The following is a 56,802-nucleotide window of genomic DNA, read 5'->3' on the forward strand; positions in this document are numbered from 1 at the left end:
ATCGCCCACGTCAAGCGGCGTGGCACGGCGCTGCACCTGGCCGGCCTCGTCTCCGACGGCGGTGTGCACAGCCACATCGAGCACCTCTTTGCCCTGCTGGAGCTGGCCAAGCGGGAAAACGTCGAGCGGGTTTATGTCCACGCCTTCCTCGACGGACGCGACGTGGCCCCGGACAGCGCGGTGCGGTACATCGAGCAGCTCCAAGCCAAGATCCGCGAGCTGGGCGTGGGGCAAATCGCCACCGTGCAAGGACGGTACTACGCCATGGACCGCGACCGCCGCTGGGAGCGAACGGAGAAGGCGTACCGGGCCATGGTCTACGGCGAGGGGCCCCGCTACCGCGATCCGCTGAAAGCCATTCGGGAATCCTACGAAAAGAGCGTCTACGACGAGTTCGTCATGCCCACGGTGATCGTGGATGAGGCCGGCGAACCGGTGGGGCTGGTGAAGGACGGCGACGCGATCATCTTCTTCAACTTCCGTCCCGACCGGGCCATCCAGCTGTCGCAGGCCTTCACCAACGAAGATTTCCGCGGCTTCGACCGCGGGCCGAACCGGCCGAAGGACCTCCACTTCGTCTCGATGACCCACTTCAGCGAGACGGTGAACGGCTACGTGGCCTACAAACCGACCAATCTCGACAACACCTTCGGCGAGGTCCTCGTCCAGCACGGCCTGACGCAGCTGCGCATCGCCGAGACGGAGAAGTACCCTCACGTCACGTACTTCTTCAGCGGCGGGCGCGAGGAGAAGTTCCCCGGCGAGACGCGCATCCTCATCGATTCGCCCAAGGTGCCGACCTATGACCTGAAGCCGGAGATGAGCGCATACGAGGTGACCGACGCCGTGGTGAAGGAGATCGCCGCCGAGCGCCACGACGTGATCATCCTCAACTTTGCCAACCCGGACATGGTCGGACACTCGGGCAAGATGGCGCCGACGATCAAGGCCGTCGAGGCGGTGGACGAATGCCTCGGGCGCGTCGTGGAGGCGGTGCTGGCCAAGGGCGGCGTGGCCGTCATCACTGCCGACCACGGCAACGCCGACTGGATGATCGACGAACGCGGCAACCCGGTCACCTCCCACAGCACGAACCCGGTGCCGTTCATCGTGACGAAGCCGGGGCTCGTTTTGCGCGAGGGCGGCATTCTCGCCGACATCGCCCCGACGCTCTTGCACCTTTTGGGCCTGCCCCAGCCGAAGGAGATGACCGGGCGCTCGCTGATCGCATCGGGCCTGTGACCGCGTCGAAAGCAGGCCCCGGAACTGCCTGCCGCTTTGGGAAAACCGGAACGTTGCGCAAAGGAGCGTGAACCGATGTCGACGATCGCCCAGATCTACGCCCGCGAGGTGCTTGACTCCCGCGGCAACCCCACGGTGGAAGTGGAGGTACGCCTGGAAGACGGCAGTTTCGGCCGGGCCATCGTCCCCTCCGGGGCCTCGACGGGCGCCCACGAAGCCCTCGAGCTGCGTGACGGCGATGAGGCGCGCTACCTCGGCAAGGGGGTGCGCAAGGCCGTCGAGAACGTCAACGAGGTGATTGCCCCCGAGCTGCTGGGCTATGACGCTTACGACCAGGTGGGCATCGACCACCTGATGCTCGAGCTGGACGGCACGGAGAACAAGAGCAAGCTGGGCGCCAACGCCATTCTCGGCGTCTCCCTCGCCGTGGCCCGTGCCGCCGCCGATTCGGTGGGCCTGCCGCTGTACGCCTACCTGGGCGGCGTCAACGCCAAGACCCTGCCCGTGCCGATGATGAACATCCTCAACGGCGGCAAGCACGCCGACAACAATGTTGACATCCAGGAGTTCATGATCATGCCCGTCGGTGCCGACAGCTTCGCCGAGGCCCTGCGCATGGGCGCCGAGGTGTTCCACCACCTGAAGAAGGTGCTGCAGAAGAAGGGACTCAACACGGCCGTCGGTGACGAAGGCGGCTTTGCCCCCAACCTGTCGTCCAACGAGGAGGCGATCCAGACCATTCTCGAAGCGGTGCAGGCCGCCGGGTATGAGCCGGGTCGAGACGTCCTCCTCGCCCTCGACGTGGCCGCCACCGAGCTGTACAAGGACGGCCGCTACCACTTTGCCGGCGAGGGTGTGGTGCGCACGGCCGACGAGATGGTCGGCTGGTACCAGGAGCTGGTGGGCAAGTACCCGATCATCTCCATCGAGGACGGTCTGGCCGAGGACGACTGGGAGGGCTGGGAACAGCTGACCCGGGCCATCGGTGACCGCGTCCAGCTCGTCGGCGACGACCTGTTCGTGACGAACACGAATCGCTTGCGCCAGGGCATTGCGCGGGGTGTGGCCAACGCCATCCTGATCAAGGTGAACCAGATCGGCACGCTGACGGAAACCCTCGACGCCATCGAAATGGCCAAGCGAGCTGGCTATACGGCCATCGTCTCGCATCGCTCCGGCGAGTCGGAAGACACGACGATTGCCGACATCGCCGTGGCCACCAACGCCGGGCAGATCAAGACCGGCGCCCCGTCGCGCACCGACCGCGTGGCCAAGTACAACCAGCTGCTGCGCATCGAGGACGCGCTGTCGCCCATCGGGCAGTACCCCGGCCGCGACGCCTTCTACAACCTGCGCGCGCGCCGCTGATGGCCACCGGGGTGTGCGACAGGCCGCACGGTTGCGGTGGGGACGGGCGTCGACGCGCGGGGCGAAAGGGTGTGAGACGGCGTGTGGGGTGACATCCCGGAAGTGACCCCCGGGGAAGCCAGGGAACTGGTGGAACGGGAGAAGGAGAACTATGGCCTCCTCGACGTGCGCACGCCGGAGGAATGGGCGCGTTACCGTATCCAAGGCGCCTTATTGATTCCGCTCCATGAGCTGCCGGCGCGTGTCGATGAGTTGGATAAACGCCGCGAATGGATCGTGCTGTGCAAGGCGGGGGTGCGCAGCGTTTACGCTTGTGCCTACCTCCGCCAGCTGGGCTTTCGCGTACGCAACCTGCGAGGTGGCATTCTGGCGTGGTGGGAAACCTTTGGCGGCGAGGCGGAGTAGTTGCGCGGAGGCGCCGGTTACCGCCGTGCGCCGCACGGATCGGGCTGGGCCGCGCGCTCAGCCGGAGGGGTGCCGCAAGGGTCGCGCGGCACCCCTTTCTTGCGCTGGTCGCCCGGTTGTGGTACAGTGACAATGATCGATGTCGCGAGAGACGGAACCGACGAGGGGGAACATCCATATGGCGATGCTGCTGAAGATTCTGCTCGTTCTTGTTTCGCTCGGGCTGATCGCCATCGTCCTGCTGCAGTCCGGACGCAGCGCCGGGCTGTCGGGGGCCATCGCCGGCGGCGCGGAACAATTGATGGGGAAGACGAAGGCACGCGGTTTGGAGGCGGTGTTTGCCCGCATCACGACGGTATTGGCCGTGCTGTTTATGGTGCTGTCGCTCACCGTGGCCTATTTCATCCGGTAAACCTGCTTGGCCATGGGACCGGCGGCGCCGTGCATGAGACGGGAGCAAGCTGCATACGGTAGACGGAAGAGACCAAACAGCAAGTCGCCGCACTTGCTGTTTTTCTTTCCTGTGTGGGCGTTGGGCCGTGGGGAAGGAGGGATTCCCGTGCACGGTTGCGTGCTCATCCACGGCTTTACGGGCAGTCCGTATGAGGTGGCGCCGCTAGCCGACCATCTGGCCGCCCGCGGCGTCCACGTCTATACCCCCGTGCTGGCCGGCCATGAAGGTTCGGGCCGCACGTTGCATCAGGTCACCTGGCAAGATTGGATCCGGTCGGCGGAGGACGGCGTGCGCGAAGCGCTGGCGGCGTGCCAACCCGTTGACTTGGTCGGCTTTTCCATGGGCGGGCTGATTGCCGCGCACCTGGCCACGCGCTACCCGGTACGCCGCCTGGTTCTCTTAAGCGCCTGCGTCTTCTATCTCAACCCGCGGCAGCTCTTTCGCGATGTGGCGGCGGCCATCAAATCCAACTTCGGGAGCGGATACAGCAAGGATCAGCTGCGTCGCTATGTGGACAAGGTGTCCAAGACGCCCTTGCGCGCCGTGGTTCACTTTCGCCGCTTGGTCCAGGTGTTGCGGGCCGATTTGGCTAAGGTGGAGGTGCCCACGCTGATCCTCCAGGGGGGATGCGACGACCTCGTCGAGCCGCGCAGCGCGCAATACCTGTATGAGACCATCCCGGCCCGGGTGAAGGAGATCCACGTGCTGCCACGTTCCAAGCACATCCTGTGCCACGACTGCGAGAAAGACGAGGTGCTGCGCCTGGTGGAGCGGTTTCTGCTTTCCCCCGCGTCTCCGAACACGGGGGATCCAGGCGCGAACGCCCAATGAAGACGAGTCCCCGTCGCCCCGCGCCGTTCACCTTTTCCGGCGGAAAGGCGGGGCTTTTGCTCCTGCACGGGTTCACGGGCACGACGGCGGAGCTCTTGCCCCTCGGCCGCGCCCTCAACCGCTGTGGCTATACCGTTCACGCACCGCTTCTCGCCGGCCACGGCAAGACGCCGGAGGAGCTGGCCCGTACGGGGTGGGAAGACTGGTGGGCCAGCGCACGCGAGGGGTACCAGACGCTTCGCACCATGGGCTGCGACCCGATCGGCGCTGTCGGTCTGTCGATGGGTGGACTGCTGGCGTTGTACCTGGCCGTGCACGAGACGGTCGCGGCGGTGGCCACGCTGTGTGCTCCGGTGTACGTCCGCGACAAGCGCCTGTGGGCCACCGGCGTGCTGAAATATTTTCTACCTTACGCCAGGCGGGGCAGGCCGAAACAGCCGCACATCGAACGGGAACTCTATGTATATGAGAAGGTTCCCCTGACGTGCGTCGACAGCTTGCGCCGGCTGATGCGCGTCGTGCGCCGGTGCCTGCCCGACGTGGGCGTTCCCGTGTTCATCGCCCAGAGCGGACAGGACGAGACGGTGGATCCGCGCAGTGCGGACGTGCTGTATGCCGAGATCGGCTCGGTACATAAGGAGCGGGTGCAGTACCCGCAATCGACGCACATCATCACCTTGGACGTGGAAAAGGAACAGCTCTTTGCCGACCTGGCGGCGTTCTTCGCGCGGTGGATGCCGCCGGCGGTCGGCGGTCACGAGACCAACGGCAGGAGTTGAGGAACGTGGGCAGACCGATCACCGAAGAAGCGGTTCTGCAGTTCATGCGCGAAGACGCATACAAACCCCTCACAGTGCAGGAGCTGGAGGCGGCCTTTGGCATCACCACGGCCAAAGAGTTCACCGCCTTTGTCAAGCTGTTAAATCGCCTCGAAGACGAAGGCAAAGTGGTGCGCACGCGCACGAACCGGTACGGTGTGCCGGAGCGGATGAACCTGGTGCGCGGGCGTCTGGAGGCCCATCCCAAGGGCTTCGCCTTCGTCATTCCCGACGAGCCGGGCGAGCCGGACGTCTACGTGCACCCCAACGACGTGGGCGGCGCCATGCACGGTGACCGGGTGCTCGTGCGCGTGGAGAAGCGCGCCGGTGCGCAGCGCGCCGAGGGGGTCGTTGTGCGCGTCTTGCAGCGGGCCAACACCGAGGTTGTGGGCACCTACGTGGACAAGGAGACCTACGGCCTAGTCATTCCCGACGATCGGCGCCTCGTGAGCCACATTTACATCCCTAAGGAAAAATCGCGCGGCGCCGTCGAAGGGCACAAAGTGGTCGTGCGCATCACCCGCTATCCGGACGCCACCAGCGACCCGGAAGGGGAAGTGCGCGAGATCCTCGGCCACAAGAACGACCCCGGCGTGGATATCCTCTCCATCATTCGCCGTTACGACCTGCCGGAGGCCTTCCCGGAAGAGGTGCTCGAAGAGGCGGAGGCCATTCCCGACACGATCGACCCCAAGGAGCTGGAAGGGCGCCGCGACCTGCGCGACAAGAAGATGGTCACCATCGACGGGGCCGATGCCAAGGACCTCGACGACGCCGTGTCGGTGGAACGCCTGCCCAACGGCAACTACCTCCTCGGTGTGCACATTGCCGACGTCAGCTATTACGTCAAGGAAGGGTCGGCCCTTGACCGGGAGGCGTACAAGCGGGGGACAAGCGTCTACCTCGTCGACCGCGTTATTCCCATGCTGCCGCACCGCCTGTCCAACGGCATCTGCAGCCTCAACCCGCGCGTCGACCGGCTGACCATTTCCTGTGAGATGGAGATCGACGCCGAAACGGTCGAAGTGGTGCGCTACGAGATCTTTCCCAGCGTCATTCGCACCAACGAGCGGATGACCTACGACGCGGTGCGCCGCATCCTGGTCGACAACGACCCGGAGCTCATCGAGCGGTACGAGGACCTCGTCGACGATTTCCGCCTGATGGAAGAGCTGGCCCGCAAGCTGCGCCGGAGGCGGATGGAACGCGGGGCCATCGACTTCGATTTCCAGGAGGCCAAGATCCTCGTCGACGAGCAGGGCAAGCCGATTGACGTCCAGGTACGGCCGCGGACCATCGCCGAACAGATCATCGAGGAGTTCATGCTCAAGGCCAACGAGACGGTGGCCGAGCACTTCTACTGGCTGCGCGTGCCGTTCATCTACCGCGTCCACGAGGACCCGGATCCCGAGAAGATGCAGGCCTTCCTCGAGTTCGTCTCCACTCTCGGGTATGTGGTGCGCGGGAAGCCGGACAGGATCCACCCCCGCGCATTGCAGCAGCTCCTCGAGGCGGTGAAGGACACGCCGGAGGAGCAGGTGATCAGCACCGTCATGCTCCGTTCGATGAAGCAGGCCCGCTACGAGGCGGAGTGCCGCGGCCACTTCGGCCTGTCGACGCCGTACTACACCCACTTCACCTCGCCCATCCGCCGCTACCCGGACCTGATCGTCCACCGCATGATCCGCCGCATGTGGGAGAAGGGCGGCGTGACGCCGGAGGAAGAAGAGACGCTGCACGAGCGCCTGCGCGAGATCGCCGAGCACTCCTCGGAGCGGGAGCGCATCGCCGTCGACGCCGAGCGGGAGACGGAAGACCTGAAGAAAGCCGAGTACATGCTGGAGCACATCGGCGAGGAATTCGACGCCGTCATCAGCTCGGTCACCTCCTTCGGCCTTTTCGTGCGCCTGCCGAACACCATCGAGGGGCTGGTGCACATCAGTTACCTGACCGACGACTACTACCACTTCCATGAAAAGCACCTGGCCCTTGTCGGCGAGCGCACCGGAAATGTTTTCCGCATCGGTGACGCCGTGCGCGTGCGCGTGCTCAACGTCAATGTCGACGAGCACACCATCGACTTCGAGCTGGTGGGCATGGAGCGCCCGGCCTGGATGAAGAAGAAGGCGCCGCGGGTGATCGATGCCACCGTCCATGACGTGGGTCGGCGCGGCAAGAAGAAGGGCAAGAACAACGGCCGGCGCGACTACGCTCCCGCGCCGCCGAAGAAGGCAAAGGCGAAAGGGAAGGGGAAGACCAAGAAGAAAGCTGTCGCGAAGAAGAAGGCGCGGAAGGCGAAGAAAAAGCGGTGAGGATGCGTGCGGGAAGGGTGGCGGCGCAGGCCGCCCGCCTGCCCGGAGAAGGGAAAGAAGCGGTTCCTGCCGAGCCCGCGAAGGCGCGGGCGTTTTTGTTTTTGAGGCGTTTACCTTTGAAATTTCCCGCCAGGTAAATCCGAATATCTTGTCGTATTTTGTCGAACTTTTCTATGATGTAATCGATTTACATGGTGTTGATCCCCTTGCTATGATGGAGGCAAAAAAAGAGGCTCAAGAACAATTGCGAGATATCGAAAACGCAAAACAGCGGGCGCAAGAATTGGTGACGCTCAGCGATTCGAGTAATAGTTCCTCTGCCTGGGCTGGCTTGGCGTGCATGGTACAATCGGGGCTGGAACTTGAATGACGGCGGGGCCGTGTGGCCGGTGGATCTTGTCGAAAGCCCCCATACGGTCGTGTTTTACTCGAAAGGCTGATCTGGGCGGCAACCGCCGCTTCCTTTTTGTAAGGGGGGACACACGCCGTGCATCGCTTGAAAGCGATTGCTTGTCTCTTTTTCTTGATGGCCATGCTTTATCTGCCTGGATGCGGCAACCGCCATTATACCATTTCGTGGAGTGATGAAATCGTATATGTCGTTGTGTATACAAATTCTCTTAAACGGGAAAGTGAGATCGTGTACCTAGACCAAAAGGGGAACGAAATCGAGTCCGTTCGTTTACCCGTGCAGGGGATCTTTGACATGGAGAGAACCGCAGTCGACGGCAGGGAAATTGTCATGCCGGGGCGATTTGACCGCCGAATCGTTCGGATGAAGGGCAACGAACTGATTCTTGAGGAATCGGACCATTACTACCCCTATCTTTATAAAAGTAACGGGAAAAATGAGGTTACTATTTATAACTCAAATGACATGGGAGATTTTAACTATATGACATATGAGTTTCGGGAAAATGGACGGGTGATCCGTTCCTATCCGTTTAGAGGATTTCCCTGGAGTCTGACGATGGACGAATCGAAGGTTTATGTGCATTACCTACGGGGAAGCCGCGAAAATGAGATCGCTCATATTGGGATCTTCGATTTCAAGGGGAATCACCTTAGATCCTTTCCTCTTGCGATTAGCGGAAAAGTCGGGGACATGAAAACAGTTGATGGAAAATTAATGATTGCTTCGTATTTCAATGGTAAGGAGAATATACTTGATAGACATCTTATAGTTATTGGATTGGATGACAACATGAAAATAAACTACCTTCCCCTCGATTTTCCCGGACCGAACATCCTTTTGATTACACCGGAAGAGATCATTGTCACGCATGACTTATCCGATAAGCAGAGTGCTGTAAGCGTTTTGGATCGCAAAACGCTGAAAGTAAAGCGAAAGCATACGTTTGATCATTGGATATACCGAGCGCATGTAATAGGGAATCGCTTGTATACGCTTCATCAAATTAATTATTCCCCCGAGGGGCAGATCAATGTTTACGATCTTACAACGTTTCAACGTCTTCAAACGATCCATCTTCCTCGAAAAGGGGAAATGATGATTCAGAATTTTATTGTGTACCGTAAATAGTTTCGCCCTCGTCGGAGGATCGGCGGTTTCGGCGTCAGGAGACGCACGATGGGGTTGGGACAATGTGGGAGGCAGTGCGGGAATGTGGAAAAAGGTGATGTTGTTCTCTCTTACAGCCTTTCTTGTGCTTCTGGGATACATTTTCTGGGAAACCAATCGCGTTGTGGTCGTGCACGATACGCTCGCCTTTACCGATCTCCCTGCCGGTTTTGACGGATTTCGCATTTTGCACATCACCGACGTCCACGCGAAAACGTTTGGGGAAAACCAATCGCGCTTGCTTGCCAAGCTAAAAGGGGAAAACGTCGATCTCATTGTGCTGACGGGCGATTACATGGATCGTCATTCCGGGAAGGATCAGGTCGCACCCACCCTGGATTTGATCAAAGGCTTGCGAGCGTTGTTTCCTCAGGCTCCCGTTTATTTTGTGACCGGCAATGAGGATGTGCACGACCAGAACGATCGTCTCGTCACAGCCATGCAGCAGGCGGGGGCGATCTTTTTAGAGGGCGGGCATCCTCGCCATCCCTATGCGTTGAAACGGGGGAACGATCGCATCTGGATCGGAACGGCAAGCTATACGGAAGAAGAATTTCAAACGTTTGGCATAGAAAAGGAAGACTTTTATATTGCGCTTACCCATTTTCCATGGGAAGCGAACATTGAGGAGAAGAATCGAGAAGCCGAGAAGCGGTATGAAGAAGCGATGGCCAGTGGGGCCGATCCTCGTCAGGTCAAGAAGATCGTGTACGTCGACGCCGATCTCATCTTTGCCGGGCATACCCATGGCGGGCAAATTCGTCTCCCCTTCATTGGCGCCCTGTACGTCCCGGCAGACGAACAGAAGGGTGTGGAGATTGAGTTGTACGAGAAGGAATCGAAAACGAAATCGTTTATTGATAAATTAAGAGAAGAAGGATTTTTCCCGAAATATTCAAAGGGCATTTACCGAGAAAACGGACGGGTCCTGTATATCAGCGGCGGTCTGGGTGTCAGCGGAGACTTTCCGCTCCTGCGCTTTCGATTTCTGAATCCTCCCGAGGTCAATCTTGTGGAATTGAAACGCGCTCGCGAACTCCCCGAACGAGAGGGCAAGAGTAATCGAATCGCCGACTCCTGAGAAAGCTGCATGGCACGCGCCAAATACGGGAAACCCATCCCCCGTAAGCCGTTTAGCAGATCGCAGCACCCCCGCGTTGGAGAATGCGGGGGTGTTGCCGTTCGGGAAAGCCGTCGTCAAGGCGGTGCTGCCGGAAATGACAAGGGGTCACCGCAGGTACAGGCCCATCCGACCGCCGTGCGCTTCCGGTGACACCTTGGTGAACACTCGTAAGCGGCTCTCGACAGTGAGAACGAGAAACTTTATCATTATTAATGAGAAGCGTTTTCATACACAGGGCACGGCAGAGAAGGAGTGCAGGACCATGCGGCTGTCCGAATGCATGCCCGGAGAAAAGGGCAAAGTGGTGGATCTGATGGTCAGTGCGACGTACGAAAAGCGCCTGCTCGACCTCGGCTTGCTTCCGGGAACGGAAGTCCAGGTTGTGCGGCGAGCGCCCTTGGGTGGGCCCATTGTCGTGCGCGTGCGCGGCTATCAGGTCTGCATCCGAAGGGCCGAAGCGCAACACATCGAGATCGACGCGGTTTCCTAGACCCCATGGGAAGAAGGATGCGAGATGAGTCAGATCCTGGCCTTAGCGGGCAACCCCAATGTCGGCAAAACGTCGCTGTTCAATCAGCTGACCGGAACGCGGCAGCATGTCGGAAACTGGCCGGGTGTGACGGTGGAGAAAAAGGAAGGATGGATCAAACACCTGCCTGACCACGTACTTGTTGACCTGCCCGGCATCTACAGCTTGTCCGCTCAGTCGCTGGAAGAGCAGTTGGCCGTTCGCTACCTGCTGAACGAGTCGCCGCATGTGCTGATCAACATCGTGGACGCCTCCAACCTGGAGCGCAATCTCTATCTCACCGTGCAGCTCCTGGAAATGGGGCTGCCGACGGTTGTCTGTCTGAACATGATGGACATCGCCGAAGAGCGCGGGTTGAAGATCGACGTCCCGGCCCTTTCCAGAAGGCTGGGAACCGCGGTTGTGCCAATGGTCGCGCGAAAGGGGAGCGGGCACGACCAGCTGATCGACCTGCTTCGTGAGGGGGTGCCGGACGTCACGTTAACCGTACCGTATCCCGCCGAGGTTGAGGCGGCGGTTCGCGAGCTGGATGCGTTGTTGGCCGCGTCTTCCTGTTCTCTCCGTCCGAGTCGCCGCTGGTTGGCCCTGATGTGGCTGGAAGGCAACAAGACGGTGGAGGCCATCCTGCGCCAGCAAGTGCCGGACGAGTTCCTTGTGCAAATGGAAAAGGTGCGCGCGGCGGCACCCGCCGACATCGAGCACTGCATCCGCAGCGCCCGTTATGCCTTCATCGAGCGGCTGGTCGGTGAGGTGACACAGCAGACCCGGAAGGCGGAGGGGCGCACCTGGAGCGACCGCATCGACGACCTCCTGCTGCATCCCGTGCTCGGAATTCCCCTGTTCCTCGGGTTCATGTACCTCATCTTCCAGATGACCTTCAGCTGGCTGGGCACTTCGCTGTCCGACGCCCTCGACGAATGGATCAGCGGTCCGATCGCCGACGGGTTGAAAGCGGGACTGGTCCGGATGGGCAGTCCGGACTGGTTTGTCCAGCTGATGACGGACGGCGTACTGGCCGGAGTCGGCGCCGTGCTCGTGTTTCTGCCGCAGATCAGTATTCTGTTCTTTTGCCTCTCCTTTTTGGAGGACTCCGGCTACATGGCCCGCGCCGCCCTGCTGATGGACCGCTTCATGTCCGCCATCGGGCTGAACGGCAAGGCGTTTATCCCGTTGGTCCTCGGTTTCGGCTGCAACGTCCCGGCGATCATGGCCACGCGCACGCTGGAAGATCCGAAAAGCCGTCTGATCACCGCCTTGATCGCGCCGTTCATGTCCTGCTCGGCTCGGCTGTCCGTCTACTCCCTCTTCGTCGCCGCCTTCTTCAAGCACGGCGGGGCGACCGTGGTGTTTGCTCTTTACGTCACGGGGATCGGGGTGGCCCTGCTGACCGCGTTGTTGCTGAAAACCGTTGTGCGTGTTCCCGAAGGGACCTTTTTGCTGGAGATCCCGCCCTATCGGGTACCGATGCTGAAAAGCCTGCTCCTGCACACATGGGACAAAGTTAAGGGTTTTGTCCATAAGGCGGGCACCATCATCTTCGGGATGTCAGTGTTGATCTGGTTCCTGGGCCACTTCTCCTGGCGCGGCTTTGTTCCCATCGAGCAAAGCTGGCTTGCCGCGCTGGGCGGCTGGATTGCGCCCCTCGTCGCGCCGCTGGGCTTTTCCAGCTGGGAGGCGGGCGTTTCGCTGGTGACGGGCTTCCTGGCGAAGGAGCTGGTCGTGTCGACGATGAGCATCTTGTATAGCGGGGGAGACGAGGGCAAGCTCGTCGACCTCTTGCAACAGGCCTTTACCCCGTCGGCGGCTCTCGCATTCCTGTTCTTTGTGCTTCTCTATACCCCCTGCGTATCGACTGTAGCGATGATGGGACGGGAAACCGGGTCCTGGAAATGGGCGCTCTTCTCCGTCCTCTACAGCGTAACGGTGGCATGGATTGTGGCGTTTGCCGTCTACCATGTCGGTCGGTTCATCCTTTGAGAGGGAAGGGATGCGCATGATCTACGCGGTGATTGCGGCCGTGCTCGGCTTTGCCGGCTGGCAGCTTTACAAATTTGTGCGCCGGATCAACCGAGGCGGTTGCGCGTCGGGTTGTTGCGAAGGCTGCGAGGTTTCGCAAACGTGTGCCTCGTCCAAGGCATCGCTGCGTTGAGCGGAAGGAGGCGGACGTGGACGTGGCCGAAGGGCATGCCCCGTGCCACCCGGTGGTACGAGGACGATTGGCGGACACGAAAAACCCCCGTGCGTAGGCACGGGGGTTTTGGCGATCGACGCGCTTACGCCGTTGTGAACTGCTCTTCTTCCGTCGAGCCGGTGAGGGCGGTCGTCGAGGCGGTGCCGCCGGAAATGACCATGGCCACCTCGTCGAAGTAGCCGGTGCCCACCTCGCGCTGGTGGCGCGTGGCCGTGTACCCGTAGGCCTCGGCGGCGAACTCGGCCTGCTGCAGCTCGGCGTAGGCGGACATGCCGCGGTCGCGGTATTGCCGCGCCAGCTCGAACATGCTGTAGTTGAGGGTGTGGAAGCCGGCCAGGGTGATGAACTGGAACTTGTAGCCCATCTCGCCCAGCTCGTGCTGGAAGCGGGCGATCGTCTCGTCGTCCAGCTTCTTCTTCCAGTTGAAGGACGGCGAGCAGTTGTAGGCGAGGAGCTTGCCGGGGAACTTCTCGTGGATCGCCTCGGCGAACCGGCGCGCTTCCTCCAGGTTCGGCTCCGACGTCTCCACCCACAACAGGTCGGCGTACGGCGCGAAGGCGAGACCGCGGGCGATGGCTGCGTCGAGGCCGCCGCGGAAGCGGTAGAACCCTTCCGGCGTGCGTTCGCCGGGTTCGATGAATTCGCGGTCGCGCGGGTCGATGTCGCTGGTGATCAGCTTGGCGCCGTTGGCGTCGGTGCGGGCGATCAGCACCGTCGGCACGCCCATCACGTCGGCGGCCAGGCGCGCGGCGATCAGGTTGCGCACCGCCCAGGAGGTGGGGATGAGCACCTTGCCGCCCATATGGCCGCATTTTTTCTCCGACGAGAGCTGGTCCTCGAAGTGCACCCCGGCCGCGCCGGCCTCGATCATCGCCTTCATCATCTCGAAGACGTTCAGGGGGCCGCCAAAGCCGGCTTCGGCGTCGGCGACAAGGGGCGCCAGCCAGTAGATGTCGTCTCTGCCCTCGGCGTGGTGGATCTGATCGGCGCGCAGGAGGGCGTTGTTGATACGCCGCACCAGGTTGGGTACGCTGTTGGCCGGGTACAGGCTCTGGTCGGGGTAGGTCTGCCCGGCCAGGTTGGCGTCGGCGGCCACCTGCCAGCCGCTGACGTAGATGGCCTTCAGGCCCGCTTTCACCATTTGCACGGCCTGGTTACCCGTCACGGCGCCGAGGGCTTTCACGTGGTGCTCAGTGTTCAGGAGATGCCACAGCCGCTCAGCCCCCAGGCGGGCCAGGGTGTACTCGATCTTCACCGAACCGCGCAGGCGCAGCACGTCCTCTGCCGTGTAGGGGCGTTCAATGCCTTTCCAGCGCGGATCCTTCTCCCAGCTTTCCCGCAGCTGTTTCGCTTCTTCTTGACGCGTCATTAGGGATCTCTCCTCTCCTGAATTTTCTGTGTTGAAGGTATGGAAATCCCTTGAGGGATTTGCCGTGTGCGAGCGAGCCGCATTCGGTACCGTGTTCGGTTCAGTCCAACAGGTCGTACCCGGGCAGGGTGAGGAACTCGGCGAACTCGTCGTTCGTGACGAGGTCGGCCAGCAGCTTCGCCGCTTCTTGATAGCGGCCTTGGGCAAAGAAGTCGGCACCCACCCGGTCGCGGATCTTGGCCATCTCCTCGTGCAGGAGGGTTTCGAACAGCTCAACGGTGACCTTGCGCCCGTCGTCGAGCACGCCCTTGGGATGGCGGATCCACTGCCAGATCTGGGCGCGGGAAATTTCCGCCGTGGCGGCGTCTTCCATGAGGTTGTTGATCGCCGCCGCGCCGACGCCGCGCAACCATGAGGCGATGTACTGGATGCCGACGCTGATGTTTTCGCGCAGGCCACCCTCGGTGATCGGCCCCTCGGGGATGCGCAGGAGGTCGCCGGCGGTGATGGTGAGATCCTCTCGCTTGCGGTGGATCTGGTTGGGGCCGGGCATCTCCGCGTCAAAGACTTCCATGGCCACAGGCACCAGCCCCGGATGGGCCACCCAAGTGCCGTCGTGGCCGTCGCGGGCTTCGCGCAGCTTGTCTTCGCGCACCTTCTCGAAGGCGCGGGCGTTGGCTTCGGGATTGTTTTTGACGGGGATGAAGGCGGCCATCCCGCCGATGGCGTGAGCCCCGCGCCGGTGGCAGGTTTTGACGCACAGCTGGGAGTAGGCGCGCATGAACGGCACGGTCATCGTGACCAGGGAGCGGTCCGGGAAGAGAACCTCCGGTTTGTTGCGGAATCTTTTGATGAAACTGAAGATATAATCCCAGCGGCCGCAGTTGAGACCGGCGGCGTGGTCGCGCAGCTCGTAGAGGATTTCGTCCATCTCGAAAGCTGCTGTCACCGTTTCAATGAGCACGGTGGCCTTGATGGTGCCGCGGGGGATGCCCAGCTCGTCTTGGGCAAAATTGAACACGTCGTTCCACAGTCGCGCTTCGAGATGGCTCTCCAGCTTGGGTAGGTAGAAGTACGGCCCGGTGCCGCGTTCCAACAGCTCGCGGGCGTTGTGGAAGAAGTACAGCCCAAAGTCGAACAGGCTGCCCGAAACAGGCCGGCCGTCGACGCGGACGTGCTTTTCCGGCAGGTGCCAGCCGCGGGGACGAACGATGAGGGTGGCCACCTGCTCGTTCAGCGTGTACACCCTGCCGTCGGGGCTTTCGTAGCGGATTGTGCGGCGAACGGCGTCACGCAGGTTGATCTGTCCCTGGATGATGTTTGTCCACGTGGGGGAAGTGGCGTCCTCGAAATCGGCCATGAAGACCTTGGCCCCGGAGTTGAGGGCGTTGATGATCATCTTACGGTCGACGGGACCGGTGATCTCCACGCGGCGGTCCTGCAGGTCGTGGGGGATCGGAGCCACGGTCCAGTCGCTTTCCCGGATGTGTTTCGTTTCGGGAAGGAAATCGGGCCACGCCCCGGCATCAAAGGCCTTCTGACGCTCGGCGCGCCGGGCGAGGAGCTGGCGGCGCCGTTCGTCGAACTCGCGGTGCAGCTTGGCCACGAAGGCGAGGGCCTCCGGCGTGAGGATTTCGGCGAATTCGGGCGGAACGGGCGCCGTGATCTCGATGCCGTCCAGCGAGGGAGCCGCTTTGGGATTCACGGAAACGGGCCTCCTTTCGCCACTGGTATATAACAGTTTTGTGTTGACGGTTGTATTGTATTACAGAGCGTGAGCGATTGTCAACGGATCATTCGGAACTTCGAGAAAAATCAGGGTGAATGTGTGATCATCTTTCCCGAACGTTCGGCGATCTCGATGTCGTTTCGGTGAGTGCCCTTAAAAACCATGAAAAAAGAGGGGCAAACGTCCTCTAGAGTCTGATTCCAACAATTTCTCCTTTAAAATAGTAAGATCGCCAACTATCAACAATATCTACATAGTACGTTCCTGGATTCATATTATAAAACCTAGCTTGACCAACATCCTTCTCTATTTCTATAAACTTTTTAAATGCTGTGCAATTTCCGGTCGACGCATTGCACAATCTTACATATAATGCGGATAAATCTGATGGGCGTTTTGCGTAGTTGTTGTTGTAGTTCACATACCAGACATCGGAGACCAAAACATCAATCGTACGTTCGCTTGAAGTTGCATTCACGGTCAATTCATATTTTCCATCTTCTGTCCGCCAATAAGCAGGGCCCCATCCATAAAAGGCAAGCGCCTGCGAGGCGGAGAAAACACCAAATGCCATCGCAAAGACTCCAAAGGACACTACTGACATACAACACCTTCCTCAAGAAGTTTTTCGTTCTTTTATGAAAAAGGATTCAGCCAGATGCCATTGGTCGAGCATATCGAGTTCCGGATCGACGGTGGAACGGATTTCGTATCCCTGAAATGCCCCGATCAGCAGGTTACCGATGACCTTGGCATCGATATCTGACCGAATTTGCCCCAGCTCCTGGCCTCGTTTGATGACGGTGGCCATAAACGCTTCCCACGCCCTATACTGCTCTTGAAGCCATTGACGGATAACCGGGTTTTTCCGATGCATCAGGAAGATCTGATAATAGGTGGAGGACCAGAAAACCGGATCCGATCCGATGGAACCACGATAAACCTGCTCGAGGATATGCCGAAGGATTTCCCGGACATCACACGATTCCTCTTTCAGCTTTGGGAGTGTCTTTTCGGCGATTTCGCTGAATTTCCGGTCCAATTTTGTACGCATCACTTCGTACAACAATTCTTCTTTGCTTTGAAAATGCGAATAAAACGCCCCCTTGGTCCTTCCTATTTCCGTCATGATTTCCTCAATCGACATGGCATCATAGCCTTTCTCCGCAATTAAGCGGAACGCCGTGTCAATAATTTGTTGCCTCGTCTGTTCACCGGTTTTGTGTTTCATGACATTCACCTCCCGGGATATCGAATATTCATTTACAGAATGCACTTCCGCCTAAGCCGCCGGAAAGGGGAAAGCGAAAGGGTCGGGAGAATCAATGTGCTGTATCGCCGCACGGATCCGCTCGCGCAGCTCGTTTTGCCCACGTATCTGGAGCCCGACATTCTGCGGACCCGCGGCGGGTGGTACGTACAAAAGCCGGCCTTTGGGTGAGAGGGGGATAGCCTTCGCGCCGGGCCGCCGATTACCGACGATCTGTCCGATTTCTTGCCGATCGGAATTTTGTCAAAAGGCGGGGATGAACAATGACAGACTATGTGTTCAAGTTTATGTTCGATTTTCTCTCGTTCTTTTTCCAGATCTTTCTCCCATTCGCCTCGTTTGGCTTTTTGCTCCTCTTGGTTGGCGCGCTGCTCTTTGTGTACGTGACGCGGTACCGGGAAATGGAGCTCATCGCCAAGGGGAACGTTTCCGTGGCCATCGTCTTCGGCGGCAAACTGATCGGCCTGTCCCTCGTGTTAGCTGGTGCCATCGCCAATTCCGTTGGCCTCCTCGACATGCTCATCTGGGGCGCCATCGGCATTTCGGCGCAAATTCTCTTTTTCTATGCCGCCGAGTGGGTAACCCCGCGTTTTTCCATCCAGGAAAGCCTGGAGAACGACAACAAGGCCGTGGCCCTCTTTCTCTTTTTCATTTCCATATCGATTGGCCTGCTTATCGCCGCATGCATAACCTACTAACCCGCATCGAAGAGAAAAGAGGACGAGTCAATGGTCAGAGAGCCGATGGTGAAGCGCCCGACATTTGCGCTGCATGGTCATCACCGTCTCCGATCCGCACACGCCGCCGGAGACGGGCACGAGCGGCCGGTTGTAATGGAGCTGCTCCAGGAACACGGCTACTGGTATGGAGCCTCCCAGGCTGCTCCCTGGAAATAAAAAACGGGGCGCAGGAAAACCGCCCCGATACATAGGCTATGGAGGGACGCGATTTCTCGCTGTTTTCGGTCGGAAATGGGTTTGTTTCCTGCATTATTCAACGACTTCCACTTTGCCGGTGTGAACGTCATAAATCGCTCCGTAGATCCGGATATGATCCGGAATCAGTGGGGATCGTTTCAATTTCTCGATATCTTCGCGGACACTTTCCGCAAGATTCTTGAACGGCAAAAAGTCGCACTTTCGCGCTTCCCGCCCCGCCTGTTCACCGAGCTTTTCTTCGATTCGAGCATACAGGTCCTCGTTTTGGAAGGTCTGCATTCCGCAATCGGTATGGTGGATGACGAGAATCTCTTCCGTGCCCAGCAACTGTTCGGAAATCACCAGGGATCGGATCACATCTTCCGTGACGCGGCCGCCGGCGTTCCGGATCACATGGATGTCCCCGAGCTGGGCATTTAAAAACGCTAATGGATCCAGCCGGGCATCCATGCAGGTCAGAACGGCAACTTTGCGGGCCGGGGCAACCGGCAAATTCCCCTGATTGAACCGCTCGACATATGCTTGATTGGACTCCAGTAGAGCCTTTGCGTTGCTTTGCGGCTGGGTCATGGGCGGATACCTCCTGATGAGCGAGCGAGATTGGCAGAATGGGCAACTCCTCCGACAATGCGCGGGTGAATCGGTTTGGTCTTATATCCGACTAGACAGATTGTTAAGATAAGTATTATTGTACTAGTGAACAATGTATGGGATTCAGCCGGGTTTGTCAATGGATGGCCTTGTTTCGGATGTTACCATGGATCCTGTCGGGCGGTTTGAATCGCTCATGTGCCAAATAGCAAAGGGCCCTTTTAACCCGTGCTCCAGCTGCTAGCAAGTTGATGTAGCGCATATCTGCTTACTTAACGCCCCAGAGTAAGGTAAGAAGTAAACGATCGTTCGGGAGCGTTGATTGCGATGGATTTATTGTGAAGAGTTTGTTAACCCGGCTCTAAGTCAATAACTGTGGATGGGAGGTCAACCAAGCCAAGGGTATAAAAGCGAGGAGCATCTTTCGCACATAGATCTCACGGTTACGGAAGCCGTAGCTGATTCGTTTGAGCAGCTTGATCTTGGTGTGCACGCCCTCCGTGTAGCCGTTTGAAACACGCCAGGTGTGGTAGGCCAGAATCGCCTCGCGCCAGCGGCGGAGCGTGCGTCCCCACTGCAGGAGCGCGGCATCGCTTGCCGACTGGGTCTCAAAGATCACGCGGTCCAGGATGGCTGCGGCTTCGTCTCGATTGGAAGCACGGTAAACGTCTCGCAGCTGCTCCTTGACCCAGTGAAAGTGGGCCACGTTCTTGTGATGCTTCCGAATGGCGGCAAGCTGGGCAGCTTGGCGTTCGGTGAGGTCGTCCTCGTTCTTCAAAAGCGGCCAGCGCCTCAGGCGTACCCCGGTCACCTGCTGTTCCACAAGCCGTGCTTCGTCAACCCGCCGATTCGCGTCCTGGATGACGTGGAACGGATCCGCCACGATGACAGCGCCGGGCAAAGCGCGCTTCACGGCATGGCGCCAAGCATCCTTCAGGTCGATGCACACGGCCCGAATCCGCCGACGAACCGTCTCCGGCAGCTGGCGCAAAAAGCGCTCCAGTGTTTTCATGCGGTCATCCGGCAAGATGGCCAAAAGGCACCGTTTTGGCCACACGCATGTGACCGTAACCATCATGTCACGGCCACGATAGCTGTGTTCATCAATGCTAAGCACGAAGGCATCGACATCCCGGAGGGCTTCCTCGAGATTTACCTGCTGACCTACGTACCGAAGGAGCAGACGGCGCAAGGTGCTGGCACTTGTCCCGCTTTCCTGGGCGGCACGACGGAAACTGCCCGCTTTCAGGCGCTGGAGCAAAAGGGCTTCGGCCCGTTCGGTCCTGCGTGCCCAGGGGCGAATACCAGGAAAGCGTTCGGTGAACACTTTTCGACAGGCCGTGCACTGGAAGCGCCGGGGACGTACCCAGAGGTAAACCGGTTTCTCGTTGCACCAGGTGTGCAGCTTCCGTTTCCATTCACGTGCACGATCGTAGACGCGGCGTGTCAGCTGTCCACAATCCGGACACCGCGCTTCCTTACGCGGCCGACCTGCGTAGACGTGGATGCTGTCGGATTGATGGACGGTACGGTAAACAATCCACGATTGTAAGCCGAACATTTCTGCGGTAAGCTTGTTCATAGGCGGTCGCGAGCCTCCTTCGGGATGTGGTGTGCTTAACTATCCCTTGGCTTGTCGACCGCCTTTTCCTCTTAGAACCCACACTTTTTAGCGTAGAGCCTGTTAACCCTTGACGAATACGTGAACCTGTGTTATTGTTATCGTTGCAGGTTTTGTAGGGGGTGAGCACAATGGGCGACGGAGTGAAGGTGGTCGCCACGAACAAGAAAGCGTGGCACGACTACCACATCGAAGACACCTACGAAGCCGGCATTGTGCTCACGGGAACGGAGATCAAGTCCGTCCGCGCGGGCCGGGTCAACCTGAAGGACAGCTTCGCCCGTGTGGAGGACGGGGAAGTGTTTCTCTACAACATGCACATCAGCCCTTACAGCCAGGGCAACCGCTTCAATCACGACCCCACCCGCACGCGCAAGCTGCTCCTTCACCGGTACGAGATCAACAAGCTCACCGGCAAGGTGAAGGAGCGCGGGTACGCGCTGGTGCCGCTCCGCATGTACCTGAAAAACGGGTATGCCAAGCTGGAGCTGGCGCTGGCGAAGGGGAAAAAGCTCCATGACAAGCGGGAAGCAATGGCCAAACGCGATGCTCAGCGCGAAATTGAGCGCGCGTTCCGCGAGCGGCAAAAGTACTGACGGGTGCCATACAGCTTGGACGCATTACAGGAACATGGGGGCGTGCTGGATTCGACGGGGGTTGTTCGTGCACAAGCTGCGAGCCGAGGGGCTGCGTCCTCGTAAAAACGCAGGGCTAAATGTAACTGGCAACCGTCAAGTTGCTCTCGCTGCCTAATCTAGCGCAGCGGCTCCGCCACGCCATCGCCCACGTGGCGTGACCGGGGCTCACCCGAGTGGGCTGGCCAAGGGGCTTGTCACCGGCCCCGCGGCGAGATCGACAGGTGACTAGCCCGCGGGAACGCCTGTCGCCGGGCAGTCCCAAGGGCGAAACCCCAATACGGCGACTACGCTCGTAGACGCTTGTGTGGCGATGCCTTCGGACGTGGGTTCGACTCCCACCGCCTCCACCAAATGAAGAATTATGCTGGCGTAGCTCAGCTGGTAGAGCGGCGCACTCGTAATGCGTAGGTCGGGGGTTCGAGTCCCTCCGCCAGCACCAGAACAGCGAGTCCAGGGGAAGCGAATCGCTTCCTCTTTTCTTTTTTCTTGTTTTCGGTGAGGGGAATCTGAACCCCCTCGAAACGGGTTCACGCGGGGTGTGTAGGCATTGCTGTTTCGTTGTGGTATGTTGATCTCAAATGAGTAAAAAAGGAGGATGGACATAGGTGCGCATGCGCGTTGCAGCGGTGCAGTATGCGTTGCGCTCGATCCAATCGGTCGACGAGTTTTGTGCCCAGGTAACCCACTACGTGAAAACGGCCCAAGAATTTGGCGCGGACGTCGTGCTCTTTCCTGAATTTTTCACCACCCAGCTCCTGTCCATCGGCGACGACCGCGGCAACGCGCTGCCGATCGAAGCGCTGCCCGACTTTACCGAGGTGTATCGCCGGCTGTTTGGCCGTCTCGCCGGGGAGACGGGAATGCTGCTCATCGGCGGGACACATGTGGTGCGGCGCGGCGATCGCCTGTACAACGTGGCGCACCTGTTTTTTCCCGATGGCCGGGTGGCCAAGCAGGCCAAGCTGCACCTGACGCCGACGGAGGTGCGCGAGTGGAACCTGGTGCCGGGCGATGCGCTCCACGTGTTCGAAACAGAAAAGGGAGCGATCGCCGTGCTCATCTGCTATGACGTGGAGTTCCCGGAGCTGGCGCGCATGGCGCGGGCGCGGGGGGCGAACGTGATCTTTTGCCCTTCGTGCACCGACAACGAACCCGGCTTTTGGCGCGTCCGCTACACTTGCCACGCGCGGGCGGTGGAGAACCAGGTGTACGTGGTGAACGCCGGCACGGTGGGGTCCCTGCCCACGGTGGACTTCATGCGCGCCAACTATGGGCAGGCGGCGGTGATCGCGCCGAACGACATTCCCTTTCCGCCGCGGGGGGTCGTGGCCGAGGGCGTAACGGGTGCCGACATGGTGGTGGTGGCCGACCTGGATCTGGACCTCCTTGAGGAGGTGCGGGTGCGGGGGGCGGTGACCACGTGGCGCGACCGGCGTACCGACTTGTACCCCGATTGGGCATGACGGGGCGCCGCTCAGACGCGTGTTGACGGGTTGGGGGAGGTGGCCTTGGTGTATCGCAAGGAACTGTATGTGTTTGACCGGAACCGTCCGGTGAAAGCGGTGATTCGGCACTACACGGAGCGTGATTTTGCCGAGCTGATTCGCATCCAGCAGGAGTGTTTCCCGCCGCCGTTCCCCTCGGAGCTGTGGTGGAACGAGGAGCAGCTGGCCAGCCATGTGACGCGCTTTCCCGAGGGCGCCCTGTGTGTGGAGGTGGACGGGGAACTGGCTGGATCGATGACGACGCTCATCGTCCGCTTTGACCCGGCTCATCCCCACCACACGTGGGCGGACATCACCGACAACGGGTACATCCGCAACCACGACCCGGACGGCAACACGCTGTACGTGGTGGACATCAGCGTGCGGCCGCGCTACCGGGGGCTGGGCCTGGGCAAGTGGCTGATGCAGTCGATGTACGAGCTCGTGGTACACAAGGGGCTCGACCGCCTGCTGGGCGGGGGGCGCATGCCCAGATATCACCGCGTGGCCGACCGGATGACGGCTGAGCAGTACCTGGACGCTGTGGTGCGCGGCGAGCTTACCGATCCGGTCATCACGTTTCTGCTGCGGTGCGGGCGCACGCCCCTCGCCGTGGTCCCGGACTACCTGGAGGACGAGGAGTCGCGCAACTATGCCGCGCTGATGGAATGGCGGAATCCGTTCAAGGCGACGGAACGCGTGGGCGCATGACCGCCATGGGGAATCGTCTGTTCCAATTTAATGAAGCGGGAGGAGGCGCGCGAGGATGAAGGCGTTGGTGTGGGAAGGCGTGGGATTGGAGGGACTTGCGCTGCGGGAGGTATCCACCCCGGAGGTGCCGCCCGGATGGGTGCGCATCCGGGTGACCGCGGCGGCCCTGAACCATCGCGATTTGTACTTTGTGGAAGGTCGCATGCCCGTGGAACCCGGTACCGTTCTCGGTTCCGATGGCGCGGGCGTTGTGGACGCGGTGGGCGACGGGGTGACGAACGTGCGCGTGGGCGACGCGGTGCTCGTCAACCCCAGCCTTGGCTGGCCGAAGCGCAGCGATGCCCCACCCAAGGGCTTTCGCATCCTCGGCGTGCCCGACAACGGCACCTTTGCCGAGTACGTGGTGGTGCCGGCGGAGAACGCGGTGCCCAAGCCGGCGTATCTGACGTGGGAAGAGGCCGGGGCACTCCCCTTGTCGGCGCTGACGGCGTACCGGGCGCTGTTTACGCGGGCTCACCTTCAGCCGGGGGAGACGGTGGTCATCCCGGGCATCGGCGGTGCGGTGGCGTTGTTCGCGTTGCAGATGGCCAAGGCGGCCGGAGCGCGGGTGTTCGTCACTTCCCGCCGCGCCGAAAAGCGGGAACGGGCGCTGGCCCTCGGCGTCGACGCCGCCTTCGACACGGAGGGTGATTGGCCGGAAGCGGTGAAGGAGGCCACCGGCGGTCGCGGCGCCGACGTGGTGGTGGAGACGGTGGGCGGCGTCACCTTCGACAAGTCGCTGGCCTCGCTGCGCCCAGGCGGCCGACTGGTGACCTTCGCCGCCGGCTACGGCAGCCACGCCACGCTGGATCTGCGCCGCTTCTTTTACGGCCAGTATTCGCTGCTCGGCACGACGATGGGCAGTGGCGAGGAGTTTGCCGAGATGGTGGCCTTTGTTGAAAGGCACGGCATCCGTCCGGTGATCGACAGCGTATACCCGCTGGAGCGGGCGCGCGAGGCGTTTGACAAGCTCCTGGCGTCGCGGCAGTTCGGGAAGCTGGTGCTGCGGATCGGGGAATGAGCAAAGAATCGGTAGGCGTTTCAAGGGGCGTACGGCGGCGGGGTTGCATCGTTGGCGCCGCTGCCGTTTGCTCCGTTTTTTGTCTGAATTGTGCAGCTATACCTGAAGAACTGTTGGCGTCCGAATTGTTTGGCTACGAAAGGGGTACGGTTCCCTGCGTAGCGGCACAAAGGAAGGCCCGGGCGCAGGGCGGCAACTTTTGAACGAGATTGGGGATTTCCCTGTGTTACAGGCCAAGATGCTGTGCGCGCTTGCTTGATTCAGCAGCAATGTGTTATGTTACAATTATCTTTAATCTTTCTTTTATCTTTCTCTTCAGTATTGAACAAATAGGAGGAGAGGGCTATGATCGACGGCGAACGATTGTGGAGCCGCTTGATGGAGTTGGGCACCATTGGGCAACAGGCCTCCGGTGGTCTCACGCGGTTTTCGTATACCGATGAAGAGCGAAAGGCCAAGGAACAAGTAGCCCAATACCTGCGAGACGCAGGGTTGGATGTATGGGAGGACTCGGTCGGCAACCTGTACGGACGTAGGGAAGGGCAGGACCCGAACGCGCCTGCCATCTTGATTGGTTCCCACCTCGACACGGTACCAAACGGGGGGCGATTTGACGGCGCCCTCGGTGTCCTGGCGGGTGTGGAGGTGTTGCAAACCTTGCAGGAACACGGCGTAGAAACCGATTGCCCCGTTGAAGTCGTGGCGTTTGTGGATGAGGAAGGGGCGAGATTTCGGTTTGGGATGATCGGCAGCCGAGCGGTGATCGGCGAACTGACAACGGACGATTTGGCCCGTTGCGATGCTCAGGGGGTTTCTCTTGCCCAAGCGATGCGCGAGGCAGGATATGCTCCCGAACGGATCGGCGATGCGCGGCGCCGGCCGGAGACGTTGCGGGCCTATTTGGAATTGCACATTGAACAGGGTGGGGTGCTCGAGCGACATGGTGTTCCTGTTGGCGTGGTCAGCGGTATTGCCGGCCCGCTGTGGCTGAGCGTGGTCATCGAGGGATGGGCAGGCCACGCCGGGACGACTCCGATGGCTGAACGGAGAGATGCCCTCGTGGCGGCTGCGGAGTTTGTGCTTGCCATAGAAGAAGAAGCGCGCCGATTTCCGTCGGCCGTTGCCACGGTGGGAACCGTTCGTGTACATCCCGGCGGTGTGAATGTCATTCCCGGCCGGGTTGAGCTGACAGTGGATCTGCGTGACGCGAATGAAACGGTACGCAATGAGCTCGAACAGCGCATCCGGAAACGCGGAGAAGCCATTGCTCGGTACCGGGGCGTGACCATTACGGTGCACGAACTGCAGCGAATTGCCCCGGTTCCGTGTGACGCGAACGTTCGCGCAGCGGTGGAGGTAGCCTGTCACCGGGTTGGGGTACCTTATGTCACGCTACCCAGCGGTGCCGGCCATGATGCCATGCTGATGGCCCGTGTGTGTCCCATGGGGATGATTTTCGTTCGGTCCAAAGGGGGGATCAGCCACCATCCGGATGAATGGACCGACAAAGCCGATTGCGAATGGGGGGCCCGCGTGTTATATGAAACCGTCCTCCAGTTGGCAACGAACCGTGTGTAGACAAGCGGTTTCGTTCTGAAGGAGGTAGGCCCATGGCACAATCGACGTTGCCGACTTCCCATCAGACCCTTTCATCGCGATCGTTGTTTGCGCGTGTGTTGGACAAGGTTGAGCAGTACGGGAACCGCCTACCGGATCCGGTTACCCTTTTTGTGCTGATTGCTTTGTCCATTGTGGTCGCCTCGCACTTTGCAGCCTTGGCCGGGGTTTCAGCCGTAAACCCCGCAACCCAGGAAACGGTGCACGCCGTAAGCTTGCTGACGCGGGAAGGCCTGGTGCGCATCCTTACGGAAATGGTGCAGAATTTTGCGCAATTCCCGCCCCTGGGATTGGTCTTGGTGGCCATGTTGGGGGTGGGGTTGGCCGAAGAGTCAGGGCTGATTCCCGCTCTGATAAAGCGCCTGGTGTTGGCAGCACCACGCCGTCTGGTGATTCCAGCCATTCTCTTTGCGGGGATCATGGGCAATGCTGCTGGAGACGCCGCGTTTATCGTGTTGCCGCCGATTGCGGCCATGATCACCGCCTCACTGGGGTACAACCCGCTGGTGGGCCTGGTCGTGGCCTACGCCTCGGTGGCAGGCGGGTTTTGTGCCAACTTGCTCGTCAACATGTTGGATGCGTTGGTGGCGGGCTTTACGGAGAAGGGGGCCCAGCTCATCGAACCAAACTACATGGCCAATCCGGCCATGAATTACTACTTCCTGATTGCCTCGACCGTTGTTTTGTTGGGGGTTGGCTACTGGGTAACGCAGCGTTTTACCATTCCTCGGCTAGGAATGCGGGAGCCGGCGGTTGACCAGGTGGAGCCGCTTTCGGATCGTGAACGGCGGGGATTACGCTGGGCCGGCGTCGCGGCACTGGGGTATTTGCTGCTTTTGCTGTGGGGCACCGTACCGGAAAACGCCGTGCTCCGCAATCCGGAAACCGGCTCGCTATTAACCGATGCACCCTTGATGAAGGGCATTGTGCCCATCGCCATGTTGCTCTTTTTCCTCCCTGCGCTGTTTTACGGCATTGGAGCGGGGACAATTCGCTCAGACCGGGATGTGGCGCGGATGCTCGGGAAGGCAATGTCCACGATGGGGCCGTACATCGTTCTGGCCTTTGTGGCCGCGCAGATGATCGCCTATTTCCAATGGAGCAACCTGGGTCCCATCTTGGCCATTAAAGGGGCGGCGCTTCTGGAATCGATTGGTTTTACCGGATTGCCTCTTCTGCTCAGCTTTGTCGTTCTCTCGGCGCTCATCAATCTGATCTTGGCCAGTTCATCTGCCAAATGGGCCATCCTGGCACCTGTTTTTGTTCCGATGTTTCTCCTGCTGGGTTATGATCCGGCGCTAACGCAAATGGCTTATCGCATTGGCGACTCGATCACCAATCCGATCACACCCATGTTGCCATATTTCGCCATTTTGCTGTCGTTTGCCAAACAGTATGATTCGCGTGTCGGCATGGGCACGCTCATCGCCGCATTGCTGCCCTTTACTCTGTTCTTCGCGTTGGCGTGGATGGCGTTGTTTGCCCTCTGGTACGTTCTCGGTTGGCCGTTGGGTCCCGATGGGCCGCTGTTTCGCTCGTGAGGCACGGTTTACGTTTGCAATTAGGAGGGGAAAGCGGATGTTGAATGCGGTGTTTCACCACCTGGATCGCCTCTTTCCGGACATGGTCGGCTGGCGCCGGCACTTCCATATGCACCCCGAGCTGTCGTTTCAGGAGGTGGAAACGCCCAAACGCATTGCCGAACTGCAGCGCTCGTTTGGGCTCGCCGTGCGGGAGGGCGTCGGCGGGCGCGGGGTGGTGGCGGTGCTGGAAGGCGCGTCGCCCGGCCCCACGGTGGCCTTGCGTGCCGATTTCGACGCCTTGCCCATTCAAGATGAAAAGGAGGTGCCGTACCGTTCCCGGGTTCCCGGTGTGATGCACGCCTGCGGCCACGACGCCCACACGGCTATCCTTCTCGGCGTGGCCAAGGCCTTGTGCGCCGTGCGCGACCGGCTGCCGGGACGGGTGGTGTTCATCCACCAGTTTGCCGAGGAGGTGACCCCGGGCGGGGCCAAGGCGATGATCGAGGACGGGTGCCTGGAGGGCGTGGACGTCATCTATGGTACCCATGTGTGGAGCGGCCTGCCCCTCGGCACGATCGGCTACCGGGAAGGGCCGATGATGGCGGCGGCCGACGCCTTCCGCATTGTGGTCGAGGGGCGCGGCGGTCATGGGGCGGCGCCCCATGAGACGGTGGACGCCATCGCCATTGGGGCCCAATTGGTGAGCATGCTCCAGCAGGTGGTCGCGCGGCGGGTCGACCCGGTACAGCCGGCGGTGGTGACGGTGGGGTCGTTCCACGCCGGATCGGCGTTCAACGTCATCGCCGAGCAGGCGGAACTGGAAGGTACGGCGCGCGCCTTCGACGAGGGGGTGCGCACCCTGCTGGAACGGGAGATCGAGCGGGTGGTGCACGGCGTCTGTTCCGCTGCCGGCGCACGCTACACTTACACGTACACGCGCGGGTATCCGGCACTGGTCAACCATGAACGGGAAACGCGCCTGCTGGTCGACATCCTCTCGCGCATCTATGACGCCAACCGGCTCGTGAGCATGGAGCCGTTGATGGGCGGCGAAGATTTTGCCTACTATCTGCAGGAGGTCCCCGGCACCTTCTTCTTTACCGGGGCGGGCAACCCGCAGGTGGGGGCGGCTTACCCGCACCATCACCCGCGCTTTGACATCGACGAGCGGGCCATGGCCGTGGCGGCCAAGACCTTGGCCGCCCTGACGCTGCGCACGCTGGTTGGGGAGAGCGTCCTGGACGGGGTGCAGCTGACCCTGCCCGAAGCTAGCCAGCCGTCGGTGACCACGGCGTAAGGCGAACGGTCCCGGTGGGACGTGGCCGGATCCGCATGCCGTCCGGCGGAAGGCGCCGGGGCGCGGATACGCGAAACGAAAGAGCCCCGGACGCATCAACGCGTGCGTACCGGGACCCTGCGTGTGGCGGGCCGCTGCCGTTTAGCCGTCCTTGCGGGGACGGCCGTCGTTTGTCCCGTCGTGGGGCGCCGGTCCGGTCGGGTCGCCCCGCGCCCGTTCCGGCTCATCGTTGCCGGGGCCGACCGGCATGGGTTCCTCGCCCTTCTTTGGCCAGCGGCCGGCGCGCCGCGCGGCCTCGCGAAGCAGGTACTCGATGTGCCCGTTGACGGAGCGGAACTCGTCGGCGGCCCATCGCGCCAGGACATCGTAAAGCTGGGGATCGAGGCGGAGGAGGAACGATTTTTTCGGCGCCATGGCCGGTCTTCCCCGACACCTTCAGTAGATGGTGCCGGTGTGGATCACCGGCTGGGCCGGTCGCTCCGCCACGATGGCCACCATGAGGTTGTTGACCATGGTGGCCTTTTTCTCTTCGTCCAGGGCGATGATCCCTTCCTGCTCCAGCTTGTCGAGGGCCATCTGCACCATGCCCACGGCGCCCTCGACGATCTTTTCCCGCGCGGCGACGATGGCTTTTGCCTGCTGCCGCTGCAGCATGGCACCGGCGATCTCGGCGGCGTAAGCAAGGTGGGTCAACCGCGCCTCCAGCACCTCTACGCCGGCCACGGCCAACCGCTGTTGCAGATCGGCCTTCAGCTCGGCGGCCACCTCCTCGGTGTGGCTGCGCAGCGAAATCCCTTCCTGGTCGAACAGGTCGTAGGGATACCGGCTGGCGATGTTGCGGATGGCGGCCTCGCTCTGGATTTCGACGAACCGTTCGTATTCGTCCACGTCAAACAAGGCTTTGGCCGAGTCGACCACGCGGAAGGCGATGACGGCGGCGATCTCGATGGGGTTGCCCTCCACGTCGTTGACCTTCAGCTTGGCGCTCGTAAAGTTGCGAATGCGCAGTGAGACGCGCTTGCGGCTGGTGAGCGGGTAGGTGAGGTGGAGCCCGTTTTCGCGGAGGGTCCCGAGGTAGCGACCGAAGAACACGACGGCTTTGGCCTCGTTGGGCTGCACCATGACGATGCCGCTGGCCAGCAGCAGGCCGAGCACCAGCAGCGCGATGCCTGCCACATTCCCCGCGCTGAAGAGGAGCCAGGCGCCGAGGCCGAGCAGCGCGAGGATGACGGCGATTCCCACAAAACCGTTGATGGCGGATAAGGGTTTTTCCCGCATCCCATTGCCTCCTCTCAACTGGTGTCAAACGATTTCAACAACATGATATCATTGTGATAGCAAGCGTGGCAAGAAGAAAACCGATGGGAACCCCCATCGGTTCAGGAGACAGCAAAACCCGGAAAAGAGTTTCTTGTTGCGGCGCGCGGGTTAGGTGCGCGGGTAAATCGCCCCGCCCCGGGCACGAAATTCCGCTGCCTTTTCCTTCAGACCCTCGGCGATCGCCGCCTGTTCGTCGAGGCCCTTTTCCCGGGCGTAGGCGCGCAGGTCATGGGTGATGCGCATGCTGCAGAATTTCGGTCCGCACATCGAGCAGAAGTGGGCCGTTTTTGCCCCTTCGGCGGGCAGCGTCTCGTCGTGGAATTCCTGGGCCCGGATGGGGTCGAGGGAGAGGTTGAACTGGTCGCGCCAGCGGAACTCGAAGCGCGCCTTCGACAGGGCGTCGTCGCGCTGCTGGGCCCGCGGGTGGCCCTTGGCCACGTCGGCGGCGTGGGCGGCGATCTTATAGGCGATGACGCCTTCCTTCACGTCCTCCTTGTTCGGCAGGCCGAGGTGCTCCTTCGGTGTGACATAGCACAGCATGGCCGTGCCGTACCAGCCGATCATTGCCGCGCCGATGGCGGAGGTGATGTGGTCGTAGCCGGGGGCGATGTCGGTGACGATGGGTCCCAGGGTGTAGAAGGGGGCCTCGTGGCAAATCTTCATCTGCAAGTCGACGTTCTCCTTGATCTTGTGCATCGGCACGTGGCCCGGTCCTTCGATCATCACCTGTACGTCGTGTTCCCAGGCGATCTTCGTCAGCTCGCCGAGGGTCTTGAGCTCGGCGAACTGAGCCTCGTCGTTGGCGTCGGCGATGGAGCCGGGGCGCAGGCCGTCCCCAAGGGAGATGGCCACATCGTATGCGCGGCAGATTTCGCAAATTTCCTCAAAGTGCGTGTACAGGAAGTTTTCCTCGTGATGGGCCAGGCACCAGGCGGCGATGATCGATCCGCCGCGGGAGACGATGCCCGTGACGCGATGGGCCGTGAGCGGGATGTAGGCCAGGCGCACGCCGGCGTGAATGGTAAAGTAGTCGACGCCCTGCTCGGCTTGTTCGATGAGCGTGTCGCGGTAGATTTCCCACGTCAGCTCCTCCGGCTTGCCCCCCACCTTCTCCAGGGCCTCGTAGATGGGCACGGTGCCGATGGGGACGGGGGAATTGCGCAGGATCCATTCCCGCGTTTCATAGATGTGCTTGCCCGTCGACAGGTCCATCACCGTGTCGGCGCCCCACAGGATGGCCCAGGTCATCTTTTCGACCTCTTCTTCAATGGACGAGGCGACGGCGGAGTTGCCGATGTTGGCGTTGATCTTGACGTGGAAGTTCCGCCCGATGATCATCGGTTCCGTTTCCGGGTGGTTGATGTTCGCCGGAATGATCGCCCGGCCGCGGGCCACTTCCTGGCGCACGAATTCCGGATCCATCCCCTCGCGCAGGGCGACGAACTCCATTTCCGGCGTGACGATGCCGCGCTTGGCGTAGGCCATCTGCGTTACCGCGCATCCGGCCTTGGCGCGGAAGACGCGTCGCCCCTTGTGGCCAACGATCTCCTCCACGTCGCCGCGCTCGAGGATCCACGGCCGGCGCAGCTTGGGTAGGCCCTTTTCCAGGTCGACGGTGTAATGGGGGTCGGTGTAGGGGCCGCTCGTGTCGTAGACGCGCAGGGGCGGGTTTGTCTCCTCACCGCGAAGCCCTTTTGTGGGGCTGAGCGTGATTTCGCGCATCGGCACGCGGATGTCGGGGCGCGAGCCTTGCACGTACACCTTCCGGCTGTTGGGGAAGTAGTTCGTGTAGGAGCCGATGGAGAGGTTCAGCTTGCGAGCGGACATGGCGCCTCCTCCTCTGCCGCGGAGTGTTGACAGCGCCGCACGTCCACACGGTGGCAGGGGAGGGATCCGGGGCGGAAAGCGACGAAGAATTGCGGCGAATGTGAAAGGGGTGAAAAAAGGCCGCCAGGGAAGGCGGCCGTGCGTGGCGAATGGTGCGTCGGTGCACGTTCCCTGCGCAGGCATTACCCTGGTCAGGTTCAGACGGTCGGTGACGGATTCCTGGTCACCCTCTCAGCCCGGCTCCCCGAGCTCCCGTGTGCGGTATGCGGTTGGCTGTCATCTCTATCGTAGCGCAGCGGGGGACAACAGGCAACAAATTTGTTCCATGGGCCCCGAGCGACCCATGCCGAATCAGGGAAAAGTGCCGCATTCGGGAACCCGGGCGGGTGCGTCAACGCCGAGGACGTCATCGGGCACCGCAAGGCCAAGGGTCTTGACCAGGTGCCGCAGGTCTTCCGGTAGGGGCGACGAAAAGGCCATCGCCGCGCCGGTCAGCGGATGGGTGAAGGCCAGCCGGGCGGCGTGGAGGGCCTGCCGGGCGATATGCTCGGTGGCGGCGCCGTACAGTCGGTCCCCGAACAGCGGATGGCCGAGGTGGGCGAAGTGGACGCGGATCTGGTGCGTTCGGCCCGTCTCCAATTCCGCCTCGACAAACGACGCGTCGTCCGTTTGCGTAAGCACGCGGTAGCGCGTGACGGCCGGTTCCCCGCGTTCATCGACGCGCCGGCGCAGCGGATGGCCCGGATCCCGGGCGATGGGGGCGTCGATGACGCCCGTGCCTTCGGCCAGGCGGCCGTGCACCACGGCCAGGTAGACGCGGCGGATGCGTTTTTCGCGCAGGGCGCGGTCGAGAAGCTGGTGGGCGTAGGCGTGCTTGGCCACCAGCAGCAGGCCCGAAGTGTCGCGGTCGAGGCGGTGCACCGGACGCACGCGGGCCTCCACGCCCTGCTGCTGCCAGTGGTAGGCGATGCCGTGGGCGAGGGTGCCCCGCTCATGACGGCGCACCGGATGCACGTTGATCCCCGCCGGTTTGTCGACGACGAGCAGATCGTCATCCTCGTAGACGAGGCCAAAGGGCACCGGTTCCGGCACAAGGTCCGGCTCCTCCCACGGGCGGATGGCCACGGCCAATCGGTCGCCGGCCCGTACCGGGCGGTCGAGCCACGGCATGCGTCCGTTGAGCCGGATGCCGCGCATCCGGGTTAACCGGTTGATCATCCGATTCGACAGCAGCAGCGGCCCCTTGAGCACCTCGCGTACCGTGCGGCCCTCCCAGTCGACCGGCACGGTGAACGTGATCCACTTATTGTGCCGCTTGACGGGAGTGTTGTCCATGTGTGCAGCCTCCTTGGCGCTTCTCCCCCTCTATGATAACCGACACCCCTGTTGCGAACAGGGATGGAGATCATAAAACTAGCCAAGTCGGTATACATATGAAAGCGATGGATGTAAGCGCTCTTGCCGCGGGTGCGAGCCTGCATTAAAAAACCTTTCTGTTCAGAGAATTCCGGGTATATGGGGGAAGCATATGGAAATCGGGCCGGAGAAACTGCGCTGGATGTATGAACGCATGCGGTTGATCCGCGAATTTGAGTTGGCCGTCCGGGATTACTTCAGCAAAGGGCGGATTCCCGGATTCGTGCACCTGTATGCCGGTGAGGAAGCGGTTGCGGTGGGTACGTGCGCCCATCTCACCGATGGCGATTTTCTTAACCAGTACCCATAGAGGGCATGGCCACTGCATTGCAAAGGGTTGTGATGTAAAGGGGATGATGGCCGAGATTTTCGGCAAGGCCACAGGGCTTTGCAAGGGCAAAGGGGGCTCCATGCACATTGCCGATGTGCACAGAGGGATGCTCGGCGCAAACGGGATTGTCGGCGGCGGATTCCCGCTGGCGGTAGGGGCCGGCTTAACGGCAAAAACCTTGCGAACGGGGGCGGTAGCCGTCTGCTTCTTTGGCGATGGGGCCGCCAACCAGGGAACCTTCCATGAAAGCCTGAATCTGGCCGCGATTTGGAAATTACCGGTGGTCTTTGTATGTGAGAACAATCTGTATGCCGAGTCCACACCGGTCTGGTATGCTTGCGCGGCCCAGAACATTGCCGATCGGGCCGCCGGGTATAACATCCCCGGTGTTGTGGTAGACGGACAGGATGTGTTCGCGGTGTACGAGGCGATGGGAGAGGCAGTACGACGGGCACGGGAGGGCAAGGGGCCGTCCCTCATCGAGTGCAAAACCTACCGCATGTTCGGACATTTCGAGGGTGACACCCAGAAGTACAAGAAAGCGGAGGACCAGGAGACGATTATGGGGCCCCGCGATCCGATTCAACTCTTCCGCCGCTATGTGCTGGAACGGGGACTGCTGGAGGAAACCAGCCTGCGGGAGATCGACCGGCGGGTTCAGGATCTCATCGCCGAGGCGATACGGTTTGCTGAGGAAAGCCCGTTGCCCGTTGCCGAAGATCTGCTTGCCGATGTGTACGCCACGGCCTAGTGTGGCGCAGATCATCGAAAGGGCCAGGAGGTTCGTTATATGCGCACGGATGTGCAAACGCGAACCATTACCCTGCAACAGGCAATCAATGAGGCGTTGCGAGAGGAAATGCGGCGGGATCCAACGGTTGTGCTGATGGGCGAAGATGTGGCCGGCGGTGCGGGGGTTGACCATCTGGCGGGTGACGAAGCCTGGGGTGGCGTTTTGGGGGTAACGAGGGGGCTCGTTCAGGAGTTTGGCCGGGAGCGTGTACTGGATACACCGATTTCCGAGGCGGGGTTTATCGGTGCGGCTGTCGGTGCCGCCGCGACGGGGCTTCGGCCTGTGGTGGAGTTGATGTTCGTCGGATTCGTCGGGGTCTGCTACGACATCCCGCTGAACCAAGCAGCCAAGTTGCGGTACATGTTTGGCGGTAAGGCGAAGGTTCCGCTCGTGGTGCGTACCTTGATCGGGGCGGGGTACCGGGCGGCTGCCCAGCACAGCCAGATTCTTTATCCCGTATTCGTGCATGTTCCGGGCCTGAAAGTGGTGGTCCCCTCCACGCCGTACGACGCGAAGGGGTTGCTGTGTTCGGCGATTCGAGATGACGACCCCGTCATCTTTTGTGAACATATCGCCCTGTTAAATCAGAAAGGGCGGGTTCCGGAGGGGACCTACACGATTCCCTTGGGGAAAGCCGACATCAAGCGACCGGGGAAAGACGCGACGGTGGTGGCAATCGGCAAGATGGTCCATGTGGCCCTCGAAGCGGCCGAGATCCTTGCGGCGCAAGGGAAAGAGGTTGAGGTGATCGATCCGCGTACCTTGCAGCCGCTGGACGAAGAAACCATTCTCACCTCGGTGGAAAAGACCGGCCGATTGATTGTGGTGGATGAAGCCAACCCGCGTTGCTCGATGGCATCGGAGATCGCCTCGGTCGTCGCCACCAAGGGATTTGATTTTCTCGATGCCCCGATCCGTACGGTCACGCCTCCACACGCACCCGTGCCCTTCAGCCCGGTGCTGGAAGACGCGTATCTTCCGAACGCGGCCAAGGTGGTAGAGGCGGTCCGTGAAACCTTCCAGTAGCCCGATCCAAGCGGTCCGTTCCGGTGCCGGCGGTGGCAGAAGAGAAGCAACTGGAAGGGACCCGGTTGACGCCGGCTGCCCGCCGATTGGCCCGAGAACGGGGGGTGGACCTCGCGGAAATTGCGGTCGCGTTTCCGGGTCGGCGGGTCGGACGGGACGAACTTTTGGCCTGGATGGAATCGCGCAGGGGGAATTCGGCCACGGCTGCCGCAATGTCCGCAGAGACGGTGAAAGTAATCCACCCGGCGACTCGGGCAGGGGCCGTGCAGAGCCAGGCGGAAAAGCCTTCTGGGTCGGAATCTCCCATCCGAAAACCTGTAACCTCCATGCGGGCAACGATCGCCCGGCGGATGCTCGAGAGTCTGCGAGAGTCGGCGCAAGTCACCTTAACCACCCAGGTGAATGTTGATGCGCTGGTGCGCTTCCGCGCGGAGGTCGCCCCGGTGTTTGAAGCCGAATACGGGGTTCGGCTTACCTATACGGACTTTCTGGTCAAGGCCGTAGCGAAAGCGGTGCAGGCCGTACCGCAGGTGAATGCCCGCTGGGAAGGTGATGCAATCACGTTCTTTCCCTGGGTACATGTGGGGGTTGCCGTTGCCCTGGAAGAGGGGTTGGTGGTGCCGGTTGTGCGGCATGCAGAATCGGCGAGCCTGGTGGAAATCAGTCGCCGGTTGCGGGATCTGCGCGAACGTGCGCGAACCGGCAAGTTGGACCCGGATGACGTAACGGGGAGCACGATCAGCATCTCGAATCTTGGAATGGAGGGGATTGATGCCTTTACGCCGATCCTGAATCCTCTAGAGGTGGCGATCGTGGGGGTTGGCCGGATTCGCCAAGTTCCACAACAGGTGGCGGGTGAGTGGCGCCCCGTGCATGAAATGACGCTGAGTCTTACCATTGACCATCGGGTGGTGGATGGAGCCCCAGGGGCGAAGTTTCTGGGGCGAATCGCCGAACTGTTGGCTCGGCCTGTGCTTCTGGTCGGAAACACGTGAGATCGCCCCGGGAACGGGGCTTTTTTTCTTTCCCGGCGATGCAGGCCGGAAACGAAAAGGGAGCCGGCAGCCATGGGGCGAGGAGGCACCTGTTGCGGATGGAGCGGAAAAAAATTCCACTTGACATTTCCGTTGGTCTCGTGTAAATTGATAAGCGTGATCGGCGACGCAAATGTGCTGGCGTAGCTCAGTTGGTAGAGCGGCGCACTCGTAATGCGTAGGTCGTGGGTTCAAGTCCCTCCGCCAGCACCACTACATAGCCAAAAGCCCGCACCGGAATGTCCGGTGGCGGGTTTCTTTATTCTTTCTTGTCTTGCGCGTTTGCCGTGTCAAAGAGGATCGCTCCGATCGTACCGTCGCAGGCGAGCGGCGAATGGGTCGGCAAGCGGGGGAGGGGAATGGCGTGTCATTGGCAAAGACGCAGGAGCTCGGGCGTGCCGCCATGCCGTGGCGGGGGACGTACCTGCGGCTCAACGCGCTGTTTCTGGGGTTCTTTTTTGCGTTTGGAGCCTTCTATCCACTCCTGTCGCGCTTTCTGGAGGCCAAGGGGTTTTCGGGAACGGAAATTGGCGTGCTGACGGCCGTCGGACCGATTGTGGCGATCGTAACCCAACCGGTTTGGGGACTGCTCTGTGATGCCACGCAACGGCCGCTGCGTGTGTTGACGGTTGCCGCAGTGATGTCGGGAACGATCGCCCTTGGCTTTCTCGTGGCCGACGGTTTTGCCGTCATGCTCGTACTGCTTGTCGGGCTGCACCTGTTTCAGAGCGCCATCGTGCCCATTTCCGACAGCCTGGCCTTACGGTTTGCGCGCGAAAGTGGCGTTTCCTACGGGAACATCCGGTTGTGGGGCGCGGTTGGGTTCGCCACGGCGGCGTTTGTAGCCGGCAGGGCGGCCGACGCCTTCGGGCTTGGGGTGCTGTTTCCCTTGTATGCCGCGGCGCTGTTCGCCTCCCTGTGGGTTGTCCGTCGCCTGCCCGACCAGGGGGAGGAAACGGGCCACGTGCGGCTGTGGCGGGGTCTGCGCGACCTGCTCAGCCTCCCGTCCTACGCGCTGTTCGTGCTGAGCGCCTTCCTGGTGTTTGGGCCGATTAACGGGAACAATGTCTACTTTGGCTTGCTGTACCAGGCCCTCGGGGGATCGGTGGCGGGCATCGGGGTGGCGTTTCTCCTCTTTGCCGGAAGCGAAGTGATTTTCATGCGCACCGCCGGTTGGTTTGTGCGCCGCTGGGGGCTGGCGGGCACGCTCCTTTTGGCCAGTGCGGTGTCGGCGGGGCGGTGGCTGTGGTATGCCACGGCACCACCGCTGGCCGCGGTGTTGGGGCTCTTTTTGCTGCAAGGCTTTTCCGTCGGCTTGTACTTGGCCGCCGCGCCGCCGTTGGTTCGCGAACTGGCGCCCCGCCACCTGCAGGCAACGGCCCTGGGCATTTTCGCGGCGTTTGGACACGGGCTTGGCACGGTGGCGTGCAACGTGCTCGGTGGCCTGGTGATGGATCGTTACAGCATCTACGGCACGTATGTGCTGTTCGGCGGATTGACCCTGCTGGGCATCCTCCCCATCCTGTGGATCGCGCGGCGCAGCGGGGCCGTACGGCGTCCGGTGGACGGGATGGAGGCATGAGCGGGATGTGGGGGAGAACGGGAATCACGCCAAAAACGCCCTTGTTCCGCTTTCGGCAAGCGGTCAAGGGCGTTTCCCGTTTCACGGATCACATCCATGGTGTGGCCGTCTGGGCCGTTTCCCCACCTGCGCCATGGAGGGGGAATTGTGTACGGTACCCGGAAAACTGCTGGTAGGCGTTTTGCACCTCGTAGGCCGGTGCCGCCTCCAGCTTGTACCACCCTTTTTCAAACATGAGGTTGAACAGGCGCCGCTGGCACTGGTGGGTTTCGTTCAGGATGGCCAGCACGTCCTGGTGCAGGCGATCGTGGCTGGCTTCAATGGCCATGATGGTGTAATTGTGGCACAGGTATTTCTCGGTGGCCAGCACGTCGTTGACCCGGTCGCGGTCGTTCAGTTGCGGGCCTTTCACCTGTGGTTCGGCGGGCGGTTTGGGATTGGCGATTTTCTGGTTGTTCGGCGGTTGTTGCATGGTGGCCCCTCCTTACATCGGCTGTCCCGGCGCGGGAGGACGGGATCCGCCGGTGTTGAGATGTCCCAGTAGCATTTCGTAGTGGCGTTGGTGCATCCGGCAGGCCGCTTCCAGGGCCTCGCGGAGCTGCGGGTCGGTGCATGCCTGGGCGAAGTGGTGGCACTTTTTCATTGCCAGGAGCTCCCACGATAGGCTGTCCTTGAGGTAGGCCAGGTCTTTGGTTGTCACGACCTCGGGCGGTGTTGGCCAGCGCAAGGGTTGCGGCTGTGCCGCTGCCGCACCGAAAGCGGGCTGGTACGTGGGACCCGGATAGGGTTGCGGCGTGTCCATGGTCGGTTCCTCCTTTTGCGGTCCTTTGCAAGGGTGCAACACTAGTATGAAACCGGAAGCGCCTGCCTATGCGCGGGAGTGCTGTGCGACGATTTTCGCCATTCCCCCCTTTGAGACAAATGGTATACTATTCCTGACAACCGTGAATTCCCCGATACCACGGGAGGTGGGGCGGATGTCGCAGGCGGTGTTTCGGGCTCTGGTGTTGGAACAGGAAGATGGCGAGGTTCGCTGCGCGGTGCGGGAAGTGGAGCGGTCGGCCTTGCCGGAGGGCGAGGTCCTGATCAAGGTAGCGTATTCCAGCGTGAACTACAAGGATGGGCTGGCCCTTCACGTTCCCGGGAGGATTGTGCGGCGGTATCCGATGGTGCCGGGCATCGACCTCGCCGGCGTGGTGGAGGAGTCGTCCGTCCCGGACGTGCGGCCGGGCGACCCGGTGATCGTGACGGGATGGGGGATCGGCGAGCGCCATTGGGGCGGCTATGCGCAGTACGCACGGGTCAAGGCGGAGTGGTTGGTCCCGTTGCCGCAGGGCCTTGACCTGAAGCAGGCCATGGCTATCGGCACGGCTGGCTTCACGGCGATGCTGTGCGTCATGGCGCTGGAAGAGCACGACGTGAAGCCGGGTGAGCGGGAAGTGGTGGTGACGGGAGCGGCCGGCGGCGTGGGCAGCATCGCGGTGGCCTTGCTGGCCCGGCTTGGCTACCGCGTTGTAGCGTCGACGGGGCGGCCGGAACTCCAGGACTATTTGCGTTTCCTCGGCGCCTACCGCATCATTGACCGAAGGGTGCTGGCGACGCCGACGGGGAAGGCGCTGGACTCCGAGCAGTGGGCCGGGGCCGTGGACACGGTGGGCGGCGATACGCTGGCCGGCCTCCTGCGGTCGGTGGCCTACGGGGGCAGTGTTGCTGCGTGCGGGCTTGCCGGCGGCAGCGAGCTGGCGACCACCGTCTTTCCCTTTATCTTGCGTGGCGTGAACCTCCTGGGGATTGACTCGGTGTATTGCCCGCGCGAGCGGCGCCAGCAGGCGTGGCAGCGCCTGGCGCGAGATTTGCCGCTGGACAAGCTGGACGCGATGACACGAGTGGTGCCCCTGAAGGAAGTGCCGTCCGTCGGCCGCGACATCCTGCAGGGCAAGATTCGCGGGCGTGTGGTGGTGGACGTCAACGCCTAGGGATTTCCCGTTTCCTGCGCCCAGCTCGTTGGACATGCCGCATGCACAAAAAAAAACGGGGACGGCAGGCGCCGTCCCTTTTCCTTTGGCCCGTCAGCCCACCAACGCGGGCGCGCGTTCCTCAACCGGATGATCCAGACGCGCAAACCGCTCGTGGGAGACGACAATCTCGCCCTTGTTGTCCAGATCGATCATCATCCCGTCCAGGTACCAGGCATCGTCGTCGCGGACGACAAAGGCCACATCGCCTACGCGAAGGACATGATCGGCGGGCGTGATGCGATCCTTCTGGATGCCGAAGGAATAGCCCACATGGCCGATACCGCCAATGCGCACGAACAGGCGCAGCGCCTCGCCCGCTTCCACGTTGAGTTCCCGCCGGTAGAATTCCGCCGCCTTCTCGGTGATGGTCATCCGGAGCGCCATCCGTCCTCTCCCCTTGCACGCGTTTGTGTTCAGTGTATTCACTTGTATTATAACATGTTCCCCTGTTTTGCAACACATCTGTTTTACAACAAAAAAAAATTCCCGTTGCTGTTCAACGGGAATGGGCTTTTGTGTTGACGATCTGTCCCAATTCTCTTGCGCGTTCGGTCGCGCGCAGGACGGCGCGCTGTATCGCTTCTTGGAACCGGTGGGTGCGCAACACCTCAAGGCCGGCCATCGTCGTCCCGCCTGGTGACGTGACCTTTTCGCGCAGGACGGACGGCTCCTCGCGGGTTTCCAGGAGCATATGGGCCGCACCGAGCAGGGTTTGCACGGTCAGCCGACGGGCGATTTCCGGCGCCAGGCCTGCCTGCTGCCCGGCCTGTTCCATCGCTTCAACCAGGAAGTAAATGTACGCCGGACCGCTGCCCGACAACCCCGTAACGGCATCCAGCTGTTCCTCCTTTACCACGCAGGTCATGCCGATGGCGTCAAACAGCTTGCGCACCAGCGTCTCGTGGCAGGGCGCCGCGTACGGGCCCAGGGCGATGCCGGTGGCCGACAGCCCGACGTGGCAGGAGGTGTTAGGCATCGTCCGCACGATCGGAACGGGGTGGGGCACAAACGACTGGATGAACGCGATCGGGACGCCGGCGGCGACGGAGATGATCAGGTGGTTGGCCCGCACGCGGTCGGCCACCTCGTTCAGGGCGTCGCCCACGTCCTTGGGTTTCATGGCCAGCACGATCACGTCGGCTTCGCGAACCGCCTCGCGCTTGTCGTTGGCCGTTCGCACGCCGTACCGATTGGCCAGTTCGGCCAGCCGCGCGCGGTTCTGCCGGTTGGTGACGATGATTTCGTGGGGTGCCACCACGCCTTTGTTGAGCACCCCGGCGATGAGGGCCTCGGCCATCGAGCCGGCGCCGAGGAAGACAATCGTTTTTTCCAAGGCCATCGGACTTCCCCCTCCTTGTTCGGGCCAACAAAATCGTGCGTGCGCAAAACAAAAACGTCCCCTCTCGCCAAAAGGACGAAAGAGGACGTGCTCTTCCGCGGTACCACCTTTTTTGACGGCGGGTGCTTGATCGACCCACGCCGTCCGCTCTTGCCGCCGTATCGGGACGGCAACCGGTCGGGTTTTCCCCGACGCGCTTCCGGGCGGGTTCGGCGGCCGTGACGGCGAGGCCTTGCAGCCGGTGGGCCTCGCTCTCTGGACGTCCGTGCGACGCCTACTATTCCCGTTCATCGCGCTTCTTCCCCGGCTGGTGCGCGTCGGCGTTCAGCCGGAGACGCTATGCACATGTCAACCGCGACGGAACCGATCGGTGGACGGATGCATGTTGTTAGTGATGATTATGCCCCGCTTCGGAGCCGATGTCAAGGGGAGGAAAACCGGCGCACCGAATTTGATCTGAACATTCGAACTTCATGGTTGACGTCACGCGGGTTTTGGCGTAATGTTTAGATTAGAATAGAAAAGTTATTCGTGAATGAATAATCATTCAAAATTAAACCGCCCCGGCGCGCATACACATCAAACGGAGGGCAGCATGATCTGCCGGATTGTGGCACCCTGGTCGGGGCGATCGGCAAAACGGGGAGGGGCGTTGCCATGAGGCGCATCGAAAAAGCGGCGGTGATTGGGTCGGGGGTGATGGGTGCGGCCATCGCCGCACACCTGGCCAACGTGGGCATTTCCACCTACCTGCTGGACATCGTGCCGCGATCACTCACGCCGGAAGAGGAGGCAAAGGGCCTGACACTCGATCACCCGGCCGTGCGGAACCGGCTGGCGACGCAGGCCAAGGCGCGCCTCTTGAAAGCGAAACCGGCGCCTCTGTACGATCCGGCCGACGTGGAACGGATCACGCCGGGCAACCTGGAGGATCACCTTCACTGGCTGGGCGAGGCGGACTGGATCATTGAGGCGGTGGTGGAGAACCTCGACATCAAGCGCCAAGTGCTGGCCAAGGTGGATGAACACCGTCGCCCGGACAGCATTGTGTCGACGAACACGTCGGGCATTTCCATCCATGCCATGGCCGAGGGGCGTTCGGACAGCTTCCGCCAGCATTTCCTCGGCACCCATTTCTTTAACCCGCCGCGCTACCTGAAGCTCCTGGAAATCATCCCGCACCGTGACACGCGTCCGGAGATTGTGGCTTTCATGCGTGATTTCGGCGAGCGCGTGCTGGGCAAAGGGGTAGTGCTGTGCAAGGACACGGTCAACTTTGTCGCCAACCGTATCGGCGTCTATGGCCTGCAGGTGACGGTGCGAGAGATGCTGCGCGCCGGGCTGGGCCCGGATGAGGTGGACAGCGTTACCGGGCCGCTCATGGGCCGCCCGAAAAGTGCCACCTTCCGCACCCTCGACGTGGTGGGGTTGGATACCTACGTCAACGTGGCGCGCAATGTGGCCGCCAACGTCGACGACCTGGCAGAGCGAGAGGCCTTTGCCGTGCCTTCCTTCATCGAGGAAATGGTGAAGCGGGGCTGGCTCGGCGAAAAGGCCGGACAGGGGTTCTACAAGAAGGAAACGGGCGAGATTTTGGCCCTCGACATCCCCACGATGACCTACCGGCCGCGGCGCAGATTGCAAGCGCCTTCCATGGACGCGGCCAAGGCGGCCAAGGACCTGCCGACGCGCCTGCGCACCCTCGTCTACGCCGACGACGTGGCGGGGCGCTTCGCCTGGAACGTGCTGAAGAAGGTACTTCTCTACGCGGCGGCCAAGATCCCGGAGATTGCCGACGATCTCCACACTGTCGACAACGCCATGAAATGGGGCTTCGGTTGGGAGCTCGGGCCTTTTGAAACGTGGGACGCCATCGGTGTGGCGCGGTCGGTGGAGCGGATGAAGGCCGAGGGGGAAACCATTCCCGCGTGGGTGGAGGCGATGCTTGCGAACGGGCATGCATCGTTCTACGCCCGCGACGAGGGCCGGCGCGCCTTCTACGTACTGGAAGGCAAGTACCGCGGCATCGAGGAGAAGCCCGAGGTGATCAACCTCGCCGCGCTGAAGGAGCAGGGGCGGGTGATCCGCCAAAACAGCGGCGCCTCGCTCATCGACCTGGGGGACGGCGTGGCCTGCCTGGAGTTCCATTCGCCGAACAACGCCATCGGCGCCGACATCCTGCAGATGACGCACCTCGCCATTGACGAGGTAGAGCGCAACTTCGAGGGCCTTGTCATCGGCAACCAGGGCAAGAACTTCTCCGTGGGGGCCAACGTGGCGCTGATGCTGTTTGAAGCCCAGGAGGAGAACTGGGACGAGCTCGATTGGATGGTCCGCGAGTTCCAGCGCGCCACGCAGCGCATCAAGTTCGCCAAAAAGCCTGTGGTGGCGGCGCCCTTCGGCATGACCCTCGGCGGCGGGGCGGAGTTCTGCCTCCCGGCGGCGGGCATCGAGGCGGCGGCGGAGACGTACATGGGCCTCGTGGAGACGGGGGTCGGCGTCATCCCCGCCGGGGGCGGGTGCAAGGAGCTGCTCCTGCGCTATGTGGAGGCGGTGCCGGAGGGGGCGGCCGCCGATCTGCAGCCGCTGGTCAACGTGGTGTTTGAGACGATCGCCCTGGCCAAGGTCTCCTCGAGCGCCAAGGAGGCCAAAAAGCGCCGCTTCCTGCGCGAAGCCGACGGCATCACCGGCAACGGTGACCACCTGCTCGCTGCGGCCAAGCGGCGCGTGCTGGAGCTGGCCGCGCGCGGGTACGTGCCGCCGCAGCCGAAGCGGGTCCGCGTTGTCGGCGAAAGCGGCTACGCCGTGTTGAAGCTGGGTGCCCTGGCCATGCGCGAGAGCGGCCACATCTCCGACCACGACCTGAAAATCGCCGACAAGCTGGCGTACGTGTTAGCCGGCGGCCGCGTACCGGCGGGGACGGAAGTGCCCGAGTCGTACCTCCTCGATCTGGAACGGGAGGCCTTCCTCAGCCTACTTGGCGAGCCGAAAACCCAGCAACGGATGCAAGCCGTGCTGGCCACCGGCCGCCCGATTCGTAACTGACGGGCGCGGGGCGCGCATCGACGGTCGGGACGCGCGCCCATCGCGTGCACGAGAGCCGAAGGAGGGAACGGACCCATGCGTGAAGCCGTGATTGTTGCCGCGGTGCGCACGCCCATCGGCAAGGCCAAGAAGGGCGCGCTCCGCCACGTGCGCCCTGATGACCTGGGAGCGCTCGTTGTCCGCGAGGCCCTCGCCCGCGTGCCGGGCCTCAAGCCCGAGGCGATCGACGATGTCATCTTCGGCTGCGCCATTCCCGAGGCGGAGCAGGGCCTCAACATCGCCCGCATCATCGCCATGCGTGCCGGGTTGCCCACTACCGTTCCCGGGGTGACGGTCAACCGCTTCTGCTCTTCCGGCCTGCAGGCCATTGCCGACGCCGCCCTGCGCATTCGGTGCGGCCTGGCCGACGTCATCGTCGCCGGCGGCGTGGAGAGCATGAGCCTGGTGCCGATGACGGGGCACAAGGTGTCGCCCAACCCGTACCTCGTCGACCACTTCCCCGAGGTCTATATGAGCATGGGGCACACCGCCGAACGGGTGGCGCGCCGCTTCGGTATCCGCCGCGAGGACCAGGACGCCTTTGCCCTGCGCAGCCACCAGCGCGCGGCGGCGGCCATCGCCGCGGGGCGCTTCCGCGACGAGATCGTACCCGTCGAGGTGACGGAGCGCGGGGTGGATGAGAACGGGCGCGTGCAGGAGCGCACGCGGCTCTTTGACACCGACGAGGGCGTGCGTCCCGACACGTCGCTGGAAGCCCTGGCCCGGCTCAAGCCGGTCTTCCGCGTCGACGGCACGGTGACAGCGGGCAACGCCTCACAAACGAGCGATGGCGCCGCGGCGGTGGTTGTGATGGCGGCGGAGAAGGCGGAGGAGCTGGGGATCAAACCCCTTGGCGTGTTCCGCTCCTTCGCCGTGGCCGGCGTCGATCCCGACATCATGGGGGTGGGCCCGGTGGCGGCAATTCCCAGGGCCCTGAAACTGGCCGGTGTGCGCCAGCAGGACGTCGACCTGATCGAGCTGAACGAGGCCTTTGCCTCCCAGGCCGTCCACTGCATCCGCGCCCTGGAGCTGGATGAGGCGCGCGTCAACGTCAACGGCGGGGCCATTGCCCTGGGCCACCCCCTGGGATGCACGGGAGCGCGCCAGACGGTGACGCTGCTGTATGAGCTGGCCCGCCGCAAGGGACGCTATGGCGTCGTGTCCATGTGCGTTGGCGGCGGGATGGGCGCTGCGGGCGTCTTTGAGGCCCTGTCGTGACCGGCAGAGGCGTGTCGTTTTCCGAAGCGGCTTTCGGAGAGGGGAGTGCACATGACCACGAGACAGGAGGAACGGGCCATGACCGAACGGGTGAAAGGGGCGTCCTTCCTCATCGAGGACGTGGACCCGCAGGCGGTGTTCACGCCGGAGGACTTCACCGAGGAGCAGAGGATGATCGCCAGCACCACAGAGGAATTTGTGGAAAACGAGGTGCTGCCGGTCCTCGCGCGCATCGAGCAGGACCATGATTTTGACACGTCGGTCGCCCTGATGCGCAAGGCGGGGGAACTGGGCCTTCTCGGCGGCGACGTTCCCGAGGCCTATGGCGGGCTGGGGCTGAATAAGATCAGCACGACGGTGATCACGGAGAAGTTTGCCCGGGCGGGCTCCTTCTCCCTCACCTACGGGGCCCACGTGGGCATCGGCAGCCTGCCGATCGTCTTCTTCGGCACCGAGGCGCAGAAGAGGAAGTACCTGCCGGATCTGGCTGCGGGCAAGAAGATCGCCGCCTACGCCCTCACCGAGCCCGGTTCCGGTTCCGACGCCCTGGGGGCCAAGACGACGGCGACGTTGAGCGCGGACGGGAAGTACTACATCCTGAATGGCGAAAAGCAGTGGATCACCAACGCCGGAATTGCCGACGTCTTCATCGTTTACGCCAAGGTGGACGGCGACAAGTTCTCCGCCTTCATTGTGGAGCGTGCCTTCCCGGGCGTCTCCACCGGACCGGAGGAAAAGAAGATGGGAATTGAGGGCTCCTCGACGCGGACGCTCCTCCTCCAGGATGTCCGTGTGCCGGTGGAAAACCTCCTCGGGGAGGTAGGGCGCGGCCACGTCATCGCCTTCAACATCCTGAACATTGGGCGCTGGAAGCTGGCGGCGGGTTGTGTGGGGTCGGCCAAGCGCGCCGTCGAGCTGTCGGCCCAGTACGCCAAGCAGCGCAAGCAGTTCGGGCGGCCGATCGCCTCGTTCCCGCTCATCCAGCAGAAGCTGGCCGACATGGCCATCTGCACCTACGTGATGGAAAGCATGGTCTACCGCACGGCCGGGCTGTTCGACGGCGCGCTGGGGGTGTTGCCGGCCGACGCCGACGGGCAAACGGCGGCCAGGGCCATTGCCGACTACGCCGTAGAGTGCTCGGTGAACAAGGTGTTTGCCACCGAGGGACTGGACTTCATCGTCGATGAGGGCGTGCAGATCCACGGCGGGTACGGTTACATGCGCGAGTACGAGATCGAGAACCTCTACCGCGGCTCGCGCATCAACCGCATCTTTGAGGGCACCAACGAGATCAACCGCCTGCTCATTCCCGACATGTTGGTGAAGAAGGCCCTTCGGGGCGAACTAGCCCTCCTGCCGGCGGCCCAGGCCTTGCAGCAGGAGCTGCTTGCGCTCGTACCGACGGAGCCGGGCGACGCGCCGCTGGAGCGGGAGACGGACCTGGTACGGCGGGCCAAGAAGCTCTTTCTCTACCTGGCTGGCCTCGCGGTGCAAAAGCACCAGCAGGCCCTCGAGCGGGAGCAGGAGCTCCTCGCCGCGGTGGCCGACTGCGTCATCGAGGTCTTCGCCATGGAGAGCGCCCTGTTGCGGGCCCAGAAGGCCATCGCCCGGGACGGGCTTGAGAAGGCCGCGCGCAAGGTGGCGTACACCCAGGCCTACGTGCAGGACGCTTTCGACAAGCTGGAGCGTATCGGCCGCATTGCCCTGGCGGCCCTGGAGGAGGGGGATGCGCTGCGCACGCAGCTTGCGGTGCTGCGCAAGCTGGTGCGCCGCACGCCGCTCAACGCGGTGGCCCTCAAGCGGCAGATCGCCACACACGTGCTGGAGGCCGAGCGGTACGTGTCGTGATCCCAACGCCCCCCACAAAAAGAGAGAGGACGGCGCGCATCCGTCCTCTCTTTTTTGTTCCACCGTTTGTCACGAAGGGGGTTAGCGGGCTTCTTCCAATCCCTTGGACAGGTTGCTGTTTCGGTAGCTGTAGAGGAAGTAGACGACCAGGCCAATGACGAGCCAGATCAGGAAGGCCATCCAGGTGATGCCGGGGAGGTTGATCATCAGGAAGATGGCGACAAGCGCGCCAATGATCGGCATCACCGGCACACCCGGGGCGCGGAACGGCCGCGGCAGATCCGGCTGGGTGCGGCGCAGGATGATGACGCCGATCTGGATGAGCACGAAGGCGGTCAGCGTGCCCATGTTCACCAGCTCGGCCAGACGACCCAGCGGAATGAACCCGGCCAGACCGGCGGCCACCAGGCCCGTGATCCACGTGTTGATATACGGTGTCTTATAGCGCGGATGGACGCGGGAGAAGACGCGCGGCAGAAGGCCGTCGCGGGACATGGCGAAGAAGATGCGTGTTTGCCCGTAGGCCATCACCAGCATCACCGTGGTGATGGTGATGACCGCCGAAGCGGAGATGATGCCGGCCAGCCAGTTCTGGCCCACCTGCTCGAGGGCGAAGGCCACCGGTGCCGGCGTGTTCAGCTTCGTGTACGGCACCATGCCGTTGAGCACGGCGGCGACGATCACGTAGAGGAGGGTGCAGACGGCCAGGGAGCCGATGAGGCCGATGGGCAGGTCGCGCTTCGGGTTGCGCACTTCTTCGGCCGCTGTGGCCACGGCGTCAAAGCCCACGTAGGCGAAGAACACCACCGCTGCGGCCGTAAACACGCCAGACCAGCCGAAGGGCATGAAGGGCATCCAGTTTTCCGGCTTGACGTAGAAGGCGCCGACGAGGATGAACAGGAGCACGATGGCGATCTTCAGGAACACGATGATGTTGTTGAACCGGGCGCTTTCCTTCACGCCGCGGGCAAGCAACCACGTGAGAAACAGGATGATGAGCACCGCCGGCAGGTTTACGATGCCGCCCTGGGACGGATCCTTAACCAAGACGTCCGGCAGGCCCAGCCCAAACCCGCTTAGGAGGGACTGGAAGTAGCCGGACCACCCAACGGCTACGGCGCTGACGGCCAGCGTGTACTCGAGGATGAGGTCCCAGCCGATGATCCAGGCCAGGAATTCGCCCAGGGTGGCATAGGTGTAGGTGTAAACACTGCCCGAAACGGGGACGGTGGACGAAAACTCCGCATACGATAGCGCGGCGAAGGCGGCCGCCAAACCGGACAGGATAAACGACAGCACGAGTGCCGGACCGGCATGTTCGGCCGACGCCACCCCGGTCAGGACGAAGATCCCTGTCCCGATGATGGCCCCGATGCCCAGCAGGGTAAGGTCAAGGGCCGACAGCGCCCGTTTAAGGGACGACTTTTCGCTTTCCAGAATCATTTGGTCAATCGGCTTTTTGCGCCATAAGTTCATCCAACGATCCCTCCGCTTGGGATGATTGCACCAGCAACAGAGAAACCCTGTTAAGGATAAGCTGTTCGGTATCGGTAAGTTTAATGAAAGAGTCTCGTCAACGTCCCATCCCCCCTCGATAAGGAATAAAATTTTCAAAAAAATATTCAATATTTGCTAAACCATATCGAATCATAGCAAAGGATGTCGAATTGTGTCAACAATTCGTGAACGCTCAACCTTGATTTAATTTTTATAGACGGATGAAGGAGGAGCATGCCCAGCCATTTGCTGCTTATGGCTTTACTAGCATTTATTATATTACAATTCATAATTTAATAAAAAGGCATGACAACGGCACAAAGTCCCGAAATCCCCAGATCCTCAGTACCCGATTCGGGAAGTTTGCCGCGTTTGAGGGTCTATGCGCCGGGCTTCTTTTGCTTCTTGAACCTTTCGCCTCCCAACATTAAAATGGTGCTGTACGCGGGGAGAGGCGGTGACGTGATGCGCGAGTTGTGGGAATTGCGCGAGATTGTGTGGCGCAATCGGTGGCGGTATGCCGCCGGTTTGTTTTCTGTACTCCTGGTCGACCTTTTGCAACTGGCGATGCCGAAAGTGCTGGAGCATCTGACCGATGCCCTCAGGGCCGGCCGGGCGACACCGCGCCTGTTAATGGAGTATATCGGGGTGCTGTTGGCGCTGGCTGCCGGCATCTTCCTGTTTCGGTATCTTTGGCGGTGGTTGGTGTTTGGCGTGTCGCGCACCATCGAATACGAGCTGCGCAATCGCCTCATGGCCCATTACCTGCGCCTGGACGCGGCCTGGCACCAGCAGCGCAAGGTAGGCGACCTGATGGCCCATGCCACGAACGATATTCCGCTCGTTCGCTTTGCCTTTGGCGGCGGCATGGTGATGGCGGTGGATGCCGCCATTTTGATTTCCCTTACCGTCTTCATGATGGCCTTCACCATTGACGCGCGGCTGACCGCCGTGGCGTTGTTGCCTATGCCCCTGATGGCCGTTTTGGCCTTGTTCTTCGGGCGCTCCGTTCACCGCCGCACGCGCGAGGCGCAGGAGGCCTTCTCCCGTCTCACCGACGAGGTGCAGGAGGCGCTGTCCGGCTTGCGCGTGCTGAAGGCGTTTGCCTTGGAAGCGCACATGCAGCGCCGCTTCGCCACCGTGGCGGAAACCGCGCGGGCCCGAAACATGGCCGTCGCGCGCTTGCAGGCGCTGTTTCAGCCGCTGGTCCAGCTGCTCTTCGGGCTGAGCCTGCTCCTCACCCTGGCCTACGGCGGCACGCTGGTGATCCGCGGGACGATCACGCTGGGCGAGTTCGTCGCCTTTACCGCCTACCTGGGCTTGCTCACGTGGCCGATGCTGGCCATCGGGTGGATGATCAACATTTTCCAGCGCGGGGCGGCGGCGATGGCCCGCCTCAACGCCATCTTTGCCGAGCAGCCGACGGTGCGGGACGTTCGGCCCGTGACAGAACCGATCGAGGTCGCTGCGGCACGCGCGCCGGAGCCGGCCCGCGATCGGCTGCGTGGCGAAATCGTGATCCGCCACCTGACTTTTGCCTATCCGCAGGCCGAGGAACCGGCCCTGCGCGATGTGAGCCTGACCATTCCCGCCGGTGCCCGCGTTGGCCTTGTCGGGCGCACCGGAAGCGGCAAGACCACCCTGGTGCAGCTTCTCGCCCGGCTCTACGAGGTTCCGGAGGGGGCCATCTGGATCGACGGCCGCGAGATCCACACCATTCCGCTGGCGGTGCTGCGGCGCGACATTGCCGTGGTGCCGCAGGATCATTTTCTCTTTTCCGACACCATCCGCGCCAACGTCGTATACGGCGTGGACGCGTGGACGGAGGAGGCGGTGCAGGCGGCGGTGCAGGCGGCCCAGCTTCAGCGCGATTTGGCCGCGTTCCCTGATGGGCTGGAGACGGTGGTGGGCGAGCGCGGCGTGGCCCTTTCCGGGGGCCAGAAGCAGCGCGTGGCCATCGCCCGCGCGCTGCTCAAGGATGCCCCGATCCTGATCCTCGACGATGCCCTGTCGGCGGTGGATGCCGAAACGGAGACGGCCCTCCTCGAATCCCTGCGCCCGCTGATGCAGGGGCGCACCACGATCATCGTCGCGCACCGGCTGTCGGCGGTGCGCGATTGCGACAAGATTGTGGTGCTGGATGGAGGCCGCGTGGTGGAAGAGGGCACCCATGAGGAGCTTCTCGCCCGCGGCGGGCTGTACCGACAACTGTACGAAACGCAGCGGCTGGAGGCCTGGGTGGACGCGGAGGCGGCCGAGGCCTTGTCCGATGCGTCGGCGGGGCGAAGGGAGGTGGCGCGATGAGCCAATGGTCAAGCGGTGAGGAAACGTGGGGCAAGGCCTACGACGGCAGGCTGATGCGTCGATTGCTCCGCTACGCCCGGGCCCACGCGTGGGCGGTGGCCCTGGGCGTGCTCCTGGCCCTGCTGGCCACGGCGGCGGAGCTGGCCGGCCCCTACCTGGTCAAGGTGGCCATCGACGAGCATTTCACCCAGGCGACGCGCTTTGTTCGGCTGCCGGAGGGGGCCGTCGTCCCCGATGACCTGGCGGTGGTGCGCTGGGGCACGCTCGAGCTGGTGCGCCTCCGCGATGCCCGTGCCGCGGGGCTGCTGGAGCAGTGGCCCGACGCGATGCGCTACACGGTGGTGCGCGTCGACGGGGGTCTTGCCCTCGTGGAGGGCGACGTGCCGCCCGATGCGAGGGGCACGCTGGTCCTCGGGCCCGGCGGGCGCGGCGTGTTTCGCACGGCCGACGGAGCGGCGCTTCCGGCGCACCGGTTGGGCGGCGAGGAGGCCCTGGCCCTCTGGATGCCGACGATCCAGGCGGTTCTGCGCATCGCTGCCGGGTATCTGGGGGTGCTTATCGCTGCGTTCGTGCTGGGATACAGCCAGATGCTGCTGTTGGCCCGCGTCTCCCAGCGCATCATCCAGCGCCTGCGCCACGAGACGTTTGCCCATTTGCTTCGCTTGCCGCTGGCCTTTCTCGACCGCCATCCCACCGGCCGCCTGGTTACCCGTGTGACCAACGACACGGAAACGCTGAACGAGATGTACGCCAACGTGCTGGTGAACGCCCTGAGGGACGGCTTCATGCTGGTGGGCATCGTGGGTGTGATGGTGGCGCTCGACTGGCGGCTGGCCCTGCTGTCGCTGACCACCGTGCCGCTGGTGCTGGGGGCGACGGTGTGGTATCGGCGTGCGGCCCGGGAGGCGTTCCGGCGGGTGCGCCAGCTCCTTTCGACCATCAACGGGGCCTTGAGCGAAACCCTGTCGGGCATCCGCATCGTGCACCTCTTTCACCGGCAGCGCCAGCAGTACGCGCGACTGGAGGCGATCAACCGCGAGCATTACGCCGCTTCGCTGCGCGAGCTGCACCTGACCAGCCTGTTTCGCCCGGTGATGGATTTCGTCTATGCCCTGGGGTTGGCCGCCCTGCTGTGGTGGGGCGGTGGTGCCGTGGTGCGCGGTGCGGTGACCTTCGGCGTGCTGTACGCGTTTATCGAGTACCTCAACCGGTTTTTCAAGCCGATCAATGACTTGGCCGAGCGCTACACGATCCTCCAACAGGCCATGGCTTCGGCCGAACGCATCTTCCAGCTCCTTGATGAACCCAATTCCTTGCCCGACCCGCCCGAACCGGTCCCCCTTACCCGCGTGCGCGGGGAGGTGGCGTTCCGCAACGTTTGGTTTGCCTATCGCGACGAGGAGTGGGTGCTTAAGGACATCTCCTTCACGGCGCAGCCGGGCGAGTCGATCGCCCTGGTTGGCGCGACGGGAGCGGGAAAGAGCACCATTTTGCAGTTGCTTTGCCGCTTTTATGACGTGCAGCGGGGCGCGGTGCTGATCGACGGCGTTGACGTACGCCGCCTGCGCCAGGCCGACCTGCGGCGCCACATCGGGTTTGTGCTCCAGGACGCCTTTTTGTTCTCCGGCACGATCCGGGACAACATCCGCCTGTTCCAGGATGACGTGACCGACGAGGCCATCGAGCGGGTGTGCCGGGCCATCGGCGCCCACGACTTCATCGCGCGCCTTCCCGGCGGTTATGATGCGCCGGTACTGGAGCGCGGCAGCAACCTGTCGGCCGGCCAGCGCCAGCTGATCGCCTTTGCCCGCGCCCTGGTGCGCGACCCGGCCATCTTGGTGCTGGATGAGGCCACGGCCCACGTGGACACGGAGACGGAACGGCTGGTGCAGGAGGCCCTCCTGGCGGCCAGCCGCGGCCGCACGACCATCATCATCGCCCACCGCCTGGCCACCGTGCGCCACGCTGACCGCATCCTGGTGCTGCACAAGGGGCGCATCCGGGAAATGGGCACCCACGACGAGCTCATGCGCCGCGGCGGGCTGTACCGGACCCTGGTGGAACTGCAAGCGCGCCAAGCGCGATTGGGCGGGGCATGACAAACGACGGAGGAAGGGGCGAGATGGATGCGGCATGCGGCGCCGAAATGCCCGGTGTGCGGGTTTGTCCTCGTCTGGCGGTTCGGCAAATGGGTGTGCACGAACTGCGGCCAATGGACCGGGTGCTGAGGGGACAGCACATCGGATCCCACCGGGCTGTGGGAGGAACCGATCGACAGCACGACGGCACCGAAGGATGATGGGAATTGACAACGGTTCTCATCATCAGGGGGTGGTGACCATCGAACTGTTTGAAGCGATTCGCGGGCGCCGATCGGTGGGCGTGATGACGGAGGAGATGCCGCCCCGCGAGGCGATCGAGAAGATGCTGGAGGCGGCCACGTGGGCGCCCAGTCACTTTCAGACGGAACCGTGGAAGTTCTTTGTGCTGACCAGCCAGGCCCGCAACCGGCTGGGCGAGGCGATGGCCGAGGCGCTGGCGGCCAGGCTGGACGATCCCAACACGCCGGAGGCGCGGGCCCAATTGGAGCGGATGCGCAAGAACCCCTTGCGCGCCCCGGTGATCATCGCCGTGGCGGTGAGCCCGTCCGACGATCCGCGGGTCATCGAGCTGGAGGAAATCGAGGCGGTGGCCTGCGCCGTGCAGAACATGCTTCTGGCGGCCCACGCGCTCGGGCTCGGGGCCATCTGGCGCACCGGCGCGATCTGCTACGACCCGCGCTTGAAGCCGTTCTTCGGCCTGTCGGAGCGCGAGCAGCTCCTGGGGTTCGTGTACGTGGGCTATCCGGCGGGGCCGCAGCCGGCCGGCAAGCGCACGCCCTTTGCCCAGAAAACGGTGTGGATGGACCGCTAAGCCGGGATGATGCAAGACCTTTCGCCCCTTGCGTTGCTGGCGGCCTTCGCCTTTCTCGCCGCCGTGCCGGCCCTGGTTTCCCAGTGGCAGCGGCTGGGCCTGACGCGCGACATGGTGTGGGCCGCGCTCCGCGGCACCGCGCAGCTCATTGCGATCGGGTACGTGCTCACCGCGGTCTTCGCCGCCGAGTCGTGGTGGCTCCTGGCGCTGCTTCTCGTCCTGATGATCGCGGTGGCTTCCCGCAGCGCATCCCGGCGGGGTGCCCCCTTCGCCGGGGCTTTCTGGATGGCCTTTTTGGCCATCGCCGCGGCGGAGGCGGTGGCCCTGGCCCTGTGGGGCGCGTTCCACCTGGTGGTGTGGGAGGGGCAGTACGTGCTCCCGATGAGCGGCATGGTGATCGGCAACGCCATGACGGTGGCCGGCCTGTCCTTTGAACGGATGTGGCGGGAATTTGAGCAGTCCAAGCCGCTCATCCTGGCCAAGCTGGCCCTCGGCGCCACGCCGCGGCAGGCCTGCCAGGAGGTGATCGAGCAGACGGTGAAGGCTGCGATGATCCCCAACATCGACACGCTGCGCACCATCGGCCTCGTTCACCTGCCGGGGATGATGACCGGCGCCATTCTGGCCGGGGCGCCGCCCCTGGTGGCCGTGAAGTACCAGGTGGTGATCCTCCTCACGCTCCTGTCCGGCGCGGCCATCGTGGCGATGGTAATCAGCTTTCTCACCTACCGCCGTTTTTTTGCGCAGCGGCTGTTTTGACGGGCGGCATGGAAGGAGCCGCCCGTTTTTTTTGTTTGGGACGACGGGTATGGCCCGTGGCCCGTTTTCTGAGGTGGCAAGCCGCGCTGCGTCGGCGCATATCCCTGGTACCAAGGGGGGATGAGCCGTGACGAGGCTGTACGTGGTGCGCGGGCGAACGGTGCTCGCCGTGTTGACGGTGGCGGCCTTGGGGCTGCTCGTGTACGCGTGGGATGGTGCCCGGATGCCCCTGCTTCCCGTGGTGAGCAACCCGGATGCGGTGAGCGGCCCGGGCGGGGGGCGCGCGGTGACGTTTCACATTGTCACCGGCGAATTCAAAACGCGCCTTCCCGACGGCAAGGAGATCGAGGCGTACCGCTGGGATCCCGGAACCCTGGTGGTGCACAAGGGGGACCGCGTCACCCTGCACTTCCACGGCGTCAACGGGGCCAAGCATCCCTTTGAGATCCGCGGCTACAATGTGCGGGGCACGGTGGAAAAGGGGAAACAAACGACGGTGCAATTTGTGGCCGACCGTGCGGGGACGTTCGAGATCGTCTGCCTGACCCATCCTGACCGGGCGCACCACGGCCCGATGGTGGGATATCTGCATGTGCTGGAACGGTGAACGACAACCTGCCCAATTCCGCGAGCCGGATGACGGCTCGTTTTTGTTCATCTTGTCTCTGGGCGAACGTATCGGGACCGGGTATAATGCTTTCAAAAATTCGAAATGAAGGGACGGAATCTGTCGATGCGTATCCTCATCGCGCCCGATTCGTTCAAAGGTTCTCTTACGAGCCGCGAGGTGGCCGCAGCCATGGCCCGCGGCGTGAAGCGGGCCTGCCCGGAGGCGGAGGTGATGTGCCTGCCGCTGGCCGACGGCGGCGAGGGCACGATGGAGGTGCTCGTTGAGGCGACCGGAGGGTGGTATGTGCCGGTACAGGTGACGGGACCCCTCGGCGATCCGGTTACGGCGCGGTACGGCGTGCTGGGTGACGGGGAAACGGTGGTGGTGGAGCTGGCCGCCGCGTCGGGGCTCGGCTTGGTTCCGCCCGAGCGGCGCGATCCGTTGCGGGCCTCGACGTACGGCACGGGCGAGCTGATCCGCCACGCGTGGGAGGCGGGCTATCGCAGGTTTCTCATCGGTTTGGGCGGCAGCGCCACGAACGACGGCGGGGCGGGGCTCCTGCAGGCCCTCGGGGTGCGCCTCTACGACGCCGAGGGCCAACTGCTCCCGCCAGGCGGGGCGGCCCTTAAGCGCCTCGCCCGCGTCGAGTGGCCGGAGCGGGACGCGTGGCGCGCGGCGTCGGTGACCGTGTTGTGCGATGTGGACAACCCGCTCCTCGGCCCCCGTGGTGCCTCGCGGGTGTTCGGTCCGCAAAAAGGGGCCACCCCGGAGATGGTCGACGCGCTCGAGCGGGCCCTCGCCCGTTGGGCCGACGTCACCGCCGCCTTCCTCGGGGAAGACCACCGCCATCGTCCAGGAGCCGGCGCCGCCGGGGGCACGGGCTTTGCCCTGATGGCGTATTTGCGTGCGGCTGTGCGCCCGGGCATTGAGGCGGTCATGGAGGCGGTGGGCTTTGCCGAGCGGGCATCGGAGGCCGATCTGGTCCTCACGGGGGAGGGAAAACTGGACCGCCAGACGCTCCATGGCAAAGCGGTTGCCGGCGTGTGTCGGGTGGCGAAGAGCTGGGGCATTCCGGTGATCGCGCTGGCGGGCACGGTGGAATTGGAAGGGAAGGATTGCGAGGGACTGGGGCTTGCCGGGGCGTTCTCCATCCTGAACCGCCCGATGACCTTAGCGGAAG

At 62.5% G+C, this 56,802-nt stretch carries 49 protein-coding genes, 2 tRNA genes, 1 other RNA gene, 1 pseudogene and 1 riboswitch (2 of these 54 running past the window's edge); of the genes and pseudogenes, 38 read left to right on the forward strand and 15 right to left on the reverse strand.

Annotated elements, in window-relative coordinates:
* The 12 genes from gpmI to ACYQ0Z_RS05765 form a co-directional block, all read left to right on the forward strand.
* Window positions 1–1,242, forward strand: partial view of a 2,3-bisphosphoglycerate-independent phosphoglycerate mutase gene (gene gpmI / locus ACYQ0Z_RS05710; RefSeq protein ID WP_459865373.1) — the 3' portion only. It extends 309 nt beyond the left edge of the window; 1,242 of the gene's 1,551 nt are visible here — the last part of the coding sequence; its start codon lies off the left edge, out of view; its stop codon occupies window positions 1,240–1,242.
* Between the two features lie 75 nt (window positions 1,243–1,317).
* Window positions 1,318–2,610, forward strand: coding sequence for a phosphopyruvate hydratase (eno, locus tag ACYQ0Z_RS05715; RefSeq protein WP_459865375.1), 1,293 nt, complete (start codon window positions 1,318–1,320; stop codon window positions 2,608–2,610).
* An 81-nt stretch (window positions 2,611–2,691) separates the two neighbouring features.
* Window positions 2,692–3,015 carry a rhodanese-like domain-containing protein gene (locus tag ACYQ0Z_RS05720; protein WP_459865377.1) on the forward strand — a complete coding sequence of 108 codons (324 nt, stop codon included), beginning with the start codon at window positions 2,692–2,694 and terminating at the stop codon, window positions 3,013–3,015.
* 178 nt (window positions 3,016–3,193) lie between these two features.
* The gene (secG, locus tag ACYQ0Z_RS05725) at window positions 3,194–3,427 is read left to right on the forward strand and encodes a preprotein translocase subunit SecG (RefSeq protein ID WP_459865379.1); all 234 of its coding nucleotides are present in this window, start codon (window positions 3,194–3,196) and stop codon (window positions 3,425–3,427) included.
* 147 nt (window positions 3,428–3,574) lie between these two features.
* The gene (locus ACYQ0Z_RS05730) at window positions 3,575–4,300 is read left to right on the forward strand and encodes an alpha/beta hydrolase (protein WP_459865381.1); all 726 of its coding nucleotides are present in this window, start codon (window positions 3,575–3,577) and stop codon (window positions 4,298–4,300) included.
* Window positions 4,297–5,079 carry an alpha/beta hydrolase gene (locus ACYQ0Z_RS05735; protein ID WP_459865383.1) on the forward strand — a complete coding sequence of 261 codons (783 nt, stop codon included), beginning with the start codon at window positions 4,297–4,299 and terminating at the stop codon, window positions 5,077–5,079. The genes ACYQ0Z_RS05730 and ACYQ0Z_RS05735 overlap by 4 nt, the downstream gene beginning before the upstream one ends.
* A 44-nt stretch (window positions 5,080–5,123) precedes the next feature.
* Window positions 5,124–7,430 (forward strand): ribonuclease R, encoded by a 2,307-nt coding sequence (gene rnr / locus ACYQ0Z_RS05740; protein ID WP_459865612.1) that lies wholly within the window; start codon window positions 5,124–5,126, stop codon window positions 7,428–7,430.
* A gap of 487 nt (window positions 7,431–7,917) precedes the next feature.
* Window positions 7,918–8,973: a hypothetical protein gene (locus ACYQ0Z_RS05745; protein WP_459865385.1), complete on the forward strand. Its 1,056-nt coding sequence runs from the start codon at window positions 7,918–7,920 to the stop codon at window positions 8,971–8,973.
* A gap of 82 nt (window positions 8,974–9,055) precedes the next feature.
* Window positions 9,056–10,093, forward strand: coding sequence for a metallophosphoesterase (locus tag ACYQ0Z_RS05750; protein WP_459865387.1), 1,038 nt, complete (start codon window positions 9,056–9,058; stop codon window positions 10,091–10,093).
* A 304-nt stretch (window positions 10,094–10,397) separates the two neighbouring features.
* Entirely contained in the window at window positions 10,398–10,625 is a 228-nt protein-coding gene (locus tag ACYQ0Z_RS05755; RefSeq protein ID WP_459865389.1) for a FeoA family protein, read from the forward strand.
* A 24-nt stretch (window positions 10,626–10,649) separates the two neighbouring features.
* On the forward strand, window positions 10,650–12,641 hold the full coding sequence (gene feoB / locus ACYQ0Z_RS05760; protein WP_459865391.1) for a ferrous iron transport protein B: 1,992 nt from the start codon (window positions 10,650–10,652) through the stop codon (window positions 12,639–12,641).
* 10 nt (window positions 12,642–12,651) lie between these two features.
* Window positions 12,652–12,813, forward strand: coding sequence for a FeoB-associated Cys-rich membrane protein (locus ACYQ0Z_RS05765; RefSeq protein ID WP_459865393.1), 162 nt, complete (start codon window positions 12,652–12,654; stop codon window positions 12,811–12,813).
* 124 nt (window positions 12,814–12,937) lie between these two features.
* On the opposite strand, the gene aceA is transcribed toward ACYQ0Z_RS05765, so the two are convergent.
* The 4 genes from aceA to ACYQ0Z_RS05785 all read right to left on the reverse strand — a co-directional run bounded on the left by aceA (window position 12,938) and on the right by ACYQ0Z_RS05785 (window position 17,184).
* Complete coding sequence (gene aceA, locus ACYQ0Z_RS05770; protein ID WP_459865395.1) at window positions 12,938–14,224, reverse strand: isocitrate lyase; 1,287 nt, start codon at window positions 14,222–14,224, stop codon at window positions 12,938–12,940.
* A 100-nt stretch (window positions 14,225–14,324) separates the two neighbouring features.
* On the reverse strand, window positions 14,325–15,929 hold the full coding sequence (aceB, locus tag ACYQ0Z_RS05775) for a malate synthase A (protein WP_459865408.1): 1,605 nt from the start codon (window positions 15,927–15,929) through the stop codon (window positions 14,325–14,327).
* A gap of 211 nt (window positions 15,930–16,140) precedes the next feature.
* Window positions 16,141–16,527, reverse strand: coding sequence for a hypothetical protein (locus tag ACYQ0Z_RS05780; protein ID WP_459865412.1), 387 nt, complete (start codon window positions 16,525–16,527; stop codon window positions 16,141–16,143).
* 42 nt (window positions 16,528–16,569) lie between these two features.
* Complete coding sequence (locus tag ACYQ0Z_RS05785) at window positions 16,570–17,184, reverse strand: TetR/AcrR family transcriptional regulator (protein ID WP_459865414.1); 615 nt, start codon at window positions 17,182–17,184, stop codon at window positions 16,570–16,572.
* A 302-nt stretch (window positions 17,185–17,486) separates the two neighbouring features.
* Between ACYQ0Z_RS05785 and ACYQ0Z_RS05790 the strand changes: the two genes are divergently transcribed.
* Window positions 17,487–17,921: a DUF350 domain-containing protein gene (locus ACYQ0Z_RS05790; protein WP_459865416.1), complete on the forward strand. Its 435-nt coding sequence runs from the start codon at window positions 17,487–17,489 to the stop codon at window positions 17,919–17,921.
* 291 nt (window positions 17,922–18,212) lie between these two features.
* On the opposite strand, the gene ACYQ0Z_RS05795 is transcribed toward ACYQ0Z_RS05790, so the two are convergent.
* Window positions 18,213–18,731, reverse strand: coding sequence for a beta-class carbonic anhydrase (locus ACYQ0Z_RS05795; protein ID WP_459865418.1), 519 nt, complete (start codon window positions 18,729–18,731; stop codon window positions 18,213–18,215).
* 382 nt (window positions 18,732–19,113) lie between these two features.
* The gene (locus ACYQ0Z_RS05800; protein WP_459864201.1) at window positions 19,114–20,334 is read right to left on the reverse strand and encodes an ISL3 family transposase; all 1,221 of its coding nucleotides are present in this window, start codon (window positions 20,332–20,334) and stop codon (window positions 19,114–19,116) included.
* Window positions 20,335–20,504: 170 nt separating this feature from the next.
* Here ACYQ0Z_RS05800 and smpB point away from each other — a divergent pair, with 170 nt between their 5' ends.
* The 10 genes from smpB (at window position 20,505) to ACYQ0Z_RS05850 (ending at window position 28,703) form a co-directional block, all read left to right on the forward strand.
* Complete coding sequence (gene smpB, locus ACYQ0Z_RS05805) at window positions 20,505–20,969, forward strand: SsrA-binding protein SmpB (RefSeq protein WP_459865420.1); 465 nt, start codon at window positions 20,505–20,507, stop codon at window positions 20,967–20,969.
* Between the two features lie 36 nt (window positions 20,970–21,005).
* Window positions 21,006–21,361: a transfer-messenger RNA gene (gene ssrA, locus ACYQ0Z_RS05810) on the forward strand.
* A gap of 13 nt (window positions 21,362–21,374) precedes the next feature.
* Window positions 21,375–21,450 (forward strand) — tRNA-Thr (locus ACYQ0Z_RS05815).
* A 166-nt stretch (window positions 21,451–21,616) separates the two neighbouring features.
* Window positions 21,617–22,474 (forward strand): carbon-nitrogen hydrolase family protein, encoded by an 858-nt coding sequence (locus ACYQ0Z_RS05820; protein WP_459865422.1) that lies wholly within the window; start codon window positions 21,617–21,619, stop codon window positions 22,472–22,474.
* Between the two features lie 48 nt (window positions 22,475–22,522).
* A complete protein-coding gene (locus tag ACYQ0Z_RS05825; protein ID WP_459865424.1) occupies window positions 22,523–23,206 on the forward strand; it encodes a GNAT family N-acetyltransferase in 684 nt (227 codons plus the stop codon).
* 55 nt (window positions 23,207–23,261) lie between these two features.
* Complete coding sequence (locus ACYQ0Z_RS05830) at window positions 23,262–24,266, forward strand: zinc-binding dehydrogenase (RefSeq protein ID WP_459865426.1); 1,005 nt, start codon at window positions 23,262–23,264, stop codon at window positions 24,264–24,266.
* A complete protein-coding gene (locus ACYQ0Z_RS05835; protein WP_459865428.1) occupies window positions 24,263–24,469 on the forward strand; it encodes a sigma 54-interacting transcriptional regulator in 207 nt (68 codons plus the stop codon). Before ACYQ0Z_RS05830 ends, ACYQ0Z_RS05835 begins: the two co-directional genes overlap by 4 nt.
* Before the next feature lie 142 nt (window positions 24,470–24,611).
* Window positions 24,612–25,844, forward strand: a complete 1,233-nt coding sequence (locus tag ACYQ0Z_RS05840; RefSeq protein ID WP_459865430.1) for a Zn-dependent hydrolase — start codon at window positions 24,612–24,614, stop codon at window positions 25,842–25,844.
* A gap of 32 nt (window positions 25,845–25,876) precedes the next feature.
* Window positions 25,877–27,424, forward strand: coding sequence for an AbgT family transporter (locus ACYQ0Z_RS05845; RefSeq protein WP_459865432.1), 1,548 nt, complete (start codon window positions 25,877–25,879; stop codon window positions 27,422–27,424).
* Between the two features lie 37 nt (window positions 27,425–27,461).
* The gene (locus tag ACYQ0Z_RS05850; RefSeq protein WP_459865434.1) at window positions 27,462–28,703 is read left to right on the forward strand and encodes a M20 family metallopeptidase; all 1,242 of its coding nucleotides are present in this window, start codon (window positions 27,462–27,464) and stop codon (window positions 28,701–28,703) included.
* 141 nt (window positions 28,704–28,844) lie between these two features.
* On the opposite strand, the gene ACYQ0Z_RS05855 is transcribed toward ACYQ0Z_RS05850, so the two are convergent.
* The 4 genes from ACYQ0Z_RS05855 to ACYQ0Z_RS05870 form a co-directional block, all read right to left on the reverse strand.
* Window positions 28,845–29,117 carry a type II toxin-antitoxin system antitoxin gene (locus tag ACYQ0Z_RS05855; protein WP_459865436.1) on the reverse strand — a complete coding sequence of 91 codons (273 nt, stop codon included), beginning with the start codon at window positions 29,115–29,117 and terminating at the stop codon, window positions 28,845–28,847.
* Window positions 29,118–29,138: 21 nt separating this feature from the next.
* Window positions 29,139–29,981, reverse strand: coding sequence for an SPFH domain-containing protein (locus tag ACYQ0Z_RS05860; RefSeq protein WP_459865438.1), 843 nt, complete (start codon window positions 29,979–29,981; stop codon window positions 29,139–29,141).
* 150 nt (window positions 29,982–30,131) lie between these two features.
* On the reverse strand, window positions 30,132–31,850 hold the full coding sequence (gene thiC, locus ACYQ0Z_RS05865; RefSeq protein WP_459865440.1) for a phosphomethylpyrimidine synthase ThiC: 1,719 nt from the start codon (window positions 31,848–31,850) through the stop codon (window positions 30,132–30,134).
* A gap of 151 nt (window positions 31,851–32,001) precedes the next feature.
* A riboswitch (TPP riboswitch) is annotated at window positions 32,002–32,116 on the reverse strand.
* An 85-nt stretch (window positions 32,117–32,201) separates the two neighbouring features.
* Window positions 32,202–33,185 (reverse strand): RluA family pseudouridine synthase, encoded by a 984-nt coding sequence (locus ACYQ0Z_RS05870; protein WP_459865442.1) that lies wholly within the window; start codon window positions 33,183–33,185, stop codon window positions 32,202–32,204.
* A gap of 193 nt (window positions 33,186–33,378) precedes the next feature.
* Here ACYQ0Z_RS05870 and ACYQ0Z_RS05875 point away from each other — a divergent pair.
* The 5 genes and pseudogenes from ACYQ0Z_RS05875 (at window position 33,379) to ACYQ0Z_RS05895 (ending at window position 38,032) form a co-directional block, all read left to right on the forward strand.
* Window positions 33,379–34,348 (forward strand): annotated as a pseudogene (locus ACYQ0Z_RS05875) (thiamine pyrophosphate-dependent dehydrogenase E1 component subunit alpha).
* 39 nt (window positions 34,349–34,387) lie between these two features.
* A complete protein-coding gene (locus ACYQ0Z_RS05880; protein ID WP_459865444.1) occupies window positions 34,388–35,416 on the forward strand; it encodes an alpha-ketoacid dehydrogenase subunit beta in 1,029 nt (342 codons plus the stop codon).
* A 23-nt stretch (window positions 35,417–35,439) separates the two neighbouring features.
* Window positions 35,440–36,411 (forward strand): dihydrolipoamide acetyltransferase family protein, encoded by a 972-nt coding sequence (locus tag ACYQ0Z_RS05885; RefSeq protein WP_459865446.1) that lies wholly within the window; start codon window positions 35,440–35,442, stop codon window positions 36,409–36,411.
* 176 nt (window positions 36,412–36,587) lie between these two features.
* Window positions 36,588–36,663, forward strand: a tRNA-Thr gene (locus tag ACYQ0Z_RS05890).
* A 151-nt stretch (window positions 36,664–36,814) separates the two neighbouring features.
* Entirely contained in the window at window positions 36,815–38,032 is a 1,218-nt protein-coding gene (locus ACYQ0Z_RS05895) for an MFS transporter (protein ID WP_459865448.1), read from the forward strand.
* Window positions 38,033–38,120: 88 nt separating this feature from the next.
* Here ACYQ0Z_RS05895 and ACYQ0Z_RS05900 read toward each other — a convergent pair whose 3' ends face one another.
* Window positions 38,121–38,504, reverse strand: a complete 384-nt coding sequence (locus tag ACYQ0Z_RS05900) for a spore coat protein (RefSeq protein WP_459865450.1) — start codon at window positions 38,502–38,504, stop codon at window positions 38,121–38,123.
* 12 nt (window positions 38,505–38,516) lie between these two features.
* Window positions 38,517–38,834 carry a ferritin-like domain-containing protein gene (locus ACYQ0Z_RS05905; RefSeq protein ID WP_459865452.1) on the reverse strand — a complete coding sequence of 106 codons (318 nt, stop codon included), beginning with the start codon at window positions 38,832–38,834 and terminating at the stop codon, window positions 38,517–38,519.
* A gap of 175 nt (window positions 38,835–39,009) precedes the next feature.
* Between ACYQ0Z_RS05905 and acuI the strand changes: the two genes are divergently transcribed.
* Window positions 39,010–40,008: an acrylyl-CoA reductase (NADPH) gene (acuI, locus tag ACYQ0Z_RS05910; protein ID WP_459865454.1), complete on the forward strand. Its 999-nt coding sequence runs from the start codon at window positions 39,010–39,012 to the stop codon at window positions 40,006–40,008.
* 93 nt (window positions 40,009–40,101) lie between these two features.
* On the opposite strand, the gene ACYQ0Z_RS05915 is transcribed toward acuI, so the two are convergent.
* Complete coding sequence (locus ACYQ0Z_RS05915; RefSeq protein ID WP_459865456.1) at window positions 40,102–40,434, reverse strand: iron-sulfur cluster biosynthesis family protein; 333 nt, start codon at window positions 40,432–40,434, stop codon at window positions 40,102–40,104.
* Window positions 40,435–40,546: 112 nt separating this feature from the next.
* Window positions 40,547–41,389, reverse strand: coding sequence for a pyrroline-5-carboxylate reductase (gene proC, locus ACYQ0Z_RS05920; RefSeq protein WP_459865458.1), 843 nt, complete (start codon window positions 41,387–41,389; stop codon window positions 40,547–40,549).
* A 657-nt stretch (window positions 41,390–42,046) separates the two neighbouring features.
* On the opposite strand from proC, the gene ACYQ0Z_RS05925 reads away from it, so the two are divergent.
* The 3 genes from ACYQ0Z_RS05925 to ACYQ0Z_RS05935 all read left to right on the forward strand — a co-directional run bounded on the left by ACYQ0Z_RS05925 (window position 42,047) and on the right by ACYQ0Z_RS05935 (window position 47,539).
* The gene (locus tag ACYQ0Z_RS05925; protein ID WP_459865460.1) at window positions 42,047–44,434 is read left to right on the forward strand and encodes a 3-hydroxyacyl-CoA dehydrogenase/enoyl-CoA hydratase family protein; all 2,388 of its coding nucleotides are present in this window, start codon (window positions 42,047–42,049) and stop codon (window positions 44,432–44,434) included.
* A 75-nt stretch (window positions 44,435–44,509) separates the two neighbouring features.
* Window positions 44,510–45,691 (forward strand): acetyl-CoA C-acetyltransferase, encoded by a 1,182-nt coding sequence (locus ACYQ0Z_RS05930; RefSeq protein WP_459865462.1) that lies wholly within the window; start codon window positions 44,510–44,512, stop codon window positions 45,689–45,691.
* A gap of 51 nt (window positions 45,692–45,742) precedes the next feature.
* On the forward strand, window positions 45,743–47,539 hold the full coding sequence (locus ACYQ0Z_RS05935) for an acyl-CoA dehydrogenase family protein (protein ID WP_459865464.1): 1,797 nt from the start codon (window positions 45,743–45,745) through the stop codon (window positions 47,537–47,539).
* Between the two features lie 81 nt (window positions 47,540–47,620).
* Here the strand turns inward: ACYQ0Z_RS05935 and bcaP are convergent, their stop codons facing one another.
* A complete protein-coding gene (gene bcaP, locus ACYQ0Z_RS05940) occupies window positions 47,621–49,015 on the reverse strand; it encodes a branched-chain amino acid transporter BcaP (protein WP_459865466.1) in 1,395 nt (464 codons plus the stop codon).
* A gap of 486 nt (window positions 49,016–49,501) precedes the next feature.
* Between bcaP and ACYQ0Z_RS05945 the strand changes: the two genes are divergently transcribed.
* The 6 genes from ACYQ0Z_RS05945 to ACYQ0Z_RS05970 form a co-directional block, all read left to right on the forward strand.
* Complete coding sequence (locus ACYQ0Z_RS05945; protein WP_459865468.1) at window positions 49,502–51,340, forward strand: ABC transporter ATP-binding protein; 1,839 nt, start codon at window positions 49,502–49,504, stop codon at window positions 51,338–51,340.
* Window positions 51,337–53,439 (forward strand): ABC transporter ATP-binding protein, encoded by a 2,103-nt coding sequence (locus ACYQ0Z_RS05950; RefSeq protein WP_459865470.1) that lies wholly within the window; start codon window positions 51,337–51,339, stop codon window positions 53,437–53,439. The genes ACYQ0Z_RS05945 and ACYQ0Z_RS05950 overlap by 4 nt, the downstream gene beginning before the upstream one ends.
* Window positions 53,440–53,674: 235 nt before the next feature.
* Window positions 53,675–54,253, forward strand: coding sequence for a nitroreductase family protein (locus ACYQ0Z_RS05955; RefSeq protein ID WP_459865472.1), 579 nt, complete (start codon window positions 53,675–53,677; stop codon window positions 54,251–54,253).
* A 9-nt stretch (window positions 54,254–54,262) separates the two neighbouring features.
* Entirely contained in the window at window positions 54,263–55,012 is a 750-nt protein-coding gene (locus ACYQ0Z_RS05960) for an ABC transporter permease (protein WP_459865474.1), read from the forward strand.
* Between the two features lie 127 nt (window positions 55,013–55,139).
* Complete coding sequence (locus ACYQ0Z_RS05965) at window positions 55,140–55,619, forward strand: cupredoxin domain-containing protein (protein WP_459865476.1); 480 nt, start codon at window positions 55,140–55,142, stop codon at window positions 55,617–55,619.
* A 126-nt stretch (window positions 55,620–55,745) separates the two neighbouring features.
* A protein-coding gene (locus ACYQ0Z_RS05970; RefSeq protein ID WP_459865478.1) for a glycerate kinase crosses the window boundary here: on the forward strand, window positions 55,746–56,802 show its 5' portion. The gene runs 128 nt beyond the window's last position; 1,057 of the gene's 1,185 nt are visible here — the first part of the coding sequence; it begins with the start codon at window positions 55,746–55,748; its stop codon lies off the right edge, out of view.

It is taken from the genome of Calditerricola yamamurae, assembly GCF_054654135.1.

What these genes read in the sequence shown, in the direction of transcription:
- ACYQ0Z_RS05750 (WP_459865387.1), top strand. Translation starts at nt 9,056, where the DNA reads ATGTGGAAAAAGGTGATGTTGTTCTCTCTTACAGCCTTTCTTGTGCTT.
- smpB (WP_459865420.1), top strand. Translation starts at nt 20,505, where the DNA reads ATGGGCGACGGAGTGAAGGTGGTCGCCACGAACAAGAAAGCGTGGCAC.
- ACYQ0Z_RS05935 (WP_459865464.1), top strand. Translation starts at nt 45,743, where the DNA reads ATGACCACGAGACAGGAGGAACGGGCCATGACCGAACGGGTGAAAGGG.
- ACYQ0Z_RS05930 (WP_459865462.1), top strand. Translation starts at nt 44,510, where the DNA reads ATGCGTGAAGCCGTGATTGTTGCCGCGGTGCGCACGCCCATCGGCAAG.
- acuI (WP_459865454.1), top strand. Translation starts at nt 39,010, where the DNA reads ATGTCGCAGGCGGTGTTTCGGGCTCTGGTGTTGGAACAGGAAGATGGC.
- ACYQ0Z_RS05830 (WP_459865426.1), top strand. Translation starts at nt 23,262, where the DNA reads ATGAAGGCGTTGGTGTGGGAAGGCGTGGGATTGGAGGGACTTGCGCTG.
- feoB (WP_459865391.1), top strand. Translation starts at nt 10,650, where the DNA reads ATGAGTCAGATCCTGGCCTTAGCGGGCAACCCCAATGTCGGCAAAACG.
- bcaP (WP_459865466.1), bottom strand. Translation starts at nt 49,015, where the DNA reads ATGAACTTATGGCGCAAAAAGCCGATTGACCAAATGATTCTGGAAAGC.
- ACYQ0Z_RS05735 (WP_459865383.1), top strand. Translation starts at nt 4,297, where the DNA reads ATGAAGACGAGTCCCCGTCGCCCCGCGCCGTTCACCTTTTCCGGCGGA.
- ACYQ0Z_RS05860 (WP_459865438.1), bottom strand. Translation starts at nt 29,981, where the DNA reads ATGCGGGAAAAACCCTTATCCGCCATCAACGGTTTTGTGGGAATCGCC.
- ACYQ0Z_RS05960 (WP_459865474.1), top strand. Translation starts at nt 54,263, where the DNA reads ATGCAAGACCTTTCGCCCCTTGCGTTGCTGGCGGCCTTCGCCTTTCTC.
- eno (WP_459865375.1), top strand. Translation starts at nt 1,318, where the DNA reads ATGTCGACGATCGCCCAGATCTACGCCCGCGAGGTGCTTGACTCCCGC.
- ACYQ0Z_RS05950 (WP_459865470.1), top strand. Translation starts at nt 51,337, where the DNA reads ATGAGCCAATGGTCAAGCGGTGAGGAAACGTGGGGCAAGGCCTACGAC.
- rnr (WP_459865612.1), top strand. Translation starts at nt 5,124, where the DNA reads ATGCGCGAAGACGCATACAAACCCCTCACAGTGCAGGAGCTGGAGGCG.
- ACYQ0Z_RS05795 (WP_459865418.1), bottom strand. Translation starts at nt 18,731, where the DNA reads ATGACCCAGCCGCAAAGCAACGCAAAGGCTCTACTGGAGTCCAATCAA.
- aceA (WP_459865395.1), bottom strand. Translation starts at nt 14,224, where the DNA reads ATGACGCGTCAAGAAGAAGCGAAACAGCTGCGGGAAAGCTGGGAGAAG.
- ACYQ0Z_RS05755 (WP_459865389.1), top strand. Translation starts at nt 10,398, where the DNA reads ATGCGGCTGTCCGAATGCATGCCCGGAGAAAAGGGCAAAGTGGTGGAT.
- ACYQ0Z_RS05800 (WP_459864201.1), bottom strand. Translation starts at nt 20,334, where the DNA reads ATGAACAAGCTTACCGCAGAAATGTTCGGCTTACAATCGTGGATTGTT.
- ACYQ0Z_RS05790 (WP_459865416.1), top strand. Translation starts at nt 17,487, where the DNA reads ATGACAGACTATGTGTTCAAGTTTATGTTCGATTTTCTCTCGTTCTTT.
- ACYQ0Z_RS05780 (WP_459865412.1), bottom strand. Translation starts at nt 16,527, where the DNA reads ATGGCATTTGGTGTTTTCTCCGCCTCGCAGGCGCTTGCCTTTTATGGA.
- secG (WP_459865379.1), top strand. Translation starts at nt 3,194, where the DNA reads ATGGCGATGCTGCTGAAGATTCTGCTCGTTCTTGTTTCGCTCGGGCTG.
- ACYQ0Z_RS05855 (WP_459865436.1), bottom strand. Translation starts at nt 29,117, where the DNA reads ATGGCGCCGAAAAAATCGTTCCTCCTCCGCCTCGATCCCCAGCTTTAC.
- ACYQ0Z_RS05905 (WP_459865452.1), bottom strand. Translation starts at nt 38,834, where the DNA reads ATGGACACGCCGCAACCCTATCCGGGTCCCACGTACCAGCCCGCTTTC.
- ACYQ0Z_RS05850 (WP_459865434.1), top strand. Translation starts at nt 27,462, where the DNA reads ATGTTGAATGCGGTGTTTCACCACCTGGATCGCCTCTTTCCGGACATG.
- ACYQ0Z_RS05840 (WP_459865430.1), top strand. Translation starts at nt 24,612, where the DNA reads ATGATCGACGGCGAACGATTGTGGAGCCGCTTGATGGAGTTGGGCACC.
- ACYQ0Z_RS05870 (WP_459865442.1), bottom strand. Translation starts at nt 33,185, where the DNA reads ATGGACAACACTCCCGTCAAGCGGCACAATAAGTGGATCACGTTCACC.
- ACYQ0Z_RS05785 (WP_459865414.1), bottom strand. Translation starts at nt 17,184, where the DNA reads ATGAAACACAAAACCGGTGAACAGACGAGGCAACAAATTATTGACACG.
- proC (WP_459865458.1), bottom strand. Translation starts at nt 41,389, where the DNA reads ATGGCCTTGGAAAAAACGATTGTCTTCCTCGGCGCCGGCTCGATGGCC.
- ACYQ0Z_RS05925 (WP_459865460.1), top strand. Translation starts at nt 42,047, where the DNA reads ATGAGGCGCATCGAAAAAGCGGCGGTGATTGGGTCGGGGGTGATGGGT.
- ACYQ0Z_RS05945 (WP_459865468.1), top strand. Translation starts at nt 49,502, where the DNA reads ATGCGCGAGTTGTGGGAATTGCGCGAGATTGTGTGGCGCAATCGGTGG.
- ACYQ0Z_RS05835 (WP_459865428.1), top strand. Translation starts at nt 24,263, where the DNA reads ATGAGCAAAGAATCGGTAGGCGTTTCAAGGGGCGTACGGCGGCGGGGT.
- ACYQ0Z_RS05765 (WP_459865393.1), top strand. Translation starts at nt 12,652, where the DNA reads ATGCGCATGATCTACGCGGTGATTGCGGCCGTGCTCGGCTTTGCCGGC.
- ACYQ0Z_RS05900 (WP_459865450.1), bottom strand. Translation starts at nt 38,504, where the DNA reads ATGCAACAACCGCCGAACAACCAGAAAATCGCCAATCCCAAACCGCCC.
- thiC (WP_459865440.1), bottom strand. Translation starts at nt 31,850, where the DNA reads ATGTCCGCTCGCAAGCTGAACCTCTCCATCGGCTCCTACACGAACTAC.
- ACYQ0Z_RS05845 (WP_459865432.1), top strand. Translation starts at nt 25,877, where the DNA reads ATGGCACAATCGACGTTGCCGACTTCCCATCAGACCCTTTCATCGCGA.
- ACYQ0Z_RS05880 (WP_459865444.1), top strand. Translation starts at nt 34,388, where the DNA reads ATGCGCACGGATGTGCAAACGCGAACCATTACCCTGCAACAGGCAATC.
- ACYQ0Z_RS05915 (WP_459865456.1), bottom strand. Translation starts at nt 40,434, where the DNA reads ATGGCGCTCCGGATGACCATCACCGAGAAGGCGGCGGAATTCTACCGG.